Below are 56,126 nucleotides of genomic sequence, written 5' to 3'. Positions count from 1 at the left end.
AATGGCGTCGTCGGTGGCGTGCTCGCGCACGAGGTAACGGAGCCCAAGGCCTGCAAACCCGCACAGCATCACCAGAGCGATCGGAAGCCGCGAGTTCGTGTCGCCTGAACTGATGCGGCGGCGGGACACTGGCGACGTGTCCATCCCAACGGTCTTATTATCACGCGATACTCTTGCTGGCGATTTCCTCGTTGTGATCACACTGTAGCGGCTAACAATGCAAAGGTTGTATGAGCAGGGTGGGTGCAGCTCGCTGACTGCCTCTGAACGAATTGTTTGGTTACCGAAACCTTTAGAGAATTGGCGCCCATCGAAAGGGACTCGCAGCAGGAGAGTAAGCCAGCATTCAACCGGCTTCAGGATCCTCAGGTTTTGCTGTTGGGGAAAAGGGCATGGGCTAAAGGTTTGGATTTAAGTGCTGCGCAACGTTGGTGACGCGCGATGAGAAGCTGATCGAGGCGCCGACTGACTTCGATCACGGACAGGACATGCGACGGGCCGATCTCAATGGCGTCCTCGGCACGGCCCCTTGTTGCGCGTAGATAAATGGCGCGCAATTCGGCGTAAAAATTGGCGGCTCGTTAGCTAGAGGCTTTTGAAGCTTTTGGCGGCCGACCAAGTTTGGGTCGTGGTAGCCCTGATCTGTCTGGAAGCGGAACGACAAGCAGCCGAAGCTGCATTGCCGCGAGGACCTTCAAAATTCGGCTGAGATGTGGATCTACGGCGCCGCCGAATGTTTTGTACATTGTTCTACGCTCGATCCCAGCCTCCCTCGCCAGGGAGGAGACATTCTGGGCCAGCACGGCTTCTTTCAATGCAAGGACGGCTTCCTCGAAGCGATTGCTGGCTAGGCCTTGCGTTAGTCGGTTTGCGATCCCTTCGGGATCATCGGGGGCCGTCCCGCTCGGTGCAGTCTGCACCTCAGAGGGATCCGACCGCACCACGCTGGCCTGTACGTTGAGCGCATCAAAGAGCCTTAGGATGCGGCTGAGCTGAGGGTCGATTCGACCCCCGAATGTTCTGTACAGGGCATCCCGTCTCAAACCAGCGTCCCGCGCTAACATCTGCACGTTTTGAGCTTGCATAACGCGGCTGAGAGCCGTCCGCGCGGCATCAAAGTCGTTTTCTCTCATGCTTTCAGTTAGATAGATGGCTGTTGCCGCTGGATTGTCGCGGAATAATTCAGCCAGGATTGCCTTGTTGCTAGCCAGCATCGCCCATCGATTGCCCGTCACTGTGGCCCTCGGGTTACAGCATTTTGGGCCGTTTGGGATAGATTGCCCAAGACATCGACGCACACCGCTTGGGGATTTTTGTGATGAAGAAGATTTTGTTTGCTCTCACCGCGATCGCGGCGATGACTGGTTCAGCCTCGGCCGCTGACCTTGGCGCCCGTCCCTACGTGAAGGCCCCGATGGCGGCGCCCGTCGCCAACTGGACCGGCTTCTACATCTTCGGTGGCGCCGGCGGCGGCCTCTCTGCTGCGGACCAGCGCGTCCAGACCACGGTCGGCGCGGTTCCGCTCACTATTGATCAGCGTCAGGGTGGTTCGGGTTGGTTCGGCACCGTTGGCCTCGGCTATGACTGGCAGTTCAGCGGCACCTGGGTCGCCGGCGTGTTCGCTGACGGTCAGTTCGGCAGCATCCGCGCCACCATCCAGGATCCGACGGTCGTTGGCGGCCTCACCGGTACGCAAAAGCTGGAAGACTCTTGGGCCGCAGGTGTGCGCCTCGGCTGGCTGGTTGCTCCGAACGTGCTCTCCTACGTCAACGGCGGTTACTCTGGCGCTCACTTCGGCCAGACCAATTTCATGACGCTCGCCGGCGTTCCCGCGGGGATCCACCTCAACAGCTATAACCGCAACGGCTGGTTCATCGGCGGTGGCGTCGAGAACAACCTGAATATCTTCGGCATCCAGTCGCCCGGCTGGTTCATGAAGACCGAGTATCGCTCGGCCTTCTACAACGCCAAGACCTCGAACGAGCTCTTCGATGTCACGAACACGCTGGTTGGCCGCGATATCCGCGCCAACAGCTGGAACCAGACGATTTCGACTTCGCTGGTCTACCGCTTCAACTGGACCGGTCCTGTGGTCGCGAAGTACTGATCCATAACCCGCTTCAAACATCAAAGCCCCGGGTATCGTCCGGGGCTTTTTTGTTGTTTGGAGCGTGCTCCGGATCTGAGGGGAATATGTGACCATGCTGCTGGCCAGTTGCGCCAAGCTCAACCTAACTGGGGTAGGCGACGGCTGCTTAGCGCATTGGCGGCAAGCTGGTCGGGCCCGGCCTGCTCCATCTCTCAGCCGATCTTGCGATGCTCGCAAGCAAATCATGAAAAGAGCGCTAAACGCCGGATCAACGATCGTCGGCGCCCAATCTTTTGCCGCCTGGATGAATAGGAAGAAGAACCCGGTCGTAAAGCGACGTTCGAATCCTGAGTCCGTCGGCTTCGTCAGTGGCTAAACGTGGGTGCTGAGAGGGACATTGTCGGCGGAGGCGATTTCATGGCGGTTGTCGCTTGGATGGACCGGTGCTGGAAATTTAATTCTTTGGATCAATTGGGGTTGCAGCTCTGGATTTAGCGAAGGAGTTGGCCGGCAACGCGGCGAAGCGCTAATTAGGCTGTTCGGCTAGGCTTGCCCTCAACGATGCCGACGCCGTGTTCCTCCAGGAGCTTTTTCGTATCCCAAATCGGTTCGGGAACGACTATTGGCTTGCCCGCTATTGCGGGGTCATTCTGATCGATCAGCTCTCCGGTTCGCTCCAAAAGTCGCCAGATATTGTTCCGGGCGCTCTTGTCGCCTTGAAGAGCCGCATTGTAGTTTTTCAACAGGACAGCCACGGCTCGGGGGACCTTTTGCCGACGGCCATCTGTGGTAAGCATCACGGGCTCCATTGCGAGCCGCTTAAAGATGGCGATCACGCTTTCCGTCGCGTTCCTGCAAGAGGCGCGACGGGGCCGCTCGCAGCTCACTTTCGTACGTTCGGTCATTGTCGTTGATCCATCCTGCCGTCCGTTCAATTTCCCCTAGCTGATCCTGTCGTGCGCCTGCGGGACTTGAACGTTCGAACTGATAGCCTGAACGCGCTTCACAATAATGGGACCTATGCTCTTCGGAGTGGATCGCCGAATTAGTCCGGAGCGCTCCATGAGATCGATGAACTTCTTAAACTCACGAGGATCACCTGCCATCGCATCGTGAAGGATTCGGCGCACCATTAGTTCTCTTCGAGAGAGCGTGCTCCCGTCTTTTGTGCGTTGAACACCATCGAAGAGCTCCTTTAGGCTAATCCCATCGGGGCGCTTTGGACGCCCCTTGGGGTTTCCTGTTCTTCCCTTGGGAAATTGCGCATGCTTCGGCGGACGTTTGTATCCGATCTCGTAACCTGACGGAGCACCATCGGCCGCTGTGGGCTTGATTGAATTGGCGTAGTCGTCCATGCGTCCTCGCGCTGGTTTTGAGCCTGGCGACGAGTAGCACGACCAAGCGGACTCAGCGCTCACGACAATTGCCGAAGGAATTCCGATACCGGCGGGCGTCTGGGTCGAAAGGCTCAGGTGGGCGCTTTGAAACCCAATGGATCAGGCCGCCCGGATCTCCGCCAGCTCCTCAAAGCTCTCCTGCATTGGATAAAGCCAGGCCTTCTTTCCGGTGTACTGCTCCCAACGCCGCACCGCGACATCTACGTAAGCGGGGTCAAGCTCGACCGCCCGAGCAATGCGGCCAGTCTTTTCCGCCGCGATCAGGATCGTCCCGCTCCCACAGAAGGGGTCGAGCACGATCTGGCCGCGCTTGGAGCAGTCCTTGATGGCATCCGCCACCATGGCCACGGGCTTCACGGTTGGGTGCAGCTTCAGCTCCTCCATGCGACCGGTCCGCATGCTGGTTGCACCTTCATAATCCCAGACATTGGTCCGATAGCGGCCGTGCTGACCGAGTTCGAAGGTATTGGTATGCGCGGCCGATCCGTGCTTCCAGACGAACACCAGCTCATGCTTGGAACGATAGAACGATCCCATCCCCGCATTGGTCTTGTTCCAGATGCAGAGGTTCTTGAGCTCTGCATAATGTTGATCGCCCGCAAGCAGCATTTCCCGCATATGCCGCCAATCCATGCAGATCTGGTGGATTGAGCCATCCCGCGAGTAGCGGCAAGCAGGCGGAAGATCTTGGAGAGGAACCGGGTGAATTCCTCGTTGCTCATCTCCCCCGAAGCCATGGCGAATTCGCGGTGCTTGATTGCGCCCAGCCCCGATACATTGCCGCCAATGCGAACGTTATAAGGTGGGTCGGTAAAAATGAACTCGGCCCGTTCGCGCCCCATGAGGACGTCGTAGATGGCGGGATCGGTTGCGTCACCACAGAACAGAACATGCTTGCCGAGCCGCCACATGTCTCCGACGCGACTGACGGGAGGGCCCTCACCGCGCTCTGGAATCCGGTTTTCCGGCTGTTCGCTTTCGTCGTCAAAGTTCTCGATGATGCAGTCAACCTCGGCGGCTTCAAAACCCGTCAGATCGATGTCGAACCCCACGTCAGCGAGCTGCTTCAATTCGATTGCAAGGATCGAGTTATCCCAGCCCGCCTTTTCAGCGAGGCGATTGTCCGCGAGAACATAGGCGCGCTTGTCCGCCTCGTTAAGATGCGAGAGGCGGACGCAGGGGACAGTCTCGAGGCTGAGCATGCTTGCAGCCGCAAGACGTCCATGGCCTGCGATGACCTGACCTTCATCGTCGATCAGGATCGGGTTGTTGAAGCCGAACCGCTTGATGCTTTCCGCGATCAGCTTGATCTGCTTCGCCGAATGGGTGCGGGCATTGCCCGCGTAGGGCTTCAACGCGTCGATTGACAGCTGCTCGATCTGCAAAGCTTTTCTCCTGATTGAGTTCTCTTAGGGCGAATTGCCCCCGGAGAGGTTTTGCAGATCAGGGCTGGGAATTCGCTCACGGAAATTGGCGGCTACGGTGCACGGTCGGGAGGCTGCGGAAACTGGCGCTCTATCTCCGTTTCGAAGTCCTCCGAATCCCTGCAGCGTTCGTCGGGGTGAAGGTGCCCGCCCTTCCACAAGCTGTGGTTATTGCGGAGAGTCGTCCAATCTACATTTTTTAGGCGCTTGCGCGCCCAAAATGCCAACAGGCGGTAGGCGCGCTCGCTGGTCGCGATATGATCGATGGTGCGCTCCGGAGCGGTTTGATCAGCCTTGAGCCGCCTGCACAGCCACGGATAGATCCTGTCGATCTGCTCGAGCGTAAAGTCCTGCTGTGCCGGATGGTTGGGTGGGCGACCGCGGCGCTTGTGGATGGGAGGGGCGTGGCGGACGTGCCATGGCGGATCGTCGTGAAGCCGCTGCTGATCAAACGGGACGCCCATGTTCGTTTCTCCCTAGGTTCGCTGGTCCGGAGAAACGCTAGCCCAAGAGGGAGCAACAGCAGAGAGCGGCTCACCCCATTGGTAAACGCTCAAAATCCGATATTGCGGATTCGAGGGCTATGGGTAGCGGGCGAGTCCAATTGGCGAATGTAGAGGCCTCCTATCGCGTTTTTGAAATTCATCACAAGGCCGTGACAAGATGCCGGTCTACTGCATGCCGAAGAAGTTCGCGACGCGAGCAAGCTTCGCGTCACTCCGTCCTGATGGTCTGGCGGATCAGGAGATCAGATGGTTCTTCTCGTGCGCTTGCTGGGCCACTGATCGGCTTCCCTGCTACGGCTCGGCAAGTTCGCTGTTCTTTGCCCGGCAATTCCCTGATAGCGGTTTGGAATTCCCTGTTATTTTCCACCCGCTGCTCGCCAGAGCCGCGCAAGTCTCGGATATTCCGGGAGTTTTGCGCAGATTTACACCTGAACGGGGCTCAGCGTTGTGAAATATTCGCTGTTACCAGAACGAGGTCAGCGTTACCGCTCGTCCGCGATCACCTTGCCGTCGTTCGGCAGCGCGCCGGGCCTCACCAATTCAACTTCGCCTCCGAGCTTCGTCACTGCGCGCAAGGTGCCTGCAATCTCCTCGCGCAACGCGTCGTTTGCGACCGCCGTCTCCGCTTTCAGCGTCATTGCATCGGCCTCGCCCTGGCGCGCGACGACGAGGCGTAATCTTCCGAGCGCGGGATGGCGGTTGCCGATCTCGGCGACCTGCTCCGGGCGGACGAACATGCCCTTGACCTTGGTGGTCTGGTCGGCGCGGCCCATCCAACCCTTGATGCGCATGTTGGTGCGCCCGCAGGGGCTGGTCCCCGGCAGTGCCGCGGTGAGGTCGCCGAGAGCGAGTCGGATCCAGGGATGGTGCGGGTCGAGCGAAGTCACGACGATCTCGCCGACGTCGCCGGACGCCACGGGATCGCCGGTGCCGGGCTTGACGATCTCCATGATCAGATCCTCGTTCACGACCATGCCGTCGCGCGCGCTCGTCTCGAAGGCGATGAGGCCGAGATCGGCGGTGCCAAAGGCCTGGTAGGCGTCGATGCCGCGCGTCTTGATCTCCGCCTGGAGCGAGGGCGGGAAGGCCGCGCCCGAGACCAGCGCGCGCTTGATCGAGGAGACGTCGCGTCCTGAGCTTGCGGCAGCATCGAGCAAGATCTTCAGGAAGTCCGGCGTGCCGCTGTAGCCGACGGGACGGTAGGCCTCGATCAGCTCGAATTGCTGCTCGGTATTCCCTGGACCGGCCGGGATCACGGCGCAACCGAGCGCGCGGGCCGACGCATCGAAGATGAAGCCGCCGGGAGTGAGATGATAGCTGAAGGTGTTGAGCACGATGTCGTCGGGCCGGAACCCGGCCGCGAACAGCGCCCGTGCGCCGCGCCACGGATCGGCCTGCCGCCCCTCCGGCTCGAAAATCGGCCCGGGGGAGGTGAAGAGGCGGGCGAACGAGCCGGGCGCCGCCGCGACGAACCCTCCGAACGGGGTGGAGGCCTTGTGCAGGGCCGGCAGTTCCGACTTGCGCAGCACTGGGAGGCCCGCCAATGCCGCCCTGGAGGTCACGGCAGCCGGATCCAGGCCTTTCAGCCGATCAGCATAGGCGGGCGCGGTCATCGCAGAGCGCAGCACGCCGGGCAGGCGGGCGAACAGATCGGCCTCGCGCGCGGCTTGCTCGCGCGTCTCGAGGGCGTCGTAATGGGCGGTCATGGCTGATCTTTCCGTGTTGGCATCCGTTGCGTGCCGCCGCCGGCATGGGTATCAGACGGCCATGGACGAGGTTTGAAGAGGACGCGATGGCGGACGAGGGAATCAGTGCGGCGGACGAGGCGTCGGACGTCGTGCCGCGCCTGAAGCGCCGCATCATCGACGAGGCGCTGCCGTTGTGGTCGACGGTCGGCTGGGACCATGGCGCGGGTGGTTTCATCGATCGGCTGCATCGTGACGGCACGGCGGACGTGACCGCGCCGCGCCGGGTATTCGTGCAGGCCCGCCAGATCTGGTGCTACGCCAAGGCTGCGCAGGTGGGCTGGTACCCTGAGGGGCGCGCCGTCGCACTGAAGGGCCTCGAGCATCTGCTCGCCAAGGCAAAGACGCCCGACGGCCGGCCCGGCTACGTGCACCGGCTGACGCCGGAGGGCGCGGTGCTGGACGCCCGCCGCGACGCCTACGACCACGCCTTCATCCTGTTTGCGCTCGCGGCCGTCTATGCGCTCGACCAGGACGCACAAATTCGCACCGAGATCGACGCGCTGCTCGCCTTCCTCGATGGCCATCTGCGCTCGCCGCACGGCGGCGTCCACGAAGGCCTTCCGGTCTCGCTGCCGCGCCGGCAGAACCCGCACATGCATCTGTTCGAGGCGATGATCGCGTGCTTCGACGCAACCCACGACTTGTCGTTCCAGAACCGTGCCGGCGAGTTCTTCGCGCTGTTCCTCGCCAATCTCTACGACAAGCGGACGCGCGCGCTCGGCGAATATTTCGAAGAGGACTGGTCGAAGATCGCGCCGGTCAGCGTCGAGCCCGGCCACCAGGCGGAATGGGTCTGGTTGCTGAAGGGGTTCGAACGCATCACGGGCTGCCCGACCGGACAGCGGCGCGCCGAGCTGCTGGAAACCGCGCTGCGCTATCGCGACGAGGCCACCGGCTGCCTGATCGACGAGGGTGACGACGCCGGCAACATTCGCCGCACTACGCGCCGGCTGTGGCCACAGACCGAGATTGCGAAGGCGTGGATCGCGCAGGCCGAATCCGGCGAGGCGGGCGCGGCGGACGAGGCGCGCGTGGCGCTGGCGCGGCTCGAACGGCATTATCTCAGCCATCCCGTGCGGGGCGGCTGGTACGACCAGTTCGAGCGCGACGGCAAATCGCTGATCGACACCATTCCTGCGTCGTCGTTGTATCATGTTCTCTGCGCAGTCACGGAAGCGGAACAGGTATTGGAAGGTTAAAGCCAGCGCTTGCGCCGCTTGAAGCTTTTGAGGTTCTTGAAGCTCTTGCGCTGGTCGCCGGCGCCGCCGAGGTAGAATTCCTTGACGTCCTCGTTGTCGCGCAATTCGTCCGCGGTGCCGTCGAGCACGACCTTGCCCTGCTCCATGATGTAGCCGTGGCTTGCCACCGACAGCGCGGCGCGGGCGTTCTGCTCGACCAGGAGAATGGTGACGCCGAGGTCACGGTTGATCTTGTGGATGATCGAGAACACCTCTTTCACCAGCAGAGGCGACAGGCCCATCGAGGGTTCGTCCATCAGGATCATCTTCGGGCGCGCCATCAGTGCGCGGCCGATCGCGAGCATCTGCTGTTCGCCGCCGGAGAGATAACCGGCAAGCCCGGTGCGCTCCTTCAGACGCGGGAAATAGTTGAAGACCATATCGAGATCGGCGCCGACCTCGCGGTCCCTGCGGGTGAAGGCGCCGAGCTTGAGATTTTCCAGCGAGGTCATGTCGGCGACGATGCGCCGGCCCTCCATCACCTGGAAGATGCCGCGGCGGACGATCTTGTCGGGGTCGATGCCGTTGATGCGCTCGCCCTCGAACAGGATCTCGCCGCGCGTGACTTCGCCGTCCTCGGTCTTGAGCAGCCCGGAGATAGCCTTCAGCGTCGTCGACTTGCCGGCGCCGTTGGCGCCGAGCAGCGCCACGATCGCGCCCTTGGGCACGTCGAGGCTGAGACCGCGCAGCACCAGGATGACGTCGTCATAGACGACCTCGATGTTGCGCACGGCAAGGAGAGGCGGTGCGGGTACGATGCCGGGGGAGGGACGAGCTGCTGTTTCGTGAATTTCGGTCATGCCTCATACTCCGCTGTCGTCGCCCGGCTTGACCGGGCGACCCAGTATTCCAGAGACGCCTGAGACTCACGGAGAGGCCCCGGCGTACTGGATCCCCCGCTCCAGTGCGCGCTGCGCACAAGGCGGGGGATGACATTTGTGTGTGAGGTGAGCGCTAAGCTCACCAGCCCAGCAATTCCGGCTTGCGCGGGAGCTCGACGGTCTTGACCTTCTCGAGCTTGATCGCGCCCTTGGCCATGAGGTCGTTGAGGTCGCCGTCGGTCGCTCCCGCAATCTTGGTGCGGTAGAGGTCGACCTTCAGCGTGCCGCGGTGGTCCTTGTCGGTCCAGGTCGAGGGATTACAGACGCCCTCCATTCCGGCCGGCACCCAGTCCTTCTTCTGGTAGAAGCCCTTGGCGACGTTCTCGCCGGTGGCGCCGCCGTTCTTGGCGGCCCAATCGATCGCCTCCTTCATGTAGAGCGCCGAGCACACCGCCGCGATGTAGTGCACCGGCCGATAGACCTTGCCGGTCGGGTCGGACATCTTCGAGATCTCCATCACCGTTTTCATGCCGGGCGCATCGCCGCCCCAGCTGACCGCGGTGCGCAGCGGGAAGATCACGCCGTCGGCGGCATCGCCTGCGGTCTTGGCGGCGTTCTCGTCCATGCCCCAGACATTGCCCATGAACTGGATGTCGACGCCGGCGGTCTTGCAGGCCTTCATCACCGAGATGTTGGACGCGGCGGTGTTGCCGAGATAGGCGTAGTTGGCGCCTGAGGATTTCAGGCTCAGGCACTGCGCGCTGTAGTCACCCGGCGCGAGCGCGAACACCAGCGGCGGCAGCACCTCGAAGCCGAGCTCCTGCGCCATGGCTTCGCCGGCGGCCTTCGGCGCGTTCGGATAAGGGTGGTTGGCCCCCATGTGGACGAATTTCGGCTTGCCGGACTTGCCCTTGGCCTTCCAGTCTTCGGCTGCCCACATCAGCATCGCGCGCAGCGAGTCCGAATAGCTCGGACCATAGAAGAAATTATAGGGCGCGGGCTTGGCCTTGCCGCTGACACCTTCGGGATCGGTGAGGGCGGCGGCGTAGGAGCCGGAGAGGTCGGGGATTTTATCTTGTGCGAGGAAGCCGGTCAGCGCCTCGGTGTCTGCCGTACCCCAGCCCATGATCGCCGCGACCTTGGAGTCCGGCGCCGACCACTTCTTGTAGAGTGCGATCGCGCGCGGCACCTGGTAGCCATAGTCGTTGGTGTCGACGTTGAGCTGCTTGCCGCCGACGCCGCCGTTCTTGTTGACCCAGGCGAAGGTGTCGGCGACGGCTTGGCCGTAGGGCGTGCCGACGTCGGACGTGCCGCCGGAATAATCGGCGAGATGCCCGATTGCGATCTGCGCCTGCGCGCCTGACGAGAATGCGGCGATCGCCAGCGCAAGTGACGCGGTGCTCAAAAGGGATTTAGTTTTCATTGGTTGCCTCCTCCTGTTTATTTGTTGGTTTGCGAGTTGCCCGCGCTCAATGCGAGAACGGGTAGAGTTTCCAGTACGCCTTGATCTGCCGCCAGCGATGGGCGAGCCCATCCGGCTCGAACATTAGGAACGCGATGATGATCACCCCGATCGCGATCTCGCGCAGGAAGGTGATGTTGTTGTTCAGCGACAGCGCCTTGTCGATCGCGCCGCCCTTCAGCGCCACGCTGAGGAACTCCATCGTCTCGGGCAGCAGCACCACGAACGCGGTACCCATCAGCGTGCCCATGATCGAACCGGTGCCGCCGATGATGATCATGGCCAGGAACAGGATCGAGCGTTCGATGCCGAAGCCCTCTTGCGACACCACGAGCTGGTAGTGTGCGTAGAGCGCGCCAGCGATGCCGGCGAAGAAGGCGGCGAGCCCAAATGACAACGTGCGATACTTGGTGAGATTGATGCCCATGATCTCCGCGGAGAGATAATGGTCGCGAATCGCCACCAGCGCGCGGCCGTCGCGGGTGCGCATCAGATTGGTGACGAGGACGTAGCTTGCAACCACGTAGGCGAGTACGACATAGAAATATTGCCTGTCGCCGCGCAGCGTGTAGCCGAAGATCGAAAACGGATTGGCGCTGGCCGGCACCGAGCCGCCGGTGAACCATTCGGCGCGGGAGAAGAAGTCGAGCAGGATGTATTGTGCTGCGAGCGTCGCGATCACGAGATAAAGCCCCTTCAGCCGCGCCGCCGGGATGCCGAAGATCAGCCCGACCAGCGCAGTGACGACGCCCGCGAGGGGGATCGCGAAGAACACCGGGATCGATGTGCTGTTGGAGATGTAGGCCGAGGTGAAGGCGCCGAGCAGGAAGAAAGCGGCATGGCCGATCGAAATTTGGCCGGTGAAGCCGACCAGGATGTTGAGGCCAAGCGCAGCAATCGAGAAGATGCCGATCTGGATCAGGATGCTGAGCCAATAGCCGCCAAGGAATTGCGGCACGAGACACAGCGCCAGCACGCCGGCGATCGCAAAATTGCGGCTGGTGGCGGTCGGGAAGATCGTGGTGTCGGCCGCGTAAGAGGTGCGGAAATCACCAGCAGGGATGAGGGCGGGGCCGGCCATGGATCAGATCCGTTCGATGTCGTGGGTGCCGAACAGGCCGTAGGGCTTGATCATCAGCACGATGATGAGGACGTAGAACGGCGCGATCTCGTAGAGATTGCCCCAGTGAAGGTATTCGCTGTCGACATATTGCGCGATGTTCTCGAGTAATCCGATGATGATGCCGCCGAGCACGGCACCGCCGACGGAATCGAGCCCGCCGAGGATCGCAGCCGGAAACACTTTGATCCCATAGGCGGCAAGGCCCGAGGATACGCCGTTCACGACCGCGACCACAACGCCTGCAACCGCCGACACCGTTGCGGAGATCGCCCAGGCCATCGCGAACACGCTTTTCACGGAAATGCCGAGCGATTGCGCGACCTGTTGGTTGAACGCAGTGGCGCGCATCGCAAGGCCGTACTTTGACGCGCGGAAGAACCAGGCCATGCCAATCATCATCGCGATCGAGACGACGAGGCTCATGACATAGACGGTCTGGATCTGGAGCCCGAGCAGGCTGACGGACTGGCTCTCGAACACGCGCGGGAACGGCTGCGGATTGACGCCGAACATCCATTTCAGCGTGGCCTGCAGCACGGTGGAGAGGCCGATCGTCACCATGATGACCGAGATGATGGGTTCGCCGATCATCGGTCGCAGGATCAGGACCTGCACCGCGATGCCGAACACGAACATGAACACCAGCGTCATCGGCATGCCGATCCAGAACGGCACCTGGTATTTCGCGAGCAAAGTCCAGCACACCCAGGCGCCGACAAGCAAGAGCTCGCCCTGCGCGAAATTGACGACCTGGCTAGCCTTGTAGATCAGCACAAACGACATCGCGACCACGCCATAGAGCGTGCCGACCACGAGGCCGTTGACCAGGAGCTGAATGAGGAAGGCGGTATTCATGAAGTGGTGCTCGCTGACAAATCCGGCGCGCTCTTCCCCTCTCCCCTTGTGGGAGAGAGTGGCTTCGCGAAGCGAAGACGGGTGAGGGGTTGTCTCAGCAATGAACGCGCGGAGAGAGGACCCCTCGCCGAAGTGAGGGTGGAGCGGGCTGCGGAGATGCCCTCTCCCACAAGGGGAGAGGGCGCAGCAATACGCATTGCACCTGTGATTGCCACGAAGTTCACTCCGCCGCCTCCGCCAAATGCCCCGGTCCGCCGAGATCCACCACTCGCAGCGTGGTCCGCACCCTTTGCGTGGTGCCGTCCTGGAAGCGGATCACGGTGTCCACGGGGATGTCGGCCTGGCCGCGGTAGATCGCGTCGATGATGCCTTCGTATTTCTCGTTGATGACGCTGCGGCGCACTTTCCGCGTGCGGGTGAGCTCGCCATCGTCGGCGTCGAGCTCCTTGTAGAGCAGCAGGAAGCGGGAGATGCGCTGTGCCGGTGGCAGAGTCGCGTTGACGGTCTCGACTTCCTTCTTGAGCAGCGCATAAACCTCGGGCCGTGAGGCCAGGTCGCTGTAGGTCGTAAACGAGAGCCGGTTCTTCTCCGCCCATTTCGAGATAATGGAGTAGCGGATGCAGATCATGGCGGCGAGCGCGTCGCGGCCTGCACCAAGCACCACGGCTTCCGCGATATAAGCCGAGAACTTCAACTTGTTCTCGATGAATTGCGGCGAGAAGCGGTCGCCGCGCGAGGTCTCGGCGAGATCCTTGATGCGGTCGATGACCACGAGCTGGCGATTCGCGTTGAAATAGCCGGCGTCGCCGGACAGCATCCAGCCATCCCTGAGGTCAGCGACGCTCGCCTCCGGGTTCTTGTAGTAGCCGAGGAACATGTTGGGATGCCGCACCACGATTTCGCCGACGCCGTGAACGTCGGCATTGTCGATGCGGATTTCGACGCTGTCGGCCATCGGCACGCCTGTCGTGTCGGGATCGACCTTGCCCGCGGGATGCAGCGTGTAGGCCCCCAGCAGCTCGGTCTGGCCGTAGAGCGTACGCAGCGGCACGCCCATGGCCTGGAAGAACTTGAAGGTCTCGGGCCCGAGTGCCGCGCCGCCGGTTGCGGCTGAACGCAGGCGGGTGAAGCCGAGGCGGTCGCGCAATGCACGGAACAGGATCGCGTCGGCAAAGCCGGAACGCTCGCCCCGTTCGAGCGCGGCAAGCCCGCTCTTCATGCCGATGTCGAACAGGCGCTGCTTGAACGGCGTTGCGTCCATCACCCTGGCGCGGACGTCGGCGGCGATTGATTCCCAAACGCGCGGTGCAAACAGGATGAACGTCGGTGCGATCTCACGCAGATCGTTCATCATGGTCTCGGGCTCTTCGACGAAGTTGATCTTCATCCGGCACAAGAGGCCTTTGCCCAGTACATAGACCTGCTCCATGATCCAGGGCAGCGGCAGCACCGACACGTATTCGTCGTCCGGCCCTTTCGGATCGAAAGCGAGGTATGTCGCGCAGTGGCCGAGCACGCGGCCGGCCGCGAGCATCGCGAGCTTTGGATGCGAGGTGGTGCCTGATGTCGTGCAGAGGATCGCGACGTCCTCGCCCTTGGTCGCGTCCACCAGCCGGTCGTAAAGTTCCGGCTCGCGCGTAGCCCGCGCCCGGCCGAGTTCGGCAAACGTCTCCGCCGACATCAAGCGCGGATCGTCGTATTTCCGCATGCCGCGCGGATCGGAATAGATGATGTGCTTCAGCTTTGGGACGCGGTCGGCCAGCGTAAGCAGCTTGTCGACCTGCTCCTCGTCCTCGGCGAAAACGAGCTGCGCCTCGCCATAATTGAGGAGATAAGAGGCTTCTTCGTCGAGCACGTCACGATATAGCCCGAGGCTCAAGCCTCCGATCGCGTGGGTTGCTATTTCCGCCGCGACCCAGTCCGGCCGGTTGTCGCCGATGATGCCGACGACATCTTCGCGCCCAAGGCCCAGTTCGATCAGGCCGAGCGCGAAGTCGCGCACCCGCGTCTGGTAGGCGTTCCAGGTGAACGGGCGCCACAGCCCGAGATCCTTCTCGCGCAACGCGATCTCGTTGCCGTACTCCTTCGCATTGAGCCGGAGCATCTTCGGATAGGTGTCGGCCTGCGCGACGCGGCCTGCGTAATCCATCATGCCGCGCTCTCCTGCGCCGGCGGAGCATCGTCAGGATCGACCAGCACCTCGTCCTCTTCGCCGAGATAGGCGCGCCTGACGTGGGGATCGGCGAGCACGGCGGCCGGATCGCCCTCGGCGATCTTGCGGCCGAAATCCAGCACCATGACGCGGTGGGAGATGTCCATTACCACGCCCATGTCGTGCTCGATCATCACCACGGTCATGCCGAACTCCTCGTTGAGATCGACGATGTAGCGGGCCATGTCCTCCTTCTCCTCGAAGTTCATGCCGGCCATCGGCTCGTCGAGGAGAATGAGGCGTGGCTCCAGTGCCATGGCGCGCGCGAGTTCCACGCGCTTGCGCAGACCATAGGAGAGGGTGCCGGCCGGCGCCTTTCGCACCGATTGGAGATCGAGGAAATCGATGATCTCCTCGACCTTGCGGCGGTGCTCGAGCTCTTCCTTGCGCGCGCCGGTGAGCCAGTACAGCGAGCCCGTGAGAAAATTGTTCTTCAGGAGGTGATGGCGGCCGACCATGATATTGTCGAGCACGCTCATGTGGTGGAACAGCGCCAGGTTCTGAAAGGTGCGGCCGATGCCGAGCGAAGCGCGCGCGTTGGGCGTCAGGCCGGTGATGTCGCGGCCCTGGTAGAACAGCTGGCCTTCGGTCGGCTTGTAGCGGCCGGAAATACAGTTCACGATCGAGGTCTTGCCGGCACCGTTGGGGCCGATGATCGAGAACAACTCGCCTTCCCTGATGGCGAAGCCGACATCGGTCAGCGCACGAACGCCGCCGAATCGCAAGGACACGCCGCGCACTTCAAGACTGGTAGCCACCAAACAGATCCCTCCCGGTGATGGCGCATTCAGTGGCGCTCTTCGTCCGTTCTGTCGGGCGATCCTAGTACGGCCGTGCCGGTGAGGCCATGCAGCAGATGGTCTCGACCGGAGCCGCGCCGCTCTCGTTCCCGTTTGGGATCAAAAGCCGCATCGCCCGAGGTGGTCCTCAATAGGGGAAAGCGCTATTTTGAAATGTCTCCCGCCTGACAATTCTGCGACAAAGTTTTTTGGGCGCTCGCAGCCTCCATCTTTCGTCTGATGGTAGCCGAGACGATCATGCTGCATTGCAGCAGAACAGGAGTGACGAACGGTGCGGCGGGCTTCGGGTTCATGATTTCAGAGGATCAATTGAAGCGCGTCGCTGCCTGGTCGCGCGAGCTCACGCAAGCGGAGATCGAGGTCGCTCGTGCCGGGATCACGGAGCGGTCCTACGGCACCGGCGAAACCGTCTTCATGCGCGGCGACACGTTCGACTATTGGGCCGGCATGGTCTTTGGGCTTGCCCGGATGGGCGGGGTCTCGCGCGACGGCAAGGAGACGAGTCTTGCCGGGCTGACGGCGGGGGCCTGGTTCGGCGAGGGCAGCGTGCTCAAGAACGAGCCGCGCCGCTATGACGTCGTCGCGCTGCGCAACAGCCGCGTCGCGCTGATGGAACGCAGCGCCTTCATGTGGCTGTTCGAGAACAGCGTCGGCTTCAACCGCTTCCTGGTTCGCCAGCTCAACGAGCGGCTCGGCCAGTTCATCGGCATGCTCGAGGTCAACCGCACGCTGGATGCCACCGCGCGGCTCGCTCGCAGCATCGCCTCGCTGTTCAATCCGATCCTCTATCCGGAATCCACCGCGCATCTGGAGATCACCCAGGAAGAGATCGGCGCGCTTTCCGGCATGTCCCGCCAGAATGCCAACCGCGCGCTGAACCGGCTGGAGAAAGAGGGCTTGCTCCGGCTGGAGTATGGCGGCGTCACGATCCTCGATATCGAGCGGTTGCGCGGTTACGGGGATTAGCGCCCATTGGCGGGGGCGTGCACCGGCCAGAGGTCAGCGCGCCAGCGCACCGCGATCGCCATCATTGCGATGAACCCCGAGACGGCATAGAGCGACCCCGTCGCGGAATAGCCGATGATGTCGATCAGGCTGCCGGCCGCGAGGAGCCCAATCGGCAGGCCGTAGATCACCATCATGCGCACGCCCATGACGCGGCCGCGAAGATGTGCGCTGGCCGTCCGCATCAGGATCACGGCAGCCGATATCATCGACATGCTCTGGGCGATGCCGGCGAGCACGAGGCAGGCCATCGCCACCGGCATGGTCCTGATCTCGACGAACACCAGCAGCATGGCGTACCAGGCCAGCGTCGCGCCGATCAGGAGCCGGGCAATGCGCACTCCGCTGACAAGGCTGAGCGTGATGGAGCCGATCAGCGAGCCGACGGCGAAGCTCGCGGAGAGATAACCGAGGCCGGTCTGGTCGGTGTGAAAGATATCCCGCGCGATGTAGGGCAGCAACCCGCCGGTGAAAGGAAATGCGGTCAGGTTGGCCAGGAAGGCGACGCATAGCGCCGCGCGCATCCCCGCGCCATTCCAGGCGTAGACGATCCCTTCCTTCAGATCGCCCAGCAATCTCGAAACGGCGCGGCCGTCTGCCGGAAGATCAGTTGTGGCAATGGTCCGTTCCGGCCGGGTCAGGCAGAGCATGAGCAGCGCGGCCAGGAAATAGAGGCAGACGATCACCACGTAAACGAGGCCAATACCGAGGACGGCAAATAGCCCCGCGCCTGTCAACGCGCCGGCGATGCGCGCGCTGTCCTGGGTCGTGCGCGCAACGCTGATGGCGCCCACCAATTGCTCGCTCGGCATGATCTCGGCAAGCAGCGCGCCGCGAACGCCGAGATCCGAGGGGCGAATCAGGCCCATGATTGCGACGATGATCATGACGCCTGGCGGGGTCAGATGACCGGTCAGTGCCAGAGTCATGATGGTCGACGCGAGCACCATATAGGCAAGACGCATCGCGACCAGGAGATCGCGATGACCCATGCGGTCACCGATCATGCCGAACACCGGCGCCACCAATGTCCCGACGAACTGGAGCGATGCGAGCACGGTGAGCAGCAGCACCGAGCCGGTCTCGACCATGATGTACCAGCCGAGCACCAGCGTCTCGATCTCGAATGCCCAGGAGGTGAGCAGGTCGGACGGCCACTGGAAACGATAATTGCGGATACGAAATGGCGCGAGCGCGGAGGGGCGTGCAGGTGTGCTCAAGGCGCGATGGCGCGTATCACGGCGATTCCCTTGCCTTGTTATTTCTTCTTCTGTGCGAGACCGTAGCGCCGGTGACGCTTGTGTCAATCGGGGGCAGCTGCAGGCCGCTCCCGCGCTCTGCTCCTAGCTCGCAGCGGTTCTCGATTTCCGCTCCAGGAGCGCAGTGGCCATCGCCGAGATCAGCGGTCGCATGAAGTAGGCTTCATCGGCAGGCGAGACGTCGGTCCGCAGGCCGTGCGCCGCGAGCTCGCCCGAGACAGCAGGTCCCACTGACGCGATCAGCGTCCGCTCCAGGCCTGCGCGCAGCTTCGCCTCGCTGCCATGTGCCTTCGCGGCCTCAATCAGGCGGCGCACCTGGCCAAGATTGGTCAGCGCGATCGAATCGATTCGCCCGGCGGCCATCTCGTCGATCGCGGTGACGATGTTGGCATCCGCCGCCTTGGAATCGTAAGCATAAGGCAGCACGGCATCGACCTCGGCACCTTGCGCGGCAAGCGCATCGGTCAGCGCATTGTGATCCTTGTCGGGATAGAGCTGAAGGCCGAGGCGGTGCCCCTTCAGATCGAGCTTGCCGAGCATCTCGATCACGCCCTCGGTGGTCGGCTTCTCTGTGGTCTGCTGCGCCTCGAGTCCGATTTCGCGCAGTGCCTTGCCGGGCTTGGGGCCGCGGGTGAACTTTCGTGATCTGGCAAGCGCCGCCACGAGAGCCTGGTCGAGCCCTCGCGCGATGGCGCGCTTCATGATCCGCCGCAGCCCTTCGCCGGTCATCAACACGAGGTCGTCGAAGGGCTTGTCGATGGCGCGGCGGATCCAGGCCTCGACCGGGGCGGGGTCTGGTGCATCCTGGATGGTGAACATCGGGCATTGCACGACCTCGGCGCCTTGCTCGGCCAGCAACTTCGAAAACTGCGCCTCCTCGCGCGTTTCCAGGATCAGGATTCGGGTGCCGTTCAAGCGGTCGGCCATGAGCCTACTCCGGTCAGTCAAAGCAATCGTACGTTCATCCTGACTCCACCGTCGGGATTGGCGCAAGGTGGGGTCGGTGATAGAGCAGGGCGCAAATCGCGGGGCGTTCCGCAGCCGCTGCCCAAACCTTCATCAAGGCCCATGCCCGATCATCAATATGTCCTGACCCTGTCCTGTCCGGATCGTCCCGGCATCGTCTCGGCGGTGTCGACCTTCCTGGCGAATTCCGGACAGAACATCCTCGACGCCCAACAGTTCGACGACACCGAGACCAACAAGTTCTTCATGCGGGTGGTGTTCACCGCCGCCGATCTCGCCGTGGAGCTGTCGGCGCTCCAGACCGGCTTTACCGCGATCGCCGAGCGTTTCGGCATGGAATGGCAGATGCGCGATCGGGCCGCGCATCGCAAGGTGATGCTGCTGGTGTCGAAGTCCGATCACTGCCTGGTCGACATCCTCTATCGCTGGCGGACCGGCGAGCTGCCGATGACTTTGGTCGCAATCGTCTCCAACCACCCGCGCGAGGTCTATGACGGGCTCGATTTCGGCGGGGTTCCGTTCCACTATCTGCCTGTTGCGAAGGAGACCAAGCGCGAGCAGGAGGCGCAGATCCTCGATCTCGTCGCCAAGACCGGAACCGATCTCGTCGTGCTCGCCCGCTATATGCAGATATTGTCCGACGATCTCTCGGCAAATCTGTCGGGACGCTGCATCAACATTCACCACTCGTTCCTGCCGGGTTTCAAGGGCGCAAAACCCTATCACCAGGCTCATGAGCGTGGCGTCAAGCTGATCGGCGCCACCGCGCACTACGTCACGAGCGACCTCGACGAGGGCCCGATCATCGACCAGGACGTCGAGCGCATCAGCCATCGGGACACGCCTGAGGATCTCGTCCGCAAGGGCCGCGACATCGAGCGCCGCGTGCTGGCGCGCGCGATCCGCTACCATCTCAACGACCGCGTCATCCTCAACGGCCGCAAGACCGTGGTGTTCGTGGACTGAACTCACTTCTCACCGCAGGCGGCGAGGGGGCACGACTTAACGCACCGCAGCGCCGGACGCTGAGCCCGTTGCGCCCTTTTGCGCCTGCTCCTCCTTTTCGCGATCCGCTGCCGGCATCAGCCGCTTGCGCTCGCGCTCCTTCATGAAGGCATCGTATTGCGGCGTGCCCGCCCGCGGCGGGGCGTCCGCCGGCAAGCCGCCGGCCCATTGCGGGACGTAGTCGCCCATGCCGGACGAGAGCTTTTCGTTGACGGTGCCGCAGCCGGACAGGCCCGCGGAGAGCGCGAGGAGGATCAGGAGGGAACGGGCGGATCTGGGCATTGTACGGAGGCGAGGTCAGCGTGTTGGACGCCAGGTCAGGCTGTCGTCGGGAGAGTAGCCTTCAACAGGTAAAATAGACTTATTCGAGGTAGGTAATTTGGTACCAGAGGCTACCTACTCAGACCTTGCCGATGTTCAAATTCTGCAAACAAAAGACCAAATCCTCCATGCACCCGGCCGGCGGCGCTTCTAGACTGCGGCAACGTCTCGCGACAGAGTGGTTTGGTCGGAGATGGGGCTTTTTCGTTGACAGGTCCATTTTGTTTGTACAATCGTACAAATGATGGCGACCAGGATCACGATACCGGGGTTACCCGGACGTGACCCGGTATCGCTTCTGCCGTTGGCAATCGGAAGGCTCGGCTTGCGCCGAAAGGTCGCCAAACGTCCGATTGACAATAAGGGCGCGAAAGACGCCATGTGGCGCGACATCACGCGTGCGTGAGCTCGATTTAAGGCAAGGACCGGGCACTCGGTCCGGCGCACAAAAGATCAGGAATGAAGGGGAGGGACATCTGATGTTCGAACGCAAAAAACTGTCTCATAAGACTGCCTGGGCCGCAGCAGCGGCCGCCATCGTGGGCCTTACGGCCGTCCTTCCGGCCAAGGCCGAGGATAGCGTCAAGGTCGGTCTGATCCTGCCGATGACCGGCGGCCAGGCCTCGACCGGCAAGCAGATCGAGAACGCGATCAAGCTCTACATGCAGCAGAAGGGCGACACCGTCGCCGGCAAAAAAATCGAGATCATCCTCAAGGACGATGCTGCGATTCCCGACAAGACCAAGACCGCCGCGCAAGAGCTGATTGTCAACGACAAGGTCCATTTCATCGCCGGCTTCGGCGTCACGCCGGCCGCGCTCGCGGCGGCGCCGCTGGCCACGCAAGCCAAGATCCCGGAAGTCGTGATGGCCGCCGGCACCTCCATCATCACCGAGCGCTCGCCCTATATCGTGCGCACCAGCTTCACGCTGGCGCAGTCCTCCACCATCATCGCCGACTGGGCGGTGAAAAACGGCATCAAGAAGGTGGCGACGCTGACCTCGGACTACGCGCCGGGCAATGACGCGCTCAACTTCTTCAAGCAGAACTTCACCGCCGGTGGCGGCGAGGTGGTCGAAGAGGTGAAGACGCCGCTTGCCAATCCCGATTTCGCACCGTTCCTCCAGCGTATGAAGGATGCCAAGCCTGACGCGATCTTCGTGTTCGTGCCGGCCGGCCAGGGCGGCAACTTCATGAAGCAGTATGCCGAACGCGGACTCGACAAGGCGGGCATCAAGGTGATCGGACCGGGTGACGTGACCGACGACGACCTCCTCAACAACATGGGCGACGCCGTGCTGGGCACGGTCACTGCACACCTTTATTCCGCGGCGCATCCCTCGCAGATGAACAAGGATTTCGTCGCGGCCTACAAGAAGGCGTACGGAAACCGGCCGGGCTTCATGGCGGTGAGCGGCTATGACGGCATTCACCTGATCTACGAAGCGCTGAAGAAGACCAATGGCGACACCGACGGCACCAAGCTGGTCGAAGCCATGAAGGGCCAGAAGTGGGAGAGCCCGCGCGGCCCGATCTCGATCGACCCCGAGACCCGCGACATCGTGCAGAACATCTACATCCGGAAGGTCGAGAAGGTCGACGGCGAGCTCTACAACGTCGAGTTCGCGACCTTCGAGGCCGTCAAGGATCTCGGCAAGACCAAGAAGTGACGCGCGAAAGCGCGTCATCCCCGAGCGCGAATTAGCGCGCATCGGGGATCTCGCCCGCCACTCTCGTCATGCCCGGGCTTGACCCGGGCATCCACGCGAGAGTCGAACCAGGAACGTGGATGGCCGGGACAAGCCCGGTCGTGACGATAACGCCAAGCTGAGACGATGACATCAATCCTCACCAACCTGTTCGATGGCGTTGCCTACGGCATGCTGCTGTTCGTGCTGGCTTGCGGGCTCGCGGTCACGCTCGGCTTGATGAACTTCGTCAACCTCGCCCATGGCGCCTTCGCCATGGCCGGCGGCTATGTCTGCATGGTGCTGGTCAACCGGATGGGCTGGCCATTCTTCGCTGCATTGCCGCTTGCCTTCGTCTCCTCTGCTGCGATCGGCATTGTGCTCGAGCGCACGCTGTACCGACACCTCTATGCGCGCAGCCATCTCGACCAGGTGCTGTTCACGATCGGCCTCACCTTCATGTCGGTCGCGGCCGTCGACTACATCCAGGGCTCGTCGCGGGTCTTCATCAATTTGCCGGCGGCGCTCCAGGGCCAGTTCGACGTGTTCGGCGTCGGCGTCGGCCGCTACCGGCTGATGATCATCGTGATCTGCGGGCTGCTCACCATTGCTCTCCAGATGGTGCTCGCGAAGACGCGGTTCGGCAGCCGTCTACGCGCCGCGGTCGATGATCCCCGCGCCGCGAGCGGCCTCGGCATCAACGTGCCGCAGGTGTTCGCCTTCACATTTGCTTTTGGTTGCGGCCTGGCTGGTCTCGGCGGCGCGCTGAGCGCCGAGATCCTCGGCCTCGACCCGTATTTTCCGCTGAAGTTCATGATCTACTTCCTGATCGTGGTCACCGTCGGCGGCTCGTCCTCGATCACCGGCCCGTTTCTGGCCTCGCTGCTGCTCGGCATCGGCGACGTCGCCGGCAAATATTACGTCCCGAAGATGGGACCTTTCGTGATCTACACCATGATGATCGTGATCCTGATCTGGCGCCCGAACGGCCTGTTCGGCCGCACGGCCGCGCGTTGAGTTCGCCGATGAGCGCCTCCTCCGACGTCGGCTATCACGCCCAGCGCCAGGCACGCTGGCATTATGGCGAGGCCGCTTTCTGGCTGATCGTGCTGGGCTGCGGCTTCGTATTTCCCACGCGTTATTTGATCATGACGGACATCCTGCGGCTCGCGCTGTTTGCGATGTCGCTCGATCTGATCCTCGGTTACGCCGGCATCGTCTCGCTCGGCCATGCAGCCTTCTTCGGCGCCGGTGCTTACGCGGCGGGGCTTCTCGCGCTGCATGGGATCATCAACGAGCCCGTGCTTGCGCTTGTCGTCGCAGGCCTTGTCGCGATGGTGCTCGGCTTCGCCACCAGCTTCCTGGTGATCCGAGGCGTCGACCTGACGCGGCTGATGGTGACACTCGGCATCGCGTTGTTGCTGGAGGCGCTGGCCGAACGCTTCTCCAACATCACCGGCGGCACCGACGGCCTGCAGGGTATCGAGATGCAGCCGATCTTCGGTGAGATCCCGTTCGACATGTTCGGCAAGACCGGCTTCTTCTATTCGCTCGCCGTTCTGTTCCTGTTGTTCCTGTTCGCCCGCCGCGTCGTGCATTCGCCGTTCGGGCTGTCGTTGCGGGCGATCAAGAACAATCCGCTGCGCGCGGCCGCGATCGGCATTCCCGTCAACCGCCGCCTGATTGCGATCTACACACTCGCGGCGTTCTATGCCGGCATCGCAGGCGCACTGTTCACCCAGACCACCGCGATCGCCTCGCTCGACGTGTTCGCCTTCGAGCGCTCGGCGGACCTGATGCTGGTGCTCGTGATCGGCGGCACCGGCTATCTCTATGGCGGCCTGATCGGCGCGGTGCTGTTCCGCATGCTACAGGAGTTGTTCTCCACCATCACCCCGCAATACTGGCAGTTCTGGATCGGGCTCGTGCTGGTCGTGATCGTCCTGGTCGGCCGGCAACGCCTGCATCGCTGGATGCTGTATGTGCCCAATCTGGTCATCAAGCAGATAGCCGGGCGCAAGGCCGTCGTCGCCGTGCCGGAGAGCGATGCATGACCATCGCGCTCGAAACCCAGAATCTCGAAAAGCAGTTCGGTGGTCTGCGCGTCACTCGCGACTTGTCGCTAAAAATCGAACAAGGCGCCCGCCACGCGCTGATCGGCCCGAACGGCGCCGGCAAGACCACGGTCATCAACCAGCTCACCGGCGTGCTCAAGCCGAACTCGGGCCGCATCCTGCTCGAAGGCCAGGACATCACCGATCTGCCCGTGCACAAGCGCGTGTTGCGCGGCTTGTCGCGTACCTTCCAGATCAACCAGCTCTATCCCGACCTGACCCCGCTCGAGACCATCGGTCTCGCTGTCTCCGAGCGCCTCGGCCATGGCGGTGACTGGTGGCGGCGGATGGGTACGCGCAGCGACGTCAACGGCGAGATCGCCGATCTCCTGACACGCTTCCACCTGCTTGACGTCATGAACGAGCAGACCGTGACGCTGCCTTACGGCAAGCAGCGCCTGCTCGAGATCGCGGTCGCGATCGCCGCCAAGCCGCGCGTGCTGCTGCTGGATGAGCCCGCCGCCGGCGTGCCTGAGAGCGAGCGCCATGACATTCTCGCCGTCGTTGGCAGCCTGCCGCGCGACGTCACGGTGCTGCTGATCGAGCACGACATGGACCTCGTGTTCTCCTTCGCCGACCGCATCTCTGTCCTGGTCTCCGGTGCGCTGCTCACCGAAGGACCGCCCGAGCAGGTCGCGCGCGACCCGCAGGTCAAGGCGGTCTATCTCGGCGAGGAGGCGGTCAATGTCTGACCTGCTCGCGATCGACTCGCTTCGCGCCGGCTACGGCGAGGCCGTGGTGCTGCCGAACATGTCCCTGCGTCTCTCCGAAGGCCAGGTGCTGGCACTGTTGGGGCGCAACGGCACCGGCAAGACCACGCTGATCAATTCGATCGTCGGCGTCACCCGTCGCTTCTCCGGCAATGTCCGGCTGGCCGGTAGCGACGTCACGACTTTGCGGCCGGACCAGCGGGCGCGCGCCGGGATCGGCTGGGTGCCGCAGGAGCGCAACATCTTCCGCTCGCTCACGGTGGAGGAGAACATGTCCGCAGTGGCCCAGCCCGGCCCCTGGACGGTCGAGAGGGTCTACGAGATGTTTCCGCGGCTGAAGGAGCGGCGGAGCAATTTTGGCAACCAGCTCTCCGGCGGCGAGCAGCAGATGCTGGCGATTGGTCGCGCGCTGACCCTCAATCCGAAAGTGCTTCTCCTGGACGAGCCGACCGAGGGCCTTGCCCCCATCATCGTCGAGGAGCTTTTGAAGGCGATCGGGACCATCACGCGGGCGGGCGGCATCTGCTCGATCATCGTCGAGCAGAATGCCCAAAAGATTCTGGGGCTGGCCGACCGTGTTGTGATATTGGAGCGCGGAACGATCGTCCACGACGCCCCGAGCGCCGCGCTGAAGGCCGACCCGTCGGTCCTCGAGCGCCACCTCGGCGTCGCAGGGGCGGCGGCCCACTAAAAATAACTGGGAGTAAGAAATGCAGCGAACCAAAGCCCCCTTCCGCGCCGACGAGGTCGGCAGCCTCCTGCGTCCCGCCAAGATCAAGGAAGCCCGCGCCAGGCTGGAGAAGGGCGAGATCTCGGCCGACGATCTGCGCAAGATCGAGGACATGGAGATCGAGAAGGTCGTGCATAAGCAGGCCTCGCTCGGCCTGAAGCTCGCAACCGACGGCGAATTCCGCCGCTCCTGGTGGCATTTCGACTTCCTGGCCAAGCTCACCGGCTGCGAAATGTTCCACCCCGACACCGGCATCCAGTTCGCGGGCGTCGAGACGCGGCATGACGCGGTGCGGGTGATCGGCAAGCTCGATTTCCCCGATGACCATCCGATGCTGGATCACTTCCGCTTCCTGAAGAAGGTCGCCGACCAGGCCCACGTCACCGCGAAGATGACGATCCCGTCGCCGGCGGTGCTGCACTTCCGTGGCGGCCGCAAGGCGATCTCCAAGGACGTGTATCCCGATCTCGACGCCTTCTACGAAGACCTCGGCAAGACCTACCGCAAGGCCGTGAAGGCGTTCTATGACGCCGGCTGCCGCTATCTCCAGTTCGACGACACCGTGTGGGCCTATCTCTGCTCGCCGGACGAATTGCAGAAGGCGCGCGAGCGGGGCGACAATCCCGAGGGTCTCCAGCAGATCTATGCGCGCGTCATCAACTACGCGCTGGCGGAGAAGCCCGCCGACATGGTGGTGACGACGCATGTCTGCCGCGGCAATTTCCGTTCGACCTGGATTTCTTCAGGCGGCTACGAGCCGGTTGCCGAGACCATGCTCGCCGGCACCAATTACGACGGCTATTTCCTCGAATACGACAGCGACCGCGCGGGTGGCTTCGAGCCGCTGCGCTTCCTGCCCAAGGGCAACAAGGTCGTCGTGGTCGGCGTCATCACCTCGAAATTCGGTGAGCTCGAGAAGAGGGATGACATCAAGCGCCGTCTCGAGGAAGCCGCCAAGTTCGCCCCGCTGGAGCAGCTCGCACTATCGCCGCAGTGCGGTTTTGCGTCGACGGAGGAGGGCAACGTCCTCTCCGAAGAGGAACAGTGGGCCAAGCTCAGCCTCGCCGTGGAGATCGCGAAGGAAGTGTGGGGCCAATAGGGCTCCACTCGCTCACTGTCATTCCCCGCGAAGGCGGGGAATCCAGTACGCCGCGGCTCCTCGGATAATCGCTGACTTCTCGGCGTACTGGATCGCCCGGTCAAGCCGGGCGAGGGTGAGGCACACGCCCCTCACTTCTCCGCCAGATAAACCTCTCCCAGCAGCGACGAGTTCGACCACGGCACCTGCTTGCTCTTTGTGGTCGACACCACCTCCGCCCGCACACGTGTCAGCATCTGCTGCACTTCCAGGCCAGGCGTGCCGATGTGGCGGGAGAGGGCAGCGGAGAACGGCGAGTTGGCGCCTTCGCCGTCGAGCGCGACCTGGCCCGGCGCAGTGGCGAAAGCGATCAGCGTGCCGGCGCCGAGCGTCGCGCCGGCGCCCAGGCTCGTTGGGGCTGCGAGGCCCGAGGCAGCTTCGATGGCGCGGTTGGTGGCAGCTGATGCAACCTGCTGTGCCATCGGATTATTGCGGCAGGCATCGAAGATCAAAATGTTGGTGCGGACCTGGTCGTCGAGGCCGGCCATGATCGTATCCATGTCGATCATCGCGTCCGTCATCCTCGCGCCCGGCTTGAGCTCGACGTCGACGGGAATGAGATAGTTGCGACCCTCGACCTGCACGCCGTGGCCGGCATAGTAGACCACCACGATTTGCGCCCGCGCCGCCTCCCGCAAGAAGTCACGCGTCATCTTTTGCATCGCCGCGCGGTCGAGATCGACGCCTTCTGACACAGTGAAGCCGATGTTGCGCAGGCTCTTCGCAACGGCGCGCGCGTCATTGGGCGGATTGGGCAGTGCCTTGACATGCGCATAGGCGCCATTGCCGATGATCAGCGCCATGCGCGTGCCGCGCGCGGCCGGAGCAGGCGAGGGGGACGGCGCGGCACCCGTCTGCTGGGGAGCCGGTGCCTGTGCCTGCTCGGTCGGTGATGGCCCATCCCGCGGGATCGGCACGCTAGCGTCGGTGACCAGCGACAGCCGCACCTTTGCCGTGGCCTGATTGGCCTTGCTGCCGGCATCGGAAGCCGTGATTGCCAGCGTCGCCTTGTAGTCGTCCCTCGCGTGCGCGTAATCGCCTTTCGCCTCATAGGCCAGCGCGCGATGGGTGTAGCCCGAGATCAGCACGCTGTTCGGCGGCGTCATGATGTTGACGGGCGGCTTCTCTTTCGCGAGCCTAATCGCTTCGCTGCCGTCGGCAATCGCGCGATCGTAATCGCCTCTGACGCGCCAGATCGCGGTCCGGTTGATCAGCGGCTGCGGCAGTGTCGGGTCGAGCCGGATCGCCTGGTTGATGTCGGCCAGCGCGCCGTCGAGGTCGCCGAGCGCCTCCTTCGCGATGCCGCGGTTCTGGAACGAGAACGCCGATCTCGGGTCGGCTTTGATCGACATGTCGTAGTCGACGATCGCCTTGGCGTAGTCGCCCTTGCCGCGCCAGGCATTGCCGCGATTGTGGAATATGGTACCGCTCGGCGGGCCAAGCTTCAGCGCGTCGTCGAAATCGGCAATCGCGATTTCGTACTCGCCTCTGTCGTAGTAGGCCGATCCCCTGAGATTATAGACTGCCTGGCTCGGCTGGAGCCGGATCGCTTCCGTGGCGTCGGTGATGACCTTTGGGTATTCGCCCTTCTTGTTCCAGCCCACCGCGCGCCAGAAGTAGACCGTTGCGAGCTGCTCGCCTCTGAACACCTTCAGCGCGATGATCTTGCTGCAGGCGTCGATCATCTGGTCCGCCGGCGTGGTGTCGGTGGTGCAGAGCGGCCCAAGCTGGTTGCGCGCCTGCGAAAAAGCGGGCGCCGACCACAGCGTTGCGGCGAGCAGGCAAAGCGCGACGAGGAGGCGACGCATCGGTGGTGGTCCCGTTGAGGAGAGGCGTCTGTTTGTTGCCCGGCAGGGGAAGGTGGTTCATGGCCTCGCTGCTGTGCACACGGCAACGGGGGCGGCTCTATCCCCTCTTCCCTCAGTGGGCAGATTTTGCTAGGAGGCGCTACCCAATCCTTCTGCCCACTGCGTCCCACTTCATGAAGAATGACGAAATCCTGAGCCAAATCACCGAGTTCTGCCGCAAGGCCGACATGGCGGAATCGACGTTTGGCCGGCGCGCGGTGAACGATGGGAAGCTTGTGCATCGCCTGCGCGAGGGCAAGCGCATCACGATCGACACGCTGGACCGGATCCAGGCTTATATGGCCGCATCGATGGCCGGCGGCGTGCCTCCCCCGCGGGGACTTCAGGTGCCGCCGGAAAAGCGCGATCCGCGCGGCAATTTCCGCTTCTTCGAGAACCGCCAGAAATACCTGCTGTTCGTCCACACTTGCAGTGAGAAGCGGGTGGTCGCCGAGCGCGTGGCGCTGGAGCTTGCCAGCATTCATCCCCGGCCGCCGGCGCTGCGCGTGTTCGATGCCGGCGTTGGCGACGGCACGGTACTGGCGCGCGTGCTGCGCGCGATGCACCAGCGCTTTCCGCACATGCCGTTCTATGTCGCCGGCAAGGAGCTCAGTCTCGAGGACCTCCGCCTGACGCTGGACAAGGTGCCGGATCGCATTTTCGAGCATCCGGCCTCGGTGTTCGTTTTTACCAACATGCTTTACGCGGAGGCGCCCTGGCTCACGCCGGCATCGCCCGCGGCGGCCGCCGCGACCGTCTGGCATGAGGTTCCCCTGCGGGGGGCTTCCTCGGGCGAGTTCGAGACGCAAATCGCGGAGTTGAAGCCGTTTTTGGAGCAGAACTGGCGCGCGGCGGTCAGCCCGCGCACGGGGATGCCGCTCTATGAGCGGCCTGTCGTGCTGGTGCTCTACCGTGAAGATCAGCGGTTTCTGCTCGATTCGACCATTCCACGGCCGGGCCAGGCCGAGGCCAATTTTGACCTCGTTATTGCATCCCAGCCATACCGCGCGCTGTCCTCGGTCAATTTCCGGGCAAAACGGATCATTGCGCCCCTGGCGCGGGCCTTGCGGGCAGGCGGCCGCCTGATCGGAATTCACTCCCACGGGCAGGATCCGGGCATGGAGATGATCCAGGCGATCTGGCCCGGAGAAAATCCTTTCTCGGTGAGCCGTCATGAGCTATTGCGCGCGGTGAAGTATGAGCTCGGCTCGGTGGGCCGCGACCTAAATTTTAATGCTTACGCAGATAACCGCTCGATCTTCAGGTATGATATGGAAGCGCTGCCCAACGAGGTGACAGGCACTATCGGAACCTCGACGGCCTTTGCAGCCTGGAATGCGGCGGTGTATGTCGCTCAGATTGAGGACGACCGGTTGACGGAAATGACTCAAAACGGCCGCACTCTGGATGCCGCCAGGGACGTGCTGCGAAAGTATAATGGGCTCTGGTTTCTCGACGAATCCTACGTCATCTCGCGCCGGCGTGATTGACATCATTCAAAGCTAAACATCGCAAACGCCCGCCAGCTAGCGGCGGAACAAGGGGTTACTGATGCGCGCGTCCTATCTCTTCACCAGCGAGTCCGTGTCCGAAGGCCATCCGGACAAGGTGTGCGACCGGATCTCCGACGAGATCGTCGATCTGTTCTACCGCGAAGGACCGAAAGCCGGCATCGATCCCTGGCAAATTCGCGCCGCCTGCGAAACGCTCGCGACCACCAACAAGGTCGTGATCGCCGGTGAGACCCGCGGTCCCGCATCCGTCACCAACGAGCAGATCGAAGGCGTCGTGCGCGCCGCGATCAAGGACATCGGCTACGAGCAGGAAGGTTTCCACTGGCAGAAGGCCGACATCGAGATCCTGCTGCATCCGCAGTCCGCCGACATCGCGCAGGGCGTGGATGCGCTGCAGCCGGGCGAAGTCAAGGAAGAGGGCGCGGGCGACCAGGGCATCATGTTCGGCTACGCCACCAACGAGACGCCGGATCTGATGCCGGCGCCGATCTTCTACGCCCACAAGATCCTCCGTCTCATCTCCGAAGCGCGCCACTCCGGCCGCGAGAAGGTGTTGGGCCCGGACTCCAAGAGCCAGGTCACCGTGCAGTACGAGAACGGCAAGCCGGTCGGCGTGCGCGAGATCGTGGTGTCGCATCAGCATCTGGTCGAGGACATCTCGTCCAAGCAGATTCGCGACATCGTCGAGCCCTATGTGCGCGAGGCGCTGCCGAAGGACTGGATCACGGCGAAGACCATCTGGCACATCAACCCGACCGGCAAGTTCTACATCGGCGGTCCCGACGGCGATTCCGGCCTGACCGGCCGCAAGATCATCGTCGACACCTATGGTGGTGCGGCTCCGCACGGTGGCGGCGCGTTCTCCGGCAAGGATCCGACCAAGGTCGACCGCTCGGCCGCCTATGCGGCCCGCTATGTCGCCAAGAACATCGTCGCGGCCGGTCTTGCGGATCGCTGCACATTGCAGCTCGCCTACGCCATCGGCGTGGCGCGTCCGCTGTCGATCTACATCGACACCCACGGCACCGGTAAGGTGTCGGAGGATCAGCTCGAGAAGGCCGCCGCCAAGGCGATGGATCTCACCCCGCGTGGCATCCGCAGCCATCTCGATCTCAACCGCCCGATCTACGCGCGCACCTCCGCCTATGGCCATTTCGGCCGTACCCCCGACAACGAGGGCGGCTTCTCCTGGGAGAAGACCGATCTCGTTGAAGCGCTCAAGCGCGCGGTCTGATTCCCGGGACGCCGCCACGGCGGCGAACCCGGTTCTTCCATCGTATCGAGATTCCGGGTTCGCCTCTCCAGGGCGGCCCGGAATGACCAATTCAACAACAGGACGCCCGCAATGAACGCGAAGCCCGGCTTCACCGATTACATCGTCAAGGACATTTCGCTCGCCGATTTCGGCCGCAAGGAGCTCTCCCTCGCCGAGACCGAGATGCCCGGCCTGATGGCCACCCGCGAAGAGTATGGCCCGAAGCAGCCGCTGAAGGGCGCGCGCATCGCCGGCTCGCTGCACATGACAATCCAGACCGGCGTGCTGATCGAGACGCTGGCCGCGCTCGGCGCCGACATCCGCTGGGTCTCCTGCAACATCTATTCGACGCAGGATCACGCTGCGGCGGCGATCGCAGCCGCCGGCATTCCGGTGTTCGCCGTCAAGGGTGAGAGCCTTACCGAATACTGGGACTACACCGCCAAGCTGTTCGACTGGCACGGCGGCGGTCACCCGAACATGATCCTCGACGACGGCGGCGACGCCACCATGTACGTCCATCTCGGTCTGCGCGCCGAGAACGGCGACACCAAGTTCCTGGACAAGCCGGGTTCGGAAGAAGAGGAAGTCTTCTTCGCGCTTCTGAAGAAGCAGCTCAAGGAGAAGCCGAAGGGCTACTTCGCCGAGATCGCCAAGAGCATCAAGGGCGTTTCCGAAGAGACCACCACGGGCGTGCATCGTCTCTATGACATGCAGAAGGCGGGCACGCTGCTGTGGCCGGCCATCAACGTCAACGACAGCGTCACCAAGTCGAAATTCGACAACCTCTATGGCTGCCGTGAATCGCTGGTCGACGGCATCCGCCGCGGCACCGACGTGATGATGTCGGGCAAGGTTGCGATGGTCGCGGGCTTCGGCGACGTCGGCAAGGGTTCGGCCGCCTCGCTGCGCCAGGCCGGCTGCCGCGTCTTGGTCTCCGAAGTCGATCCGATCTGCGCGCTGCAGGCGGCGATGGAAGGCTATGAAGTCGTGACCATGGAAGACGCCGCGCCCCGTGCCGACATCTTCGTCACCGCGACCGGCAACAAGGACATCATCACGATCGAGCACATGCGCGCGATGAAGGATCGCGCCATCGTCTGCAACATCGGTCACTTCGACAACGAGATCCAGATCGTGGGTCTGCGTAACCTGAAATGGACCAACATCAAGCCGCAGGTCGACGAGATCGAATTCCCCGACAAGCACCGCATCATCATGCTGTCGGAAGGCCGCCTCGTGAATCTCGGCAATGCGATGGGCCATCCGTCCTTCGTGATGTCGGCATCCTTCACCAACCAGACGCTGGCGCAGATCGAGCTCTTCGCCAACAACAAGGACGGCAAGTACAAGAAGGAAGTCTACGTGCTGCCGAAGTCGCTCGACGAAAAGGTCGCGCGCCTGCACCTCGCCAAGATCGGCGTCAAGCTCACCGAGCTGCGCAAGGATCAGGCCGACTACATCGGCGTCAAGCAGGAAGGTCCGTACAAGTCGGACCATTATCGGTACTGATCCGCTGATCGTATCTATTTTCGACGCAAAGCCCCGGAGCGATCCGGGGCTTTGTTGTCTTGAGCGCGACGAACGCGTCTCTTCGCGGTTGTGTCAGGGCCGATTGCCAGTTGACGAGCGATGATCCCGGTCAGACAATTCCTGGCGGCGGAGGAAACAATGGCTCAAGACCATTTCGATGTGCTGATCGTCGGTGCCGGCCTGTCCGGGATCGGCGCGGGCTATCATCTGCAGACCAAATGCCCGGGCAAGAGCTACGTCATCCTCGAGGGGCGCGACTGCGTCGGCGGTACCTGGGATCTGTTTCGCTATCCTGGCGTCCGCTCCGACAGCGACATGTTCACGCTCGGCTATTCCTTCAAGCCGTGGACCGATCCGAAGGCGATCGCGGACGGCGCGCAGATTCTCAATTATGTGCGCGAAACCGCAGCCGAGAACGGTATCGAGAAGCACATCCGCTTCCACCATCGTGTCAAGCGTGCGGCGTGGTCGACGAGTGAGGCGCGCTGGACCGTCGAGGCCGAGCGCATCACCGGCGAGGGCGCCACCGAAACCGTGCGCTTTACCTGCAATTTACTGTTCATGTGCTCGGGGTATTACAAGTACGAGGCGGGCTATACGCCGGAGTTCAAGGGCGTCGTGGATTTCGCCGGCCGCATCGTGCATCCGCAGAAATGGACCGACGACATCGACTGCGCGGGCAAGCGCGTCGTCGTGATCGGCTCGGGCGCGACCGCGGTGACGCTGGTGCCGGAGCTCGCCAAGACGGCCGCGCAGGTCACGATGCTGCAGCGCTCACCGACCTATGTGGTGTCGCGCCCGGCACAGGATCCCGTCGCCAACAAATTGCGGCGCAATCTGCCGACGCGGCTTGCCTATCATCTGATCCGCTGGCGCAACGTGATGTGGGGGATGTTCTTCTTCCAGCTCAGTCGGCGCCGCCCTGCGAAGGTGAAGGAGCTGGTTCTCAAGGGCGTGCAGATGGCGCTCAGCCCCGACTACGACGTCGCGACCCATTTCACGCCGCGCTACAATCCGTGGGACCAGCGGCTCTGCCTCGTGCCGGATGGCGACCTGTTCAAGGCGATTCGCGAGCAGCGCGCCTCCGTGGTGACCAAAGAGATCGACATGTTCACCCAGGGCGGTATCCGCCTGAAGGACGGCAGCGAGCTTGCGGCGGACATCATCGTGACCGCGACGGGACTGGTGCTCCAGGTCGTCGGCGGTCTCGACATCAGTGTCGACGGCCGCACCGTCGATTTCGCCAATACGCTGACCTACAAAGGCATGATGTATGCCGAGGTGCCCAACATGGCCTCCGCCTTCGGCTACACCAACGCATCATGGACACTGAAATGCGACCTCACCTGCGAATATGTCTGCCGCCTGATCAACTACATGGACCGGCACAATTTCCGGCAGTGCATGCCGCACAATGACGATCCCTCGATTACCGCGCAGCCGTCGCTCGACTTCACCTCGGGTTATGTGCAGCGCTCGGTCGCAAAGATGCCGAAGCAAGGCTCGAAGCAGCCGTGGCGGCTCTACCAGAACTACGCGCTCGACATCGTCTCCTTGCGGTTCGGCCGGATCGACGACGGCGTGATGCAATATTCCTGATCGCGACGACCTCGGCGTTCTAAGCCTTACGGGTGGTAAGCGGCAGGGCAAAATCAATCGCGAGTGCGAGCACCACCGCGCCACCGCCCAGCGCGAACAGGACGAGATAATCGCCGCCGGTCTGCGCGTAGATCCAGGAGAAGCCGTAGGCCGCGGCCGCCTGGAACAGCGCAAAGCTGGTCGTGGCATGGCTCCACGTCCTGCGCTGCTGCTCGGCAGAATGGGGGACCAGCTCATGGATACGTCCGAGCACGAGCGGTACGATGCCGGGTGTGAAGCCGCCGACCACGACGCTCGACACGATCAGCGAGAGAGGCGCGGTACTGACGGTCGGGAGCAACACGGCGGCCGCTTCGATCAGGAAGGCGGCGCGTAGCGCGGGTCCAAACCCGGCGCGATCGCCGAGGTGACCGGTGACCAGGGGGCCGACGATTGCGCCAAGGCCGTAGAGCACCCAGTAGTGCGATCCCGCGGCAATACCCTGGCCGAGGCCGCGCGCGACGAAATCGACGATGAAGACCATGTGCGGCACCAGCGCCACCGCGTTGAGGCCGTATTGGACGAGCAAGCCGCGAACGGCGGGCGAAGCGTGCTTCGCCGGCTGCGATGACACGGTATCGGTCTTGGCCTCGGCAGGCCAGTTCCACCAGCTCACCAGCGTGAGCGTGCCAGAGACCACGCCAAGACCATACCAACTCTGTTGCAAGCCTTGCTGCAGCAATAGCGGCACCAGCGTGCCCGATGCGGCGACACCGAGCCCGACACCGGCAAAGATCACGCCGCCGACCATGCCGCGCTTTGCGGCCGAGGTATGGGGCAGAATGACGGAGGCCGCCAGTACCATGATGATTCCGCCGGTGAGCCCCGACAGGAAGCGCCAGGCGAAGAACCAGGTGAACGACACCGGGGTTGAGCTGGCAAAAAAAGAGAGGGTCGCGAGCAACATCATCGCCCGCAAGGTGCGAACGGCGCCGATGCGCGCGGCCACGGTCCGCGCCGCGAGCGCGCCGGCGAGATAGCCGGCCAGGTTCGCTGCACCGAGATAGACGACGTCGGACGCGCCGAACCATTTTGCGGCGATCAGGGCCGGGATCAGCGGCGTATAGGAAAAGCGCGCGAGGCCGAGTCCGACCAGCGATGCTGACAATCCGGCTACCGCATATCGCCGGGTTTGCTGTGAAGAAATCTCTGATGTCGAACCCGACCGCTGATGCGGTCGGGGATGAACTTGCTGCTTGGCATCTGCGTCTGTCATGTCGTCCTCGTGCGCGCCAAGGCGCTAGCGTTCAGTGGCCGGCGCTCTGGCCGCCGTCGACATGCAGGATCTCGCCGGTGACGAAGGAGGCGCCCTCGAGATAGAGCACGGCATCGACGATGTCGGACATCTCGCCCATATGGCCGACGGGATGCAGCCCATCGAGCTGGGCGTGCGTCGCGACGGGATGCATCGGCGACTTGATGATGCCGGGCGACACCGCGTTGACGCGGATACCGCGCTTGGCATATTCGATCGCGAGCGACTTGGTCGCGGCGCTCAACCCGCCCTTGCTCAGCGAGGCCAGCACCGAGGGCACGTTCGAATTGGCCTGGTCGACCAGCGTGGTTGTGATCTGGACGACGTGCCCGGACCCCTGCTTCTCCATCTCGGCGATGGCAAGCTGCGTGACGTGGAAGAAGCCCGCGACGTTGGTGCCCATCACCGCCGCATAGTCCTCCGCCGTGTACTGCGTGAACGGCTTTGCGACGAAGATGCCGGCGTTGTTGACCAGCGTGTCGACGCGGCCGAAGCGGGCGACGGCTTGCGAGACCACCCGCTCGGCGGTGTTCCGGTCGGCGATGTCGCCGGCAATGGCGAGGACATCGTCATCGCCCGACGGCTTGATGGAGCGCGCTGTCGCGACGACGCGATAGTTTCGATCGCGAAAACCCTGGACTAGGGCCGCACCGATGCCCTGCGAGGCACCGGTGACGATGGCAACCTTCTGTTCGATACCCATGATGGGCTCCTGTTGCTGGATTTCAGAACCTGCGCCAGCGGGGCTGGCTTGACGGATGAGGTACGCCGCAGCGGGCTGGCTGCGAATATGCGCTGTCCGGCAGACACTCTTTCGCGGCGCGAACGAATGCCGAACCGGCGTTCGGCGGTGGTTGTCGCGGCAGGAGCGAACGCCTAGCTTGCAGTCGGAGCTCGATGGGCTGGTGGGAGACGTATGGATCGTCTGGATGCGATGAAGGTGTTTGTCCTTGCGGTGGACGACGGCAGCCTTGCCGCTGCGGGCCGCAAGCTCGGCCGTTCGCCGGCGGCGGTGAGCCGCGCCATTGCTTTCCTGGAGCAGCGGGTCGGTGCCGAGCTGCTGCACCGGACCACACGCTCCATCAAGCTGAGCGAGGAGGGCGAGCGCTACGTCGCGGTCTGCAGGCGCGTGCTTACCGAGCTGGAGGAGGCCGACGACATCGCGGCCGGGCCGCGCACGGCGCCCCGCGGCCTGCTCACGATCACCGCCCCGGTGGTGTCGGGTGAGATGGTGCTGCGGCCGATCCTCGATGCCTTTCTCGATGCCTATCCGACCGTGTCGGCAAAACTCCTGCTGTTCGATCGCGCGGTCAATCTGATCGAGGAGGGGGTCGACGTCGCGCTCCGCATCGGCCATCTCGCGGATTCAGCGATGGTCGCGATGCGGGTCGGCGAGATCAGCCGCGTCGTGGTGGCATCACCACGCTATCTGAAGCAGCACCCGCGCATCACCGAGCCCGGCGATCTCGCCAAGCACCAGATCGTCGCGATGGCCCACCTTCCCAATTCGTGGACCTTTGCGCCGCAGGTCGGCTCGTCGGCTGCCCGCACGGTGCAGTTCACGCCGCGGCTCGTCGTCAACAGCACCTATGCGGCGGTGGCCTCGGCCGTCGCCGGCCGCGGTGTGGCGCGAATGTATTCGTACCAGGTGGGTGAGCAGGTCGCGCGCGGCGAGCTCGAGATCGTGCTGCCCGGCGACGAGGATCCCGAGATGCCCGCGCATTTGATCTGTCCGCAGGGCCGGCTCTCGGTGCCGAAGGTGCGGACCTTCACGGACTTTGCGGTGCCGCGGCTGAAGAAGCAGTTTGCACAGCTCAGGAACAGCATCACTGCGCGGTGAGCCGCTGCGCGCACGGGCAATGCGTTGTTTTGCGTATACGGCCGCTAGGCTGAATCAGCCATGCTGCCCGAACGGTTAACGTCGGATTAACCGCGGAGTCCTAGCCTGTCTCGGCCGGGGTTACTTGCAAGGCCGAGGTGAGCCCAATGGAAGCCCAGAGAATCGCGGTCGACGCCGTCGTCGCGTTGACCGATTGCGACCGCGACGCCGTCATCGCGTTCATCCGCCGCCTGTATCTCGCCGGCGTCACCGACCCCAAGCGCCTGACCTTCAAGGGTCTCCAGGCCCTGTCACGGGCGTGACTAGGGCCGCGTACAATCAATTACTGAACGGTCGGATCGTTGATCCGGATTGACGTGACACGGTCCGCCTGCACTTCGAATGAGAAGGGCCATGGGTGATAGGTCCAGAGATCGGTCTTCTCTAGCCCGCTCGGCCCGACATGGAAGGGGCCGCCGAGCTGCGCCATCAGCTTCTCGGTGCTGTCGCCGAGATTGATGTGGTTGAAGCTGTAGCCCGGGGGCGGGTGCCGGCCCGCTGACCTGAAGCGCGGCCTCATCGTGCTGTCGGCTGCGATGACCGCGTCTAGTGATGGTGCTTGTGTGCTTCGGAGCTATCGGGGCGTTGGTAACCTCGCAGCTCCGCGTATCGCTGCATCTGGTTCTGATCGAGCAAGGCGGTCGTCGACAGATGATATTTGAGGTGGCTTTCGCGGAGCAAGGCCTGGGTTTCCGCAATGGCAACGAGGGTCGCCTTGAGTGACTCCGATGTCACGACGCGGGCAGAGAAGAGCCGGTCCAACTCCGTTTCCTGCTCGACCAGCTTGTTACCCAGCGGGACCGCCTCTTGCTTCATGGCCTCGAACAGGCGCTGAACCCGGATGCGCTGATCTGCGGTCAAGTCAAGCCGGTCACCGAACTCAAGAACATGGCTCGGACCGGGATATCCATTGAGTTCGGCGGCAAGCGCCAGGCCCATGCCACGTCCGGCTCGAAGATCGTCGATCTGCTGGTGCGACAGCGCCTTGATGGGGCGCTGCTCAAGGCCGGCATAGGGCTGACCGGATTGCGCGCTGGCAACGTTGCACGAGATGATAAGCGTGGCCGCAAGCAGGAGAAGGCGTCTCATGAGTCTGGCTCCATGAAATCGGCCCGGTTCGTCGATCGATCTCCACCGGTGCTCTTCCCATATCTTGCTGGACGGTTCGCCTCATGGCAACAAGATTGCCTGATTGAGCGATCAAACATGGAGCAGGTAATGGCCCCGTTGCCGGTTGCGAACACTGAGCTGGTGCAATTCTTCCGCGCGTGGCTGGAGACGTTCGCAGGTTATGTCCGCGAGGTCGACTATGCTTCGGCGCGGCCGCTCTTCCATCCGGATGTGCTGGCCTTCGGCACGCACAACGACGTCATTCCCGGCCTCGACCAATGGGTCACCACGCAATGGGATAACGTCTGGCCCAAGACGGCCGACTTCCGTTTCGTCATCGACCAGGCCTCGATCCTGGCATCGTCTGATGGCACGATGGCGACCGTGATCGTGCCGTGGACGAGCACAGGCTATCATCCCGACGGCAGCGCGTTTCCGCGCCCCGGCCGGGCCACGATGGTGTTTTCAAGACATGGCGATGGTTGGCTGTGCGTGCATTCCCACATGTCGCTCAATCGGGGTGTGCCGCAGGCAAGCCACGCCGATCGGCCCGTGAAGGCTTGGTAGATCGGCATCGTCCGCCAGCGAAATGCAAAAGGCCCCGGACATGCCCGAGGCCTTCTTAGTTCGAGCCGCCGTGAGCCTTACTCGGGTTGGCCGATCGAGACCTTCAGCGTGCCGACGCCGTCGACGCCGCATTCGAGCTTGTCGCCGGGCTGGAGCTGCGACACGCCGGCCGGCGTGCCCGTCATGATGATGTCGCCGGCGGCGAGCTTCACCTGCTGCGAGAGCTGCCAGATGATCTCGGGCACGTTCCAGATCAGCTCGGTGAGATCGCCTTTCTGCGCTTCCTTGCCGTTGACCGTGAGCCAGATCTTGCCCTTGGCGGGATGGCCGATCTTCGATGCCGGCTGCACCGCGGAGCAGGGCGCCGAATAGTCGAACGACTTGCCGATCTCCCACGGACGCTCCTTCTTGCGCGAGGCGATCTGGAGGTCGCGGCGGGTCAAGTCGATGCCGACGGCATAGCCGTAGACATGGTCGAGCGCCTTGTCGGCGGGAATGTTGAGGCCGCCGCTCTTCATCGCGACGATCAGCTCGACCTCGTGATGCAAATCCTTGGTCAGCGGCGGATAGGGAATGGTGGCGCCGTCGGGCACCAGCATGTCGGCGTGCTTGGCGAAGAAGAACGGCGGGGCGCGCTCGTCATTGCCCATCTCGCGGATGTGCTCGAGATAGTTGCGGCCGACGCACCAGATGCGGCGCACGGGATACCGCCCGCTTTCCCCGACGACGGGAAGGGAAGCCTGGGTCGGAAGCGGGATGACGTAGGAGGCGGCGTTCATGGTGCGATCTCGCTGCTCTTGAGGTGAAGGGAACTCTATGCGGTTGCGCTGATCGGCGCCAGAGCGCCGGCGTCGTGATGCTGCAAGCGGAAGAACGAGGCGTAGCGCCCGCCGCGGCGGAGCAGCTCGTCATGCCGGCCCTGCTCGACGATCTCGCCGCCCTCGACCACCAGGATCGCATCGGCGTGCATGATGGTGTGCAGGCGATGCGCGATCACGATCGTGGTGCGGTTCTGGCAGAGATGCTCGATCGCCTCCTGCACCTGCCGTTCGGATTCCGAATCGAGCGCGGCGGTGGCTTCGTCGAGCAGGATGATCGGCGCGTTCTTGATCAGCGCGCGCGCGACCGCGATGCGCTGGCGCTGGCCGCCGGACAGCTGCGTGCCGTGTTCGCCGACGGGCGTGTCGTAGCCGAGCGGGAAGCCCATGATGAAATCATGCGCGCAGGCTGCTTTCGCAGCATCGATGATCTGGTCTTCGGTCGCGCCCGCGCGGCCGAAGGCGATGTTGTTGCGGATGGTGTCGCGGAACAGATAGACGTCCTGGCCGACATAGGCGGTCTGAGCCCGCAGCGATTTTCGCGAGACGGCGCCGATCGACTGGCCGTCGATCACGATGTCGCCTTGCGTCACCTCGTAGAAGCGCAGCAGCAACCCCAGCACGGTCGATTTGCCGCCGCCGGAGGGGCCGACCAGCGCGGTGACCTTGCCGGGCTCGGCAACAAAGCTCATGCGATTGAGGACGGTCTCACCGTTGCGATAGGAAAAGCTGACGTCGCGCAGCTCGATGCGTGCGTTCGAGAGTTTCAGCGCCGGCTTGTCGTCGTCGGAATGCTCGCTCGCAGGGCTGTCGACGACTTCGAGCAGCATGCGGGCGCCGACGAGCTGGCTGTTGAGGTCGATGTTGAGCCGCGCCAGCCGCTTGGCCGGCTCGGTCGCCATCAGGAACGCCGTCATGAAGGAAAAGAACGCGCCGGGCGTGGCGTTGAGCGCGACCACGCTGTAGCCGCCGTAAAGCAAACAGCCGGCGACTGCGAAGCCGCCGAGCATCTCCATCAGCGGATTGGAGCGATTGGCGACGCGGGCCATCTTGTTGGCGTTGCGCTCGACGATCGCGATATTCTCGTCGATGCGGTTTTGCATGGTGTCTTCGAGCGTGAACGCTTTCACCGTGCGGATGCCCTGCAGCGATTCCTGCATCGTCTCCAGGATGTCGGCGGTGCCGGTGAACTGGTTGTAGGCGAGCCCCTTGATGCGCTTGACCAGCTTGCGCAGCACCAGCATCGCCGGCGGCACCGCGACGAGGCCGATGAACGACATCACTGGATCCTGCCACACCATCACGCCGATCATGGCGACCAGCATCATGAGGTCGCGCCCGACCGCATTGACCAGCATGTTGAGGACATCAGTGATGGACTTTGCACCGGCTGTCAGCCGCGCTAGAAATTCCGACGAATGCCGCTCGGAGAAGAATCCGACGCTCTCGCGCATCAGCTTGGCGAACAGCTGGCGCTGGTTGGTGGCGAGGATCGCGTTGGAGATCTTGGTCAGGATCACCATGTGGCCGTAGGTCGCCACGCCCTTGATGAAGAGCAGGATCACGGTGATGCCCGAGAACATCGCGATGCCCGGGATGTTCTTGTCGACATAGGCCTGGTTGATGACCTGGCCGAGCACGTAGGTCGCGCCCGCGGTCGATCCGGCGGCAAGCGCCATCAGCGCGAAGGCGACGAGGTAGCGCCGCCAGTAGATGATCCCCTGTTCCGTGACCAGGCGGCGAATCAGCACCGCAGCCGCATAGGGATTGTCGGTGATTTTCTTTGGAAACTGAGCCATCCGCAGTCCATTGACGGCACAGGAAAAAACCTGCCCGCGCGTCAGGGATCGAATGGCCTCTGTGCCCGCTAAGCCAGCGCTTTTCAAGCCCAATTAAGGGCTTGCGCTGGAATGGAATCTAGGCCGAGGCGGCGTGGCGGAGCTCGCCGTGACGCTCGCGGAACAGCTTGTCCTCCCAGGCCAGCGCATGGGCTGCGATGGTCTCGAGGTCGTCGTATTGCGGCTTCCAGTCGAGCAGGCCGCGGATACGGCTGGTGTCGGCGACCATGGTCATGATGTCGCCGGGTCGGCGCGGGGCGTATTGCACGGCGAAGCTGCGGCCCGAGACACGGCGTACCGCGTCGATGGTCTCCAGCACCGAGTAGCCGCGGCCATAGCCGCAATTGAGCGTCGTCGAGGCGCCGCCGTTGCGCAAATAGGCGAGCGCCGAGCGATGCGCCTGCGACAGGTCCGTGACATGGATGAAGTCGCGGATGCAGCTGCCGTCCTGGGTGGGATAGTCGGTGCCGAACACGTCGATCTTGGCGCGCTGGCCGGTGGCGGCTTCCACCGCGATCTTGAGCAGGTGCGTGGCGCCGGCGGTGGCGAGGCCGATGCGGGCCTGCGGATCGGCACCCGCAACGTTGAAATAGCGCAAGGTCACGTATTGCATGCCGTAGGCGGCGGCGACGTCGTGCAGCATGATCTCGGTCATCAGCTTCGACGAACCGTAGGGCGACAGCGGCCGTGTCGGCGCATGCTCGGGCACCGGCACCTGGTCCGGATCGCCGTAGACCGCCGCAGTCGAGGAGAAGATGAAGCGGTCGATGCCGCGCTTGACCGCGACGTTGAGCAGGTTGCGCGCGGTCGTGAAATTGTTGCGGTAATAGCCGAGCGGATCGCGCATCGAATCTGGCACGACCACCGAGCCCGCGAAATGGATGATGCTCTCGATGTTGTGCTGGGCGATCACGCCTTCGAGCAGGTTCTCGTCGCCGGCATCGCCAATGAACAGCGGCACGCCTTCGGGCAGATAGGCGGAGAAACCGGTGGAGAGATCGTCGATCACGACGACGTCCTCGCCGGCTTCCGCCAGCGCCAGAACCGTGTGGCTTCCGATATAGCCGGCACCGCCGGTGACAAGCACAGTCATGATCTCACCCGTCTTCGATCAACGCTCCAAGCTAACGTTTACGTGGTGAAGAGTGGGTATCGGCGCGGCTGAACTGGTCACTATGCTTAATGTTGCGTATAGGGACTTTCGAAACGGAGCGTGGCGTGGCGAATTCCCCAAGCGATCTCGAAGTGATCGTGCCAAATCTGCACAGGCGCTATTCCGGGGTCACCGCGACCAACCGGATGGTGGCGCCGCGGCTGGCAAAGCTCTATCGCGCCGCGTGGTTCGGTTCCGACGCGCCGGAGGGGATCGCGCGCCAGGACGGTGCCGATCTCCTGAGATTGTGGCGCCGCAAGGCGCCGGTGATCTGGCACGCGCGCCGCAACAACGAGATGATCGCGGGGGTGATGTTGCGTGCGCTCGGTTGGCCGCTCAAGCTCGTCTTCACCTCGGCGGCACAGCGCCATCATAGCTGGATCACGCGCTGGCTGATCCGGCGCATGGACGCAATCATCGCGACGTCAGATCTTTCGGCCTCGTTCCTGAAAGTGAAGGCGACCGTGATTCCGCACGGCGTCGACACCGACGTCTATGCGCCGCCGGCGGATCGCACTGCTGCCTTCGCGGAAACTGCGCTGCCGGGCCGCTACGCGATCGGCTGCTTCGGCCGCGTGCGCGCCCAGAAGGGCACCGATGTGTTCGTCGATGCGATGTGCCGCCTGCTGCCGCGCTATCCGGATTTCACCGCTGTTATCGTCGGCCAGGTCACACCCGAGCAAGCCGCTTTTGCAAACGACCTGAAGAAACGGATCGAGGCCGCCGGTCTGCAATCGCGCATCGTCATCACTGGCGAGCTGCCGATCGAAGATGTGCAGCGCTGGTATCAGCGGCTGACCATCTACGCCTTCACTTCGCGCAACGAAGGTTTTGGCTTGACGTTGATCGAAGCGATGGCGGCCGGCAGCGCGCTGGTCGCCGCGCGCGCCGGCGCGGCCGAACTGGTGGTGGAGGATGGCGTGACCGGCGTGCTGGTCCCGACCGGTGATGTGGATGCGCTGGTCGCAGCGCTGGAGCCGCTGATGCGCGATGTTGCTGTCGCAACCGCGATGGGCGAACGCGGGCGGGCACGGGTGCTCGAACGGTTCAGCCTCGATGCCGAGGCAGCGCGGATCGGCGAGGTGTATCGGCCGCTGCTCTGAACCCCTGTCGTACGGCCACCAAAACAAAAACCGCGAAAACAACCCCCTGCACAGTAGCCGCGGACAATGAAATCAATGGCTTGGCGGTGGGTCGATGTTCTGCTGATTTTACGAAGTCGATTTGACTCGTCGGGCAAAACACTGGCATGGTGTCAACATCGGCGGAGCCCCGACGGCCTTCAGGTCGAAGCCCGCATCCCCACCTCACCCAGCACCCGCTGCGCAATCTCCACCACCTCGCTCGCCGCGATATCTCGCATGCAGCGGTGGTCGTTCATCTTGCAGATCGTGCTCTGGCAGGGTTGGCAGGAGAGCACGCTCTTGTCCTGCACCACGGTCGCGGCGAGGCCGTTGAGGGGGGCCCAGAGGTAGGGGCTGGTCGGACCGAAAATACCCATGGTCGGCGTGCCCAGGGCGGCTGCGATGTGCATCAGGCCGGAATCGTTGGAGATCGCAACGCCGGCCGCGGCCATTGCCAGCACGCCGTTGCGCAGATCGTTGCCGGTGAGGTCCCGGACCCCGGCGCCGCCGGCCGCGACGATCTCGTGGGCCAGGCCCTTTTCCCCGGGGCCGCCGACCACCCAGACCTCGAGGCCGCGCTCGGCGAGCAGGCGGGCGGCTTCCGGATAGTAGCTCCAGCGTTTTGACACCCCGACCGAGCCGGGAGCCAGCGCCACGGCGGCGCCTGCGCTGAGACCATTGGCCTGCCGCCAGCGGACGATGTCCTCGGCCGGGACCCGCAATTGCGGCACCGGCCATTCCGCCGGCAGCGGGGCGCCATCGGGCTGGGCGAGGGCGGCATTCTTGTCGATGAAGCGGGGCAGCTTCTTCTCGCCCCAGCGCCAGCGGTTGAGCAGGCCGAATCGGAATTCGCCGACGAAGCCGACCCTTTCCGGAATCCCGGCCAAAGCGGGCGCGATGGCGGCCTTCCAGGTCCGGGGTAGCACCAGGGCGGTGCCGTAGTTCCGCTCGCGCAGGAGCTTCGCCAGGCCGAGCTGGCGGCCCACTGCGAGCCGGCCGCGCGGCAGGTCCCAGACGATCGCATGGCGCACGCCGGGCATGTAATCGACCAGGGGCGCGCACAGCGACGTCGTGAGCAGATCGACCGGCCGGTTCGGCCAGCGCTCGTTCAGGACCCGCACGACGGTGTGATTCCGGACGAAATCACCGATCCACATGTAGGGGACGATCAGGATCGGGCGCGTGTCGCCCCGATCTGCCTCTCCACTAAGTTGCGAATCTTGGTTCATTCGTTAATAAGGCCGGGGTGCGCTGATGTGGCGGTTCGGTTAGCCGCTCCGGGTCGGCAGGTAAAGCCAGCCGAGCGGCCATCGCAAAACCGCTTACACTTTTGCGGATCATGCGCTAGGGCAGAACCGGGGCCGCAAAACTTCGGGCGGGCAAAATCTGGCAGGGAAGTTGTAATGTTGCTGGTGACCGGCGGGGCCGGTTTTATCGGATCGAATGTCGTCGCCGCGCTGAACGAGGCCGGCCGCAGCGACGTCGTCGTTTGCGATTTCCTTGGCAACGAGGGCAAATGGCGCAACCTCGCCAAGCGGCAGCTTGTGGATATCGTGCCGCCGGCCGAGCTGCCGGACTGGCTGAAGGGCCGCAAGCTCGATGCCGTGATCCATCTCGGGGCGATTTCCGCGACCACGGCGACCGACGGCGACCTGGTGTTCGAGACCAACTTCCGCCTGTCGATGCGCCTCCTGAACTGGTGCACCGCAAATGCGGTGCCGTTGATCTATGCCTCCTCGGCGGCGACCTATGGCGACGGCGAGGCTGGATTTGACGACGATGCTTCGATCGCTGCGTTGAAGAAACTGCGGCCGATGAACCTCTACGGCTGGAGCAAGCACCTGTTCGATCTCGCCGTCGCCGAGCGCGCCGCGAAGGGCGAGAAGCTGCCGCCGCAATGGGCCGGACTGAAATTCTTCAACGTGTTCGGCCCCAACGAATACCACAAGGGCTCGATGATGAGCGTGCTGGCGCGGCGCTTCGACGACGTCAAAGCGGGCCGCGTCGTGCAATTGTTCAAGTCGCATCGCGAGGGCATCACGGACGGCGACCAGCGCCGCGATTTTATCTATGTCGACGACGTCGTCCGCGTGATCATGTGGCTGCTGGCAACGCCCTCGGTGTCCGGCATCTTCAACGTCGGCACCGGCAAGGCACGCAGCTTCAAGGATTTGATGCTGGCGGCTTATGCCGCGCTCGGCGCCAAGCCCAACATCGAATACATCGACATGCCCGAGCAGATCCGCGGCAGCTACCAGTACTTCACCCAGAGCGAGGTCGATCGCCTCCACCGCGCCGGCTATAATGGTGGTTTCACCACGCTCGAGGATGCGGTGAAGGCCTATGTCGGCGATTATCTCGACCGGCCCGACCGCTTCCGCTGAGGCCCATCACCATGCCGACGCCCATTCTCGATTTCGATGCCCTCGCGCAAGCCATCTCAGGCCGCACGGTCCTGTGCATCGGCGACATCATGCTGGACGAGTTCGTCTATGGCGAGGTGTCGCGGATCTCGCCGGAAGCGCCGGCGCCGGTCATCGCGGCACAGCGCAGCGAGATCCATATCGGCGGTGCCGGCAACGTCGCGCGCAACGTCGCCGCGCTCGGCGCGCGCTGCATCTTCGTCGGTCTCGTCGGCGAGGACGATGCGGGCAGGCAGCTCGCCTCGACGCTTGCGGAGCTGGGCGCAATCGAAAGCGTGCTGGTGTGCGATCCCTCGCGTCCGACCACGCGAAAGGTCCGTTTCGTCTCCGAGCATTTTTCCACGCACATGCTGCGTGCGGATTGGGAGCAGGCACAGCCTGCTTCCGATACGATCGAGACCAAGCTGATCGAAGCGATCCTGCCGCAGATCGCGCGCGCCGACATCGTGCTGCTGTCCGACTACGCCAAGGGGGTGCTGACCGCCCGCGTTATCCGCCACACCATCGACGCCGCGCGAAAACTCGGCAAGCCCGTGATCGTCGATCCCAAAAGCCTGAACTGGGCGATCTATCGCGGCGCGACGCTGCTCACGCCCAATCGCAAGGAGTTTTCGGAAGCGACCCGAAGCCGCGCCGACACGCCGCAGAGCATCGTCGATGCCAGCGAGGACGTGATGCGGCTCGCCGATTGCGAAGCAATCCTTGTCACGCAAGGCGAGCACGGCATGACGCTGGTGCCGCGCAACGGCGAGGCCGTTCACGTTCCGGCGTTCCCGGTCAAGGTACGCGACGTCTCCGGCGCCGGCGACACCGTTGCCGCGGCGCTCGCGGTGTCGCTCGCCACGGGCGCGGACTGGGACACGGCGCTACGCATGGCCAGTGCCGCGGCCGCCGTCGCCGTCAGCAAGCAGGGCACCGCCAGCGTAAGTGTGGCCGAGCTGAAGCGAAAGATATTGCCGCATGCCTATCTCGCGGCCGAGGAGAAGATCGTGCTCGAGCCCGGCGCGCTCGACGCGCAGCTCGCGGAATGGAAGAAGCAAGGCCAACGCGTCGGCTTCACCAATGGCTGCTTCGACATCCTGCATCCCGGCCACGTCAAGGTGCTGACAGCGGCGCGCTCCGCCTGCGACCGCCTGATCGTGGGGCTGAACAGCGACGCTTCGGTACGGCGGCTGAAGGGCGCCGATCGCCCCGTTCAGGACGAGCGAGCGCGTGCGGAAGTGCTGGCGGCGCTCGAAGCCGTCGATCTCGTCGTTATTTTCGATGAAGATACGCCGATCGACCTGATCACCCGCATCAAGCCGAGTGCGCTGATCAAGGGGGGCGATTACACCCGCGAGCAGGTCGTCGGCCATGAGGTCGTCGAGGCCGCGGGCGGGACGGTGGTGCTGGTCGACATTCTCCAGGGTTTCAGCACGACGGCGCTGGTTCATCGCGCGCGGGGAGAGGGCAAGTGACGACGCTCGCCGGGGAGACGACCGGCCAGGTGCTGTGGCGGCGTCTGCGCAGTCCGGCGGCTTGGTCCGAGACGGTCGATCTGTTCGCGATCCTGACTGCGGCCTCGCTGCCATGGTCGACGTCGCTTGCGGCGATATTCAATGTCCTGATGCTGCTCTGCATGGTGCCGTTCCTCGACGTCCGCGAGTTCCTGCAATCGCTCAGGCGTCCGATCTGCGCGGCGCCGATTGCGCTGGTCCTGCTCGCTCTGGTCGGGACGCTGTGGTCGGACGCGGCCTGGGGCGCGCGCTTCTACGCGGTCAATCCGACCGTCAAGCTGCTGGTGCTGCCGGTCCTGCTCTATCATTTTGCGCGCTCGCCGCGCGGACATTGGGTGTTCGTCGCCTTCCTGGTGTCCTGCGCGCTGCTGTCGGTGATGTCCTGGCTGGTCGCCTTCTACCCCGACCTCGCGCTCAAATCCGACCGCGTCGAGCGCGGCATCTTCGTCAAGAACTACATCGACCAGAGCCAGGAGTTTGCGCTCTGCGCGGTCGCGCTCGCCTATCCGATCGTGCAGTTGCTGCGTCAGAAGCGCTACTGGATCGCAGGGCTGCTCACGGCGCTTGCGCTCGCCTTCTTCGTCAATATGGCCTTCGTGGTGGTGTCGCGCACTGCGCTTGTCACCATTCCGGTCCTGTTCGGCGTGTTTGCGTTGCTTCATCTGAGATGGCGCAGCATCGCGATCATCTCCGCGGCCCTGCTCGTGGGCGCGGTTCTCGCCTGGCAGGCCTCGCCGCAATTGCGCAAGACCGCCGACAGCTTTGCCAGCGACTACACACGCTATGTCGAACAAGGCGCGGCGACCTCGGCCGGGTTGCGGCTCGAATTCTGGCGAAAATCCCTCGGCTTCTTCGCGGAGGCGCCGGTCAAGGGGCACGGCACCGGCTCGACGCGTGGATTGTTCGAGCGGGCCGCGACGCCCGGCGATCAGAACCTGGCGTCCGCCGAGGTGATCGGCAACCCGCATAACCAGACGCTGAACGTGGCCGTGCAATGGGGCTTCATCGGCGTCGCCGTTCTCTACGCCATCTGGATCCTGCATCTGCGCTTGTTTCGCGGCGACGGGCTCGCAAACTGGGTCGGCCTCCTGGTCGTGGTCCAGAACATCTTCACCTCGCTGTTCAACTCCCATCTGTTCGACTTCCACGAGGGCTGGATGTACGTCATCGGTGTCGGCGTTGCCGGCGGCATGGTGATCCGGGCCCAGCAGGCCGAAGCGAAGGCGACAGTAACCGGTTCCTGAACGGCCGCCCGGATCGCAAAGCTTGACCGGCAAAGCTTGACCGGCAAGCCTTGACTGGCATGTCCGGCCGAGATGGGTTATCAGCGCGATCAGGTTGCATTTAACTGGATTTTCGGTCAGCGGATGACGCGTCTTTCGCATCTCACCTTGCGCAATTTCATGATCGCGCTCCACGACCTGCTGGCGACCACGGCGGCGCTGTTCGCCGCCTTCTATCTGCGCTTCGAGGGCGGCGACGGCTTCTTCGATCGCCTGCCGCTGCTGATCCAGATCTTGCCCTATTTCCTCGCCTTCAGCGTGGTCGTGTTCTTCGTCTTCAACCTGACCACGACGAAATGGCGCTTCATTTCGCTGCCCGACGCGCTGAACATCATCCGCGTCGCGACCGTGCTGACGGTTGCACTCCTGGTGCTCGACTACATCTTCGTCGCCCCCAACGTCCGCGGCGCCTTCTTCCTCGGCAAGGTGACCATCGTCCTCTACTGGTTCATCGAGATCTCCTTCCTCAGCGCGTTGCGCATGGCCTACCGCTATTTCCGCTATACGCGGGTTCGGCGTCACGCCCGCACCGGAGATGCCGCGCCGACACTGCTGATCGGCCGCGCCGCGGACGCCGAGGTGCTGTTGCGCGGAATCGAGAGCGGGGCGATCAAGCACATCTGGCCGGTCGGTGTGCTCTCGCCGTCGAGTTCCGATCGCGGCCAGTCCATCCGCAACGTCCCTGTCCTGGGCGGCGTCGACGACATCGAAGATGTCGTCGCCGACTTCACCAAGCGCGGCAAGGGGATCGCGCGCGTTGTGATGACGCCGACGGCATTCGAGCCGGAGGCCCATCCCGAATCGATCCTGATGCGGGCGCGCAAGCTCGGCGTGATCGTGAGCCGCATGCCCTCGCTCGAGAGTGGCGATACGCCACGGCTCACGGCCGTCGCCGTCGAGGACCTGCTGCTGCGGCCGAGCGAAAAGATCGACTATGCGCGGCTCGAGGCCCTGATCGAGGGCAAGGCGGTGATCGTCACCGGCGGGGGCGGCTCGATCGGTTCCGAGATCTGCGAACGTGTCGTCGCGTTCGGCGCCGCGCGTCTTCTGATCGTGGAAAATTCCGAACCGGCGCTCTACGCGATCACGGAAACGCTCGCGGCGCTCGGCACCGCTGCTTCGATCGAAGGGCGGATCGCCGACATCCGCGACCGTGAGCGCATCATGCGCCTGATGGCCGAGTTCAAGCCGGACATCGTGTTCCATGCCGCCGCGCTCAAGCATGTGCCGATCCTCGAGCGCGACTGGAGCGAGGGCGTCAAGACCAACATCTTCGGCTCGATCAACGTTGCCGATGCGGCGCACAGTGCCGGCGCCGAAGCCATGGTGATGATCTCGACCGACAAGGCGATCGAGCCGGTGTCGATGCTCGGCCTGACCAAGCGCTTCGCCGAGATGTATTGCCAGGCGCTCGACCATGATCTTGCGGCGGGTCACGGCGGCGCCAGGCGGTCGATGCGGCTGATCTCGGTTCGGTTCGGCAACGTGCTGGCGTCGAACGGCTCGGTGGTGCCGAAGTTCAAGGCCCAGATCGATGCCGGCGGTCCCGTGACGGTCACGCATCCCGACATGGTCCGCTACTTCATGACCATCCGCGAAGCCTGCGATCTCGTCATCACGGCGGCAACGCATGCGCTCGGAACGCAGCGTTCGGACGTGTCGGTCTACGTGCTCAACATGGGCCAGCCGGTGAAGATCGTTGATCTTGCCGAGCGCATGATCCGTCTCTCGGGCTTGCAACCCGGCTACGACATCGAAATCGTGTTCACGGGCATGCGGCCCGGCGAACGCCTGCACGAAATCCTGTTCGCCTCCGAGGAGCCGACCCGCGAGATCGGCGTCGCCGGTATCATGGCCGCGCAGCCGAACGAGCCGCCGATGCAGACGCTGCGCAAATGGATTGCGGCGCTGGAGCAGGCGATCGCGCGCGACGATCGGGCCACCATCAGGACCATTCTGAAGGATGCGGTTCCGGAATTCGGGTCGACCGCGGCCTGATCATGCAGCCTCGAGGCAAGATCGTCGTGGCGAGCCAGCACTACCCGCCTGATCCGAGCACGACGGCGGCGATCATGGCCGAGATCGCCTGCCGCATCGCGGGGGATCACGAGGTCGTGGTGCTGTCGGGCTCATCGGGCGCGTTGCCGGCCTCGCAGATCGGCCCGGGCAAGCCGCGGGTCGTCGCCGTCAAGAACCGCATGGCGGGCAAGGCGGCGCTGGTGCGGCGCGGCGCCTCCGAACTGCTGTTCGCGGCGCGCACGTTCCTGGCGTTGACACGGGAGTTGAGGCGAGGTGACGTCGTGCTCACCGTCACCGCACCGTTCATGCTGCCTTACGCGGTGGCGGCGGCGGCGAAGTTGAAGGGCGCGCGCTCGGCGCTGATCATGCACGACCTCTTCCCGGACGTGCTGGTGATGGCGGGCCTGCTGAAGCCCGGTTCGATCGTGACCATGACGATGCGCGCCGCCAACAGCCTGATGTTCCGCGCGCTCAATGCCGTCATCACCATCGGCCGCGATGCGGAACGGCCGCTGCTGAGCTATTCCGGCATGACGCGGAGCAAGATCCGCTTCATCCCGAACTGGGCGACGCTCGTGGCCGCACCCCGGCCGGTGACGGCGGATAATCCGTTCCGCAAAGCGCTCTCGGCGGGTTTCGTTGTCGGCCTGTCGGGCAATCTCGGCTTCACCCATGATCCGGAGATCGTGTTCGAGGCGGCGCGTCTTTTGAGGGACGAGCCTGATATCCACTTCCTGCTCTCCGGCTGGGGCATCGGCTTCGAGCGGTTGAAGCAGTTGCAGACGGAGGCGAACTTGCCCAATGTCTCCTTCGTGGGACGGGTCGAGGATGCCGAGCTCGAACCATTCCTGGCGGCTGCCAATCTCTGGATCATTCCGTACCGGAAGGACGTTGCGGGGGTTTCGGTGCCGAGCCGGTTCTACAATCTGCTGGCGGTCGGCCGTCCCGTGGTGCTGGTCTCCGAACCGGAGGCCGAGGCCGCGTTGACCGTGGTGGAGAACGGGCTGGGCTGGGTCGTGACGCCGGGCCGCGCCGATCAACTGGCCGAGGCGATCCGCGCGGCGTCTCGCTCCGACGGTGTCGCCTTTGCGGAGCGCGCGGTGAAGGCGGCGGCGAAGTTCGATCGCGTCACCGCGATGAACGCCTATGCGGCCCTGGCCGACGAATTGTTGCGCAACCCCGAACTGCCGGAGCAACGATGAACGAGCGCAAGCCAGTCGTGCTGGTGACGGGGGCGAGCGGTTTCGTCGGCCGTCACGTCGTGCCCGCACTGGCGCGCGAGGGATGGTCGATCCGCCGCGCGGTCCGCAGACCGGAAGGCATGGACGACGAGGTCGTGATCGAAACGATCGGCCCCGAAACCGACTGGCAGGCCGCGCTTCAAGGCGTCGACGCCGTCGTTCATCTCGCCGCACGGGTGCATCACAAGCACGAAGAGCATGCGGTCCAGCTCTACCGCAACGTCAACATTGCCGGCACGCTGCACCTGGCGCGCAGCGCGGCGACGGCCGGCGTGCGGCAGTTCATTTTCATCAGCACCGTTCTCGTGCACGGTCGCAGCAATGAGGGCCGCGGGCCGTTCAGCGAGGACGATGTCCTGACGCCGCGCGGTCTCTACGGCATGTCCAAGGCCGCGGCCGAAGCGGGCTTGAAGACGCTGGCGCGCGACAGCGCCATGAAGGTCTCGGTGATCAGGCCGCCGCTGGTCTATGGTGCGGGCGCCAAGGGCAATTTCGCGCTGCTGACGCGTGCAGTGAACCTCGGGCTGCCGCTGCCCTTTGCCGCGATCCGCAACCACCGCGCCTTCCTTGCCGTGCAGAACCTGTCGTCGTTCATCCTGCGCCGGCTCTCTCATCCAGATCCCGCGAGCAATTTCGAGATCTTCCTGGTGGCCGACAGGGAGCAGGTCTCGACGCCCGAGTTCATCGAGCGGCTGGCCAAGGCTGCCGGCAAGAGCTCGCGGCTGTTCGGCATGCCGCCGGACCTGCTCGGGACGTTGCTGAGCCTGTTGGGCCGGCAGGATACGCATGACAGCCTGATCGGCTCGCTCGAGCTCAACCTCGCCAAGGCGACCGCGACCGGGTGGCAGCCGCCGGTGTCTCTCGACGAGGGGCTGCGGCTGGCGCTGGTGGCTCAGGACGCCTGAGGGCGGGAGAACCGCCGCAGCACGATGCCGATCGCGATTGCGCCCGCCGACAGCGCGGTCAGCGTGATCGTCATCGAGCCGGCGCGAGCGGTGACGATGGCAAGTCCCGCGAGCACGAGATTGAGCGCGAACACCTCCCCGATCACGCGAGAGACCGTGAAGCCATGGTCGGTGGCACGCTGGTAGAAATGCGAGCGATGCGCCGACCAGAATTGCTCGCGCCTTGCGATGCGCCGAAACAGCGTGATGGTCGAATCCACGAGGTAATAGGCCGGCAGCAACAGCGCCGCGGCGGGCTGCCCGCGCCAGGCGAGCTCGAGCAGGCACCAGCCGAGCAAAAGGCCGATCGGCAGGCTGCCGACATCGCCCAGGAAGACTTTCGCGACCGGCTTGTTGAACGGCGCAAAGCCGAGCGTGGCGCCGCACAGCGCCGCGGCGATCAGCGCGGCCGGCCACGACAAATCGCCGAGCAGTCCCAGCAGCAGCAGCGCGGCGGTGACGGGCACCACTTCCGCCACCGTCATCAGGTCGAGCCCGTCCATGAAATTGACGAGGTTCACGAACCACACGCCCGCCAGCAGGATGAGTCCGCGCTCCAGCGCGAGCGGCAGCGCCGGCACGATGCGCGCGGTTTCGGGCGTGGTGAACACGACGGCGCCGACAGCTGCGGCCTGCAGCACGAGGCGCACGAGCACCGGCAGCGACTTGATGTCGTCGGCAAATCCGACCACGGCGATCAAGACCGTTGCAGCGATCAGCGCCGGCGGAATCGCGATGTTCGCCCAGGCTGCCCAGGCTGATGCGACCAGCAGCGTCGCTGATATCACGGCGATGCCCGCACCCTGCGGGGTCGGGATGCGATGAGAGGACCGCGCGTTGGGCCGCGCCAATGCGTAACGCTGGAGCAGGGGACGGCTGGTCCAGGTGATGACGCCCGACACCAGCGCGGCAATCGCAACGGCAAGCAGCGAGGGTACGGCGCCGAGCGCGTCAACGGCCGCGTTCACTCCGGTACCCCGAGCGGCGCCGATCCCTGCGCGGCTTTCTCCGCGCTGAGGATCCAGACCAGGCCGCCGATCGCGCCGACGATGAAGTACACGGCGCCGAACAGCAGCGAGACGTTGACCCCCTCGTTGGCGGCCAGCCCCGCGAAGCCGAACGCGAGGCTCATGGTGGCTTCACGCACGCCCCAGCCGGCGATCGAGATCGGCATCATCGTGATCAGCATCACCGGCGGCACCAGCATAAAGACGTCGCTGAAGCCGACCGGCGCCGCGATCGACTGCACGACGCACCAGGCGACCACGACGGCCAGCACATGCACGGCGAGCGACAGGATCACGACGGCTGGTCCGCGCGAGCGGCTGAAGATCACGCGGTTGGCGATCACGGCACAGGCGTGGATGTGATGCGTGGCCCACCAGGTTCTCAGCCAGTGCCATTTCAGCGCGCCGAAGACCAGGAAGCCGAGACCACCCGCGAGCGCCGCGAGGTCGACGAGCAGCAGCGCCGAGCGTCCGTGTGGATCGGCGATGAGGCTGTAGCTCCAGGGCAGGCTCGCGACGATCATGATCGCGAGCGCGATCAAACCGATCGCGCGATCGACGAAGATCGAGTAGGTCGCAGCGCGCCAGCCGGCGCCGGCGCGCGCGACGAGCCACAACCGGACCGCATCGCCGCCGATCGCCGAGGGCAGGGTCTGGTTGAAGAACGATCCGATCACGTTGTAGCGCATGGCCCGGCCGAGCTCGAGCGGGGCGCCGCATGCGGCGCTGACCTCGCGCCAGCGCAACACGCCGACGAAGATTTGCAGGAACGTGACGGCGATCGCCAAGCCGATCCAGAACAGGCTGGTCACGGTGAAGCGCGAGAACAGTTCGGACAGATCGACCTTGCGCAGCGCCAGGTAGAGCAGCGCTCCGGAAATCAGGATCTTGGCCGTCGACAGCAGGATTCGGCGCATTTCGCCCGCATGAACAAGGGTTGAAGCAACCCGACGCAAGGCGCCGAATTCGGCCGCTTTGGTATGGTTTTGGCGTCGATCTTGCAATAGCGGTGATCGAGAGCCCTCATGCAGGGCAGCGGAGCTATTGCGACCCCGTCGATGCGGAGGCTAAAGAGGCGCCGCGGGCGAAAGATCGAGCACGGATCGGGCGAAGCAGACCTTGGGAACAGGATGAGGGATCAGGCGATTTTGGTCACGGGCGCCGCCGATTTCATCGGCTTGATGCCCGCCGATGACCCGGCTGCCGCAAATGCGCCGTCTAAGGTCTACAATGTCGGCAACCACCATCCGGAAGAGCTGATGCATGTCGTCGGATTCTGGAGCAGGGGCTGGGTCGGACGGCGATCAAAGAATTGCTGCCGAGAGACCTTTTGGAAACGTTCGCGGATGTCGAGGATCTGATGCGCGACGCCGGCTTTGCACCGTCAACGCCGATCGCGCACGGAATTCGTAATTTTGTCACCTGGTATCGGAACGACCTCAAGGTTTGAAATGACGATGGACAAACGCATTATCCCCCTGATCATGTGCGGCGGTGCCGGAACGCGGCTGTGGCCGGCTTCGCGCGAGGTGCGCCCCAAGCAATTCCTGCCGCTGTTCGGCACCCGCTCG

The 56,126-nt window shown here is 63.8% G+C and carries 53 protein-coding genes and 2 pseudogenes (1 of these 55 running past the window's edge); 26 read left to right on the top strand and 29 right to left on the bottom strand.

Annotated features, from left to right (window positions below):
• Together IVA75_RS15185 and IVA75_RS15180 are read right to left on the bottom strand one after the other, a co-directional pair.
• A protein-coding gene (locus IVA75_RS15185; protein WP_247290225.1) for a hypothetical protein crosses the window boundary here: on the bottom strand, positions 1-129 show its 5' end (the start). 1,185 nt of this gene lie to the left of the window's left edge; the window shows 129 of its 1,314 coding nt (coding positions 1-129); its start codon is at positions 127-129; the stop codon falls past the left edge of the window.
• Positions 130-581: 452 nt separating this feature from the next.
• The gene (locus IVA75_RS15180; protein WP_247290215.1) at positions 582-1,235 is read right to left on the bottom strand and encodes a transcriptional regulator; all 654 of its coding nucleotides are present in this window, start codon (positions 1,233-1,235) and stop codon (positions 582-584) included.
• Positions 1,236-1,318: 83 nt separating this feature from the next.
• Between IVA75_RS15180 and IVA75_RS15175 the strand changes: the two genes are divergently transcribed.
• Positions 1,319-2,107: an outer membrane beta-barrel protein gene (locus tag IVA75_RS15175; protein WP_247290213.1), complete on the top strand. Its 789-nt coding sequence runs from the start codon at positions 1,319-1,321 to the stop codon at positions 2,105-2,107.
• Positions 2,108-2,619: 512 nt separating this feature from the next.
• On the opposite strand, the gene IVA75_RS15170 is transcribed toward IVA75_RS15175, so the two are convergent.
• The 6 genes and pseudogenes from IVA75_RS15170 to IVA75_RS15150 all read right to left on the bottom strand — a co-directional run bounded on the left by IVA75_RS15170 (position 2,620) and on the right by IVA75_RS15150 (position 7,122).
• On the bottom strand, positions 2,620-2,994 hold the full coding sequence (locus IVA75_RS15170; protein WP_247290210.1) for a hypothetical protein: 375 nt from the start codon (positions 2,992-2,994) through the stop codon (positions 2,620-2,622).
• A gap of 36 nt (positions 2,995-3,030) precedes the next feature.
• Positions 3,031-3,444 carry a DUF5681 domain-containing protein gene (locus IVA75_RS15165; RefSeq protein ID WP_247290208.1) on the bottom strand — a complete coding sequence of 138 codons (414 nt, stop codon included), beginning with the start codon at positions 3,442-3,444 and terminating at the stop codon, positions 3,031-3,033.
• Positions 3,445-3,585: 141 nt separating this feature from the next.
• Positions 3,586-4,095, bottom strand: coding sequence for a site-specific DNA-methyltransferase (locus IVA75_RS40365; protein WP_346658425.1), 510 nt, complete (start codon positions 4,093-4,095; stop codon positions 3,586-3,588).
• A 608-nt stretch (positions 4,096-4,703) separates the two neighbouring features.
• Positions 4,704-4,841, bottom strand: a pseudogene (locus IVA75_RS40360) (ParB N-terminal domain-containing protein); the annotation flags it as partial.
• A gap of 122 nt (positions 4,842-4,963) precedes the next feature.
• Positions 4,964-5,374, bottom strand: a complete 411-nt coding sequence (locus IVA75_RS15155) for a hypothetical protein (protein ID WP_247290206.1) — start codon at positions 5,372-5,374, stop codon at positions 4,964-4,966.
• Between the two features lie 524 nt (positions 5,375-5,898).
• Positions 5,899-7,122 (bottom strand): AMP-binding protein, encoded by a 1,224-nt coding sequence (locus IVA75_RS15150; protein WP_247290203.1) that lies wholly within the window; start codon positions 7,120-7,122, stop codon positions 5,899-5,901.
• A gap of 86 nt (positions 7,123-7,208) precedes the next feature.
• Here IVA75_RS15150 and IVA75_RS15145 point away from each other — a divergent pair, with 86 nt between their 5' ends.
• Positions 7,209-8,363, top strand: coding sequence for an AGE family epimerase/isomerase (locus tag IVA75_RS15145; RefSeq protein ID WP_247290202.1), 1,155 nt, complete (start codon positions 7,209-7,211; stop codon positions 8,361-8,363).
• On the opposite strand, the gene IVA75_RS15140 is transcribed toward IVA75_RS15145, so the two are convergent.
• From IVA75_RS15140 to IVA75_RS15115, 6 genes are all read right to left on the bottom strand, one after another.
• Positions 8,360-9,202 (bottom strand): ABC transporter ATP-binding protein, encoded by an 843-nt coding sequence (locus tag IVA75_RS15140; RefSeq protein WP_247290200.1) that lies wholly within the window; start codon positions 9,200-9,202, stop codon positions 8,360-8,362. The genes IVA75_RS15145 and IVA75_RS15140 overlap by 4 nt on opposite strands.
• 160 nt (positions 9,203-9,362) lie before the next feature.
• Positions 9,363-10,646 (bottom strand): ABC transporter substrate-binding protein, encoded by a 1,284-nt coding sequence (locus tag IVA75_RS15135; RefSeq protein ID WP_247290198.1) that lies wholly within the window; start codon positions 10,644-10,646, stop codon positions 9,363-9,365.
• Between the two features lie 46 nt (positions 10,647-10,692).
• Positions 10,693-11,766, bottom strand: coding sequence for a branched-chain amino acid ABC transporter permease (locus tag IVA75_RS15130; protein WP_027519026.1), 1,074 nt, complete (start codon positions 11,764-11,766; stop codon positions 10,693-10,695).
• A gap of 3 nt (positions 11,767-11,769) precedes the next feature.
• Positions 11,770-12,663 (bottom strand): branched-chain amino acid ABC transporter permease, encoded by an 894-nt coding sequence (locus IVA75_RS15125; protein WP_027519025.1) that lies wholly within the window; start codon positions 12,661-12,663, stop codon positions 11,770-11,772.
• A 220-nt stretch (positions 12,664-12,883) separates the two neighbouring features.
• Entirely contained in the window at positions 12,884-14,815 is a 1,932-nt protein-coding gene (locus IVA75_RS15120; RefSeq protein ID WP_247290196.1) for a long-chain fatty acid--CoA ligase, read from the bottom strand.
• Entirely contained in the window at positions 14,812-15,633 is an 822-nt protein-coding gene (locus IVA75_RS15115) for an ABC transporter ATP-binding protein (protein ID WP_007601963.1), read from the bottom strand. Before IVA75_RS15115 ends, IVA75_RS15120 begins: the two co-directional genes overlap by 4 nt.
• A gap of 333 nt (positions 15,634-15,966) precedes the next feature.
• Here IVA75_RS15115 and IVA75_RS15110 point away from each other — a divergent pair, with 333 nt between their 5' ends.
• Positions 15,967-16,641 (top strand): Crp/Fnr family transcriptional regulator, encoded by a 675-nt coding sequence (locus IVA75_RS15110; protein ID WP_106946375.1) that lies wholly within the window; start codon positions 15,967-15,969, stop codon positions 16,639-16,641.
• Here IVA75_RS15110 and IVA75_RS15105 read toward each other — a convergent pair.
• Positions 16,638-17,900, bottom strand: coding sequence for an MFS transporter (locus IVA75_RS15105; protein WP_247290194.1), 1,263 nt, complete (start codon positions 17,898-17,900; stop codon positions 16,638-16,640). The two genes, IVA75_RS15110 and IVA75_RS15105, sit on opposite strands and share 4 nt — an antisense overlap.
• Before the next feature lie 123 nt (positions 17,901-18,023).
• On the bottom strand, positions 18,024-18,866 hold the full coding sequence (locus IVA75_RS15100; RefSeq protein WP_247290192.1) for a uroporphyrinogen-III synthase: 843 nt from the start codon (positions 18,864-18,866) through the stop codon (positions 18,024-18,026).
• Between the two features lie 141 nt (positions 18,867-19,007).
• Between IVA75_RS15100 and purU the strand changes: the two genes are divergently transcribed.
• A complete protein-coding gene (purU, locus tag IVA75_RS15095; RefSeq protein WP_247290190.1) occupies positions 19,008-19,871 on the top strand; it encodes a formyltetrahydrofolate deformylase in 864 nt (287 codons plus the stop codon).
• A 36-nt stretch (positions 19,872-19,907) separates the two neighbouring features.
• Here purU and IVA75_RS15090 read toward each other — a convergent pair whose 3' ends face one another.
• Positions 19,908-20,192 carry a hypothetical protein gene (locus IVA75_RS15090; protein WP_247290188.1) on the bottom strand — a complete coding sequence of 95 codons (285 nt, stop codon included), beginning with the start codon at positions 20,190-20,192 and terminating at the stop codon, positions 19,908-19,910.
• A gap of 518 nt (positions 20,193-20,710) precedes the next feature.
• Here IVA75_RS15090 and IVA75_RS15085 point away from each other — a divergent pair.
• The 6 genes from IVA75_RS15085 (at position 20,711) to IVA75_RS15060 (ending at position 26,572) form a co-directional block, all read left to right on the top strand.
• A complete protein-coding gene (locus IVA75_RS15085) occupies positions 20,711-21,901 on the top strand; it encodes an ABC transporter substrate-binding protein (RefSeq protein ID WP_027566804.1) in 1,191 nt (396 codons plus the stop codon).
• A gap of 165 nt (positions 21,902-22,066) precedes the next feature.
• On the top strand, positions 22,067-22,936 hold the full coding sequence (locus IVA75_RS15080; RefSeq protein WP_027566805.1) for a branched-chain amino acid ABC transporter permease: 870 nt from the start codon (positions 22,067-22,069) through the stop codon (positions 22,934-22,936).
• Positions 22,937-22,944: 8 nt separating this feature from the next.
• Positions 22,945-23,973, top strand: coding sequence for a branched-chain amino acid ABC transporter permease (locus IVA75_RS15075; RefSeq protein ID WP_027566806.1), 1,029 nt, complete (start codon positions 22,945-22,947; stop codon positions 23,971-23,973).
• The gene (locus IVA75_RS15070; RefSeq protein WP_007612502.1) at positions 23,970-24,725 is read left to right on the top strand and encodes an ABC transporter ATP-binding protein; all 756 of its coding nucleotides are present in this window, start codon (positions 23,970-23,972) and stop codon (positions 24,723-24,725) included. Before IVA75_RS15075 ends, IVA75_RS15070 begins: the two co-directional genes overlap by 4 nt.
• Positions 24,718-25,434: an ABC transporter ATP-binding protein gene (locus IVA75_RS15065; protein ID WP_027566808.1), complete on the top strand. Its 717-nt coding sequence runs from the start codon at positions 24,718-24,720 to the stop codon at positions 25,432-25,434. The genes IVA75_RS15070 and IVA75_RS15065 overlap by 8 nt, the downstream gene beginning before the upstream one ends.
• A gap of 19 nt (positions 25,435-25,453) precedes the next feature.
• Positions 25,454-26,572: a cobalamin-independent methionine synthase II family protein gene (locus tag IVA75_RS15060; protein WP_027566809.1), complete on the top strand. Its 1,119-nt coding sequence runs from the start codon at positions 25,454-25,456 to the stop codon at positions 26,570-26,572.
• A gap of 131 nt (positions 26,573-26,703) precedes the next feature.
• Here the strand turns inward: IVA75_RS15060 and IVA75_RS15055 are convergent, their stop codons facing one another.
• A complete protein-coding gene (locus IVA75_RS15055; protein WP_247290186.1) occupies positions 26,704-28,419 on the bottom strand; it encodes a caspase family protein in 1,716 nt (571 codons plus the stop codon).
• A gap of 173 nt (positions 28,420-28,592) precedes the next feature.
• On the opposite strand from IVA75_RS15055, the gene IVA75_RS15050 reads away from it, so the two are divergent.
• From IVA75_RS15050 to IVA75_RS15035, 4 genes are all read left to right on the top strand, one after another.
• Positions 28,593-29,948 carry a hypothetical protein gene (locus IVA75_RS15050; protein ID WP_027519010.1) on the top strand — a complete coding sequence of 452 codons (1,356 nt, stop codon included), beginning with the start codon at positions 28,593-28,595 and terminating at the stop codon, positions 29,946-29,948.
• Between the two features lie 61 nt (positions 29,949-30,009).
• On the top strand, positions 30,010-31,206 hold the full coding sequence (gene metK, locus IVA75_RS15045) for a methionine adenosyltransferase (RefSeq protein WP_247290184.1): 1,197 nt from the start codon (positions 30,010-30,012) through the stop codon (positions 31,204-31,206).
• Between the two features lie 111 nt (positions 31,207-31,317).
• On the top strand, positions 31,318-32,739 hold the full coding sequence (gene ahcY, locus IVA75_RS15040) for an adenosylhomocysteinase (RefSeq protein WP_247290182.1): 1,422 nt from the start codon (positions 31,318-31,320) through the stop codon (positions 32,737-32,739).
• A 159-nt stretch (positions 32,740-32,898) separates the two neighbouring features.
• Positions 32,899-34,359 (top strand): NAD(P)/FAD-dependent oxidoreductase, encoded by a 1,461-nt coding sequence (locus IVA75_RS15035; RefSeq protein WP_247290179.1) that lies wholly within the window; start codon positions 32,899-32,901, stop codon positions 34,357-34,359.
• Between the two features lie 19 nt (positions 34,360-34,378).
• Here IVA75_RS15035 and IVA75_RS15030 read toward each other — a convergent pair whose 3' ends face one another.
• Together IVA75_RS15030 and IVA75_RS15025 are read right to left on the bottom strand one after the other, a co-directional pair.
• On the bottom strand, positions 34,379-35,614 hold the full coding sequence (locus IVA75_RS15030; protein ID WP_247290177.1) for a YbfB/YjiJ family MFS transporter: 1,236 nt from the start codon (positions 35,612-35,614) through the stop codon (positions 34,379-34,381).
• A gap of 31 nt (positions 35,615-35,645) precedes the next feature.
• Positions 35,646-36,356: an SDR family oxidoreductase gene (locus IVA75_RS15025; RefSeq protein ID WP_247290175.1), complete on the bottom strand. Its 711-nt coding sequence runs from the start codon at positions 36,354-36,356 to the stop codon at positions 35,646-35,648.
• 213 nt (positions 36,357-36,569) lie between these two features.
• On the opposite strand from IVA75_RS15025, the gene IVA75_RS15020 reads away from it, so the two are divergent.
• Positions 36,570-37,493, top strand: a complete 924-nt coding sequence (locus IVA75_RS15020; protein ID WP_247290173.1) for a LysR family transcriptional regulator — start codon at positions 36,570-36,572, stop codon at positions 37,491-37,493.
• 146 nt (positions 37,494-37,639) lie between these two features.
• Positions 37,640-37,795 carry a hypothetical protein gene (locus tag IVA75_RS15015; RefSeq protein WP_007612486.1) on the top strand — a complete coding sequence of 52 codons (156 nt, stop codon included), beginning with the start codon at positions 37,640-37,642 and terminating at the stop codon, positions 37,793-37,795.
• 20 nt (positions 37,796-37,815) lie between these two features.
• On the opposite strand, the gene IVA75_RS15010 is transcribed toward IVA75_RS15015, so the two are convergent.
• Together IVA75_RS15010 and IVA75_RS15005 are read right to left on the bottom strand one after the other, a co-directional pair.
• A complete protein-coding gene (locus tag IVA75_RS15010; RefSeq protein WP_247290171.1) occupies positions 37,816-38,052 on the bottom strand; it encodes a hypothetical protein in 237 nt (78 codons plus the stop codon).
• 26 nt (positions 38,053-38,078) lie between these two features.
• A complete protein-coding gene (locus IVA75_RS15005; RefSeq protein ID WP_247290170.1) occupies positions 38,079-38,621 on the bottom strand; it encodes a hypothetical protein in 543 nt (180 codons plus the stop codon).
• 129 nt (positions 38,622-38,750) lie between these two features.
• Between IVA75_RS15005 and IVA75_RS15000 the strand changes: the two genes are divergently transcribed.
• Positions 38,751-39,209, top strand: a complete 459-nt coding sequence (locus tag IVA75_RS15000) for a nuclear transport factor 2 family protein (protein ID WP_247290168.1) — start codon at positions 38,751-38,753, stop codon at positions 39,207-39,209.
• A gap of 77 nt (positions 39,210-39,286) precedes the next feature.
• Here the strand turns inward: IVA75_RS15000 and IVA75_RS14995 are convergent, their stop codons facing one another.
• From IVA75_RS14995 to galE, 3 genes are all read right to left on the bottom strand, one after another.
• The gene (locus tag IVA75_RS14995) at positions 39,287-39,988 is read right to left on the bottom strand and encodes a fumarylacetoacetate hydrolase family protein (RefSeq protein ID WP_027566820.1); all 702 of its coding nucleotides are present in this window, start codon (positions 39,986-39,988) and stop codon (positions 39,287-39,289) included.
• Positions 39,989-40,023: 35 nt separating this feature from the next.
• Positions 40,024-41,826 carry an ABC transporter ATP-binding protein gene (locus IVA75_RS14990; RefSeq protein ID WP_247290166.1) on the bottom strand — a complete coding sequence of 601 codons (1,803 nt, stop codon included), beginning with the start codon at positions 41,824-41,826 and terminating at the stop codon, positions 40,024-40,026.
• Positions 41,827-41,944: 118 nt separating this feature from the next.
• Entirely contained in the window at positions 41,945-42,958 is a 1,014-nt protein-coding gene (galE, locus tag IVA75_RS14985) for a UDP-glucose 4-epimerase GalE (protein ID WP_247290164.1), read from the bottom strand.
• A 125-nt stretch (positions 42,959-43,083) separates the two neighbouring features.
• On the opposite strand from galE, the gene IVA75_RS14980 reads away from it, so the two are divergent.
• On the top strand, positions 43,084-44,121 hold the full coding sequence (locus IVA75_RS14980) for a glycosyltransferase family 4 protein (protein WP_247290162.1): 1,038 nt from the start codon (positions 43,084-43,086) through the stop codon (positions 44,119-44,121).
• Between the two features lie 179 nt (positions 44,122-44,300).
• Here the strand turns inward: IVA75_RS14980 and waaF are convergent, their stop codons facing one another.
• The gene (gene waaF, locus IVA75_RS14975) at positions 44,301-45,371 is read right to left on the bottom strand and encodes a lipopolysaccharide heptosyltransferase II (RefSeq protein ID WP_247290160.1); all 1,071 of its coding nucleotides are present in this window, start codon (positions 45,369-45,371) and stop codon (positions 44,301-44,303) included.
• Between the two features lie 174 nt (positions 45,372-45,545).
• Between waaF and rfaD the strand changes: the two genes are divergently transcribed.
• The 6 genes from rfaD (at position 45,546) to IVA75_RS14945 (ending at position 53,509) form a co-directional block, all read left to right on the top strand.
• A complete protein-coding gene (gene rfaD, locus IVA75_RS14970; protein WP_247290157.1) occupies positions 45,546-46,526 on the top strand; it encodes an ADP-glyceromanno-heptose 6-epimerase in 981 nt (326 codons plus the stop codon).
• An 11-nt stretch (positions 46,527-46,537) separates the two neighbouring features.
• Complete coding sequence (gene rfaE1 / locus IVA75_RS14965; RefSeq protein ID WP_247290155.1) at positions 46,538-48,022, top strand: D-glycero-beta-D-manno-heptose-7-phosphate kinase; 1,485 nt, start codon at positions 46,538-46,540, stop codon at positions 48,020-48,022.
• Positions 48,019-49,305 carry an O-antigen ligase family protein gene (locus tag IVA75_RS14960; RefSeq protein WP_247290153.1) on the top strand — a complete coding sequence of 429 codons (1,287 nt, stop codon included), beginning with the start codon at positions 48,019-48,021 and terminating at the stop codon, positions 49,303-49,305. Before rfaE1 ends, IVA75_RS14960 begins: the two co-directional genes overlap by 4 nt.
• A 123-nt stretch (positions 49,306-49,428) precedes the next feature.
• Complete coding sequence (locus tag IVA75_RS14955; RefSeq protein ID WP_247290151.1) at positions 49,429-51,342, top strand: nucleoside-diphosphate sugar epimerase/dehydratase; 1,914 nt, start codon at positions 49,429-49,431, stop codon at positions 51,340-51,342.
• Positions 51,343-51,344: 2 nt separating this feature from the next.
• Positions 51,345-52,565: a glycosyltransferase family 4 protein gene (locus IVA75_RS14950; protein WP_247290149.1), complete on the top strand. Its 1,221-nt coding sequence runs from the start codon at positions 51,345-51,347 to the stop codon at positions 52,563-52,565.
• Positions 52,562-53,509 carry an NAD-dependent epimerase/dehydratase family protein gene (locus IVA75_RS14945; protein ID WP_247290148.1) on the top strand — a complete coding sequence of 316 codons (948 nt, stop codon included), beginning with the start codon at positions 52,562-52,564 and terminating at the stop codon, positions 53,507-53,509. The genes IVA75_RS14950 and IVA75_RS14945 overlap by 4 nt, the downstream gene beginning before the upstream one ends.
• On the opposite strand, the gene IVA75_RS14940 is transcribed toward IVA75_RS14945, so the two are convergent.
• The 3 genes from IVA75_RS14940 to IVA75_RS14930 all read right to left on the bottom strand — a co-directional run bounded on the left by IVA75_RS14940 (position 53,497) and on the right by IVA75_RS14930 (position 55,820).
• A complete protein-coding gene (locus tag IVA75_RS14940) occupies positions 53,497-54,516 on the bottom strand; it encodes a glycosyltransferase family 4 protein (RefSeq protein WP_247290145.1) in 1,020 nt (339 codons plus the stop codon). The two genes, IVA75_RS14945 and IVA75_RS14940, sit on opposite strands and share 13 nt — an antisense overlap.
• The gene (locus IVA75_RS14935) at positions 54,513-55,472 is read right to left on the bottom strand and encodes a lysylphosphatidylglycerol synthase transmembrane domain-containing protein (protein ID WP_027566831.1); all 960 of its coding nucleotides are present in this window, start codon (positions 55,470-55,472) and stop codon (positions 54,513-54,515) included. The genes IVA75_RS14940 and IVA75_RS14935 overlap by 4 nt, the downstream gene beginning before the upstream one ends.
• A 150-nt stretch (positions 55,473-55,622) precedes the next feature.
• Positions 55,623-55,820, bottom strand: coding sequence for a hypothetical protein (locus IVA75_RS14930; RefSeq protein ID WP_247290851.1), 198 nt, complete (start codon positions 55,818-55,820; stop codon positions 55,623-55,625).
• On the opposite strand from IVA75_RS14930, the pseudogene IVA75_RS14925 reads away from it, so the two are divergent.
• Both IVA75_RS14925 and IVA75_RS14920 read left to right on the top strand, forming a co-directional pair.
• A pseudogene (locus tag IVA75_RS14925) lies at positions 55,740-56,005 on the top strand (UDP-glucuronate 5-epimerase); the annotation flags it as partial. The gene IVA75_RS14930 and the pseudogene IVA75_RS14925 sit on opposite strands and share 81 nt — an antisense overlap.
• Before the next feature lie 7 nt (positions 56,006-56,012).
• Positions 56,013-56,126, top strand: a 114-nt coding sequence (locus IVA75_RS14920; protein WP_247290837.1) for a sugar phosphate nucleotidyltransferase, incomplete at its 3' end; no start/stop codon positions are given.

Origin of the sequence: Bradyrhizobium sp. 134 (genome assembly GCF_023074155.1) — a bacterium.
Classification (GTDB): Bacteria; Pseudomonadota; Alphaproteobacteria; order Rhizobiales; family Xanthobacteraceae; genus Bradyrhizobium.
This window is presented reverse-complemented; position numbering and strand designations above follow the sequence as displayed.

Excerpts from the sequence above, each read along its gene's own strand:
- ahcY (WP_247290182.1), top strand. The coding sequence starts at position 31,318 with ATGAACGCGAAGCCCGGCTTCACCGATTACATCGTCAAGGACATTTCG.
- IVA75_RS15060 (WP_027566809.1), top strand. The coding sequence starts at position 25,454 with ATGCAGCGAACCAAAGCCCCCTTCCGCGCCGACGAGGTCGGCAGCCTC.
- IVA75_RS15125 (WP_027519025.1), bottom strand. The coding sequence starts at position 12,663 with ATGAATACCGCCTTCCTCATTCAGCTCCTGGTCAACGGCCTCGTGGTC.
- IVA75_RS15005 (WP_247290170.1), bottom strand. The coding sequence starts at position 38,621 with ATGAGACGCCTTCTCCTGCTTGCGGCCACGCTTATCATCTCGTGCAAC.
- IVA75_RS15055 (WP_247290186.1), bottom strand. The coding sequence starts at position 28,419 with ATGCGTCGCCTCCTCGTCGCGCTTTGCCTGCTCGCCGCAACGCTGTGG.
- IVA75_RS14950 (WP_247290149.1), top strand. The coding sequence starts at position 51,345 with ATGCAGCCTCGAGGCAAGATCGTCGTGGCGAGCCAGCACTACCCGCCT.
- IVA75_RS14930 (WP_247290851.1), bottom strand. The coding sequence starts at position 55,820 with ATGCATCAGCTCTTCCGGATGGTGGTTGCCGACATTGTAGACCTTAGA.
- rfaE1 (WP_247290155.1), top strand. The coding sequence starts at position 46,538 with ATGCCGACGCCCATTCTCGATTTCGATGCCCTCGCGCAAGCCATCTCA.
- IVA75_RS15025 (WP_247290175.1), bottom strand. The coding sequence starts at position 36,356 with ATGGGTATCGAACAGAAGGTTGCCATCGTCACCGGTGCCTCGCAGGGC.
- IVA75_RS15140 (WP_247290200.1), bottom strand. The coding sequence starts at position 9,202 with ATGACCGAAATTCACGAAACAGCAGCTCGTCCCTCCCCCGGCATCGTA.
- galE (WP_247290164.1), bottom strand. The coding sequence starts at position 42,958 with ATGACTGTGCTTGTCACCGGCGGTGCCGGCTATATCGGAAGCCACACG.
- IVA75_RS14995 (WP_027566820.1), bottom strand. The coding sequence starts at position 39,988 with ATGAACGCCGCCTCCTACGTCATCCCGCTTCCGACCCAGGCTTCCCTT.
- IVA75_RS15075 (WP_027566806.1), top strand. The coding sequence starts at position 22,945 with ATGAGCGCCTCCTCCGACGTCGGCTATCACGCCCAGCGCCAGGCACGC.
- IVA75_RS15080 (WP_027566805.1), top strand. The coding sequence starts at position 22,067 with ATGACATCAATCCTCACCAACCTGTTCGATGGCGTTGCCTACGGCATG.
- IVA75_RS15050 (WP_027519010.1), top strand. The coding sequence starts at position 28,593 with ATGAAGAATGACGAAATCCTGAGCCAAATCACCGAGTTCTGCCGCAAG.
- purU (WP_247290190.1), top strand. The coding sequence starts at position 19,008 with ATGCCCGATCATCAATATGTCCTGACCCTGTCCTGTCCGGATCGTCCC.
- IVA75_RS15100 (WP_247290192.1), bottom strand. The coding sequence starts at position 18,866 with ATGGCCGACCGCTTGAACGGCACCCGAATCCTGATCCTGGAAACGCGC.
- IVA75_RS14955 (WP_247290151.1), top strand. The coding sequence starts at position 49,429 with ATGACGCGTCTTTCGCATCTCACCTTGCGCAATTTCATGATCGCGCTC.
- IVA75_RS14945 (WP_247290148.1), top strand. The coding sequence starts at position 52,562 with ATGAACGAGCGCAAGCCAGTCGTGCTGGTGACGGGGGCGAGCGGTTTC.
- IVA75_RS15155 (WP_247290206.1), bottom strand. The coding sequence starts at position 5,374 with ATGGGCGTCCCGTTTGATCAGCAGCGGCTTCACGACGATCCGCCATGG.
- IVA75_RS15145 (WP_247290202.1), top strand. The coding sequence starts at position 7,209 with ATGGCGGACGAGGGAATCAGTGCGGCGGACGAGGCGTCGGACGTCGTG.
- IVA75_RS14935 (WP_027566831.1), bottom strand. The coding sequence starts at position 55,472 with ATGCGCCGAATCCTGCTGTCGACGGCCAAGATCCTGATTTCCGGAGCG.
- IVA75_RS15035 (WP_247290179.1), top strand. The coding sequence starts at position 32,899 with ATGGCTCAAGACCATTTCGATGTGCTGATCGTCGGTGCCGGCCTGTCC.
- IVA75_RS15120 (WP_247290196.1), bottom strand. The coding sequence starts at position 14,815 with ATGATGGATTACGCAGGCCGCGTCGCGCAGGCCGACACCTATCCGAAG.
- IVA75_RS15065 (WP_027566808.1), top strand. The coding sequence starts at position 24,718 with ATGTCTGACCTGCTCGCGATCGACTCGCTTCGCGCCGGCTACGGCGAG.
- IVA75_RS15015 (WP_007612486.1), top strand. The coding sequence starts at position 37,640 with ATGGAAGCCCAGAGAATCGCGGTCGACGCCGTCGTCGCGTTGACCGAT.
- IVA75_RS15135 (WP_247290198.1), bottom strand. The coding sequence starts at position 10,646 with ATGAAAACTAAATCCCTTTTGAGCACCGCGTCACTTGCGCTGGCGATC.
- IVA75_RS15010 (WP_247290171.1), bottom strand. The coding sequence starts at position 38,052 with ATGAGGCCGCGCTTCAGGTCAGCGGGCCGGCACCCGCCCCCGGGCTAC.
- waaF (WP_247290160.1), bottom strand. The coding sequence starts at position 45,371 with ATGAACCAAGATTCGCAACTTAGTGGAGAGGCAGATCGGGGCGACACG.
- metK (WP_247290184.1), top strand. The coding sequence starts at position 30,010 with ATGCGCGCGTCCTATCTCTTCACCAGCGAGTCCGTGTCCGAAGGCCAT.
- IVA75_RS15170 (WP_247290210.1), bottom strand. The coding sequence starts at position 2,994 with ATGACCGAACGTACGAAAGTGAGCTGCGAGCGGCCCCGTCGCGCCTCT.
- IVA75_RS15070 (WP_007612502.1), top strand. The coding sequence starts at position 23,970 with ATGACCATCGCGCTCGAAACCCAGAATCTCGAAAAGCAGTTCGGTGGT.
- IVA75_RS15175 (WP_247290213.1), top strand. The coding sequence starts at position 1,319 with ATGAAGAAGATTTTGTTTGCTCTCACCGCGATCGCGGCGATGACTGGT.
- IVA75_RS14990 (WP_247290166.1), bottom strand. The coding sequence starts at position 41,826 with ATGGCTCAGTTTCCAAAGAAAATCACCGACAATCCCTATGCGGCTGCG.
- IVA75_RS15150 (WP_247290203.1), bottom strand. The coding sequence starts at position 7,122 with ATGACCGCCCATTACGACGCCCTCGAGACGCGCGAGCAAGCCGCGCGC.
- IVA75_RS15030 (WP_247290177.1), bottom strand. The coding sequence starts at position 35,614 with ATGACAGACGCAGATGCCAAGCAGCAAGTTCATCCCCGACCGCATCAG.
- IVA75_RS15000 (WP_247290168.1), top strand. The coding sequence starts at position 38,751 with ATGGCCCCGTTGCCGGTTGCGAACACTGAGCTGGTGCAATTCTTCCGC.
- IVA75_RS15020 (WP_247290173.1), top strand. The coding sequence starts at position 36,570 with ATGGATCGTCTGGATGCGATGAAGGTGTTTGTCCTTGCGGTGGACGAC.
- IVA75_RS15090 (WP_247290188.1), bottom strand. The coding sequence starts at position 20,192 with ATGCCCAGATCCGCCCGTTCCCTCCTGATCCTCCTCGCGCTCTCCGCG.
- IVA75_RS40365 (WP_346658425.1), bottom strand. The coding sequence starts at position 4,095 with ATGCTGCTTGCGGGCGATCAACATTATGCAGAGCTCAAGAACCTCTGC.
- IVA75_RS15165 (WP_247290208.1), bottom strand. The coding sequence starts at position 3,444 with ATGGACGACTACGCCAATTCAATCAAGCCCACAGCGGCCGATGGTGCT.
- IVA75_RS15110 (WP_106946375.1), top strand. The coding sequence starts at position 15,967 with ATGATTTCAGAGGATCAATTGAAGCGCGTCGCTGCCTGGTCGCGCGAG.
- rfaD (WP_247290157.1), top strand. The coding sequence starts at position 45,546 with ATGTTGCTGGTGACCGGCGGGGCCGGTTTTATCGGATCGAATGTCGTC.
- IVA75_RS15130 (WP_027519026.1), bottom strand. The coding sequence starts at position 11,766 with ATGGCCGGCCCCGCCCTCATCCCTGCTGGTGATTTCCGCACCTCTTAC.
- IVA75_RS15085 (WP_027566804.1), top strand. The coding sequence starts at position 20,711 with ATGTTCGAACGCAAAAAACTGTCTCATAAGACTGCCTGGGCCGCAGCA.